General features: G+C 64.9%; 54 protein-coding genes and 2 pseudogenes (2 of these 56 running past the window's edge). 27 read left to right on the forward strand and 29 right to left on the reverse strand.

The window, feature by feature from the left end; all coding sequences use genetic code 11:
- The 5 genes from LXE91_RS25920 to LXE91_RS25940 all read right to left on the reverse strand — a co-directional run.
- Positions 1-115, reverse strand: the beginning of a protein-coding gene (locus LXE91_RS25920) for a YncE family protein (RefSeq protein ID WP_039344372.1). 833 nt of this gene lie to the left of the window's left edge; 115 of the gene's 948 nt are visible here — the first part of the coding sequence; its start codon is at positions 113-115; the stop codon falls past the left edge of the window.
- Between the two features lie 52 nt (positions 116-167).
- Positions 168-1,460: an MFS transporter gene (locus LXE91_RS25925; RefSeq protein ID WP_039344369.1), complete on the reverse strand. Its 1,293-nt coding sequence runs from the start codon at positions 1,458-1,460 to the stop codon at positions 168-170.
- Between the two features lie 141 nt (positions 1,461-1,601).
- Complete coding sequence (locus LXE91_RS25930; RefSeq protein WP_039344366.1) at positions 1,602-2,519, reverse strand: dihydrodipicolinate synthase family protein; 918 nt, start codon at positions 2,517-2,519, stop codon at positions 1,602-1,604.
- Positions 2,520-2,527: 8 nt separating this feature from the next.
- On the reverse strand, positions 2,528-3,700 hold the full coding sequence (locus LXE91_RS25935) for an L-rhamnonate dehydratase (protein ID WP_039344364.1): 1,173 nt from the start codon (positions 3,698-3,700) through the stop codon (positions 2,528-2,530).
- Positions 3,701-3,767: 67 nt separating this feature from the next.
- Entirely contained in the window at positions 3,768-4,823 is a 1,056-nt protein-coding gene (locus tag LXE91_RS25940) for a 4-hydroxythreonine-4-phosphate dehydrogenase PdxA (RefSeq protein WP_039344361.1), read from the reverse strand.
- Positions 4,824-4,937: 114 nt separating this feature from the next.
- On the opposite strand from LXE91_RS25940, the gene LXE91_RS25945 reads away from it, so the two are divergent.
- Positions 4,938-5,885: a LysR family transcriptional regulator gene (locus LXE91_RS25945; protein ID WP_039344357.1), complete on the forward strand. Its 948-nt coding sequence runs from the start codon at positions 4,938-4,940 to the stop codon at positions 5,883-5,885.
- Between the two features lie 418 nt (positions 5,886-6,303).
- Here the strand turns inward: LXE91_RS25945 and LXE91_RS25950 are convergent, their stop codons facing one another.
- Complete coding sequence (locus tag LXE91_RS25950; RefSeq protein WP_039344352.1) at positions 6,304-7,581, reverse strand: MFS transporter; 1,278 nt, start codon at positions 7,579-7,581, stop codon at positions 6,304-6,306.
- 193 nt (positions 7,582-7,774) lie between these two features.
- Between LXE91_RS25950 and LXE91_RS25955 the strand changes: the two genes are divergently transcribed.
- Positions 7,775-8,461 carry a hypothetical protein gene (locus LXE91_RS25955; protein WP_039344349.1) on the forward strand — a complete coding sequence of 229 codons (687 nt, stop codon included), beginning with the start codon at positions 7,775-7,777 and terminating at the stop codon, positions 8,459-8,461.
- Positions 8,462-8,500: 39 nt separating this feature from the next.
- Here the strand turns inward: LXE91_RS25955 and LXE91_RS25960 are convergent, their stop codons facing one another.
- Positions 8,501-9,586 (reverse strand): ATP-binding protein, encoded by a 1,086-nt coding sequence (locus LXE91_RS25960; protein WP_039344346.1) that lies wholly within the window; start codon positions 9,584-9,586, stop codon positions 8,501-8,503.
- 1 nt (position 9,587) lies between these two features.
- The gene (locus tag LXE91_RS25965) at positions 9,588-10,325 is read right to left on the reverse strand and encodes a response regulator (protein WP_039344344.1); all 738 of its coding nucleotides are present in this window, start codon (positions 10,323-10,325) and stop codon (positions 9,588-9,590) included.
- Between the two features lie 220 nt (positions 10,326-10,545).
- Between LXE91_RS25965 and LXE91_RS25970 the strand changes: the two genes are divergently transcribed.
- Entirely contained in the window at positions 10,546-11,046 is a 501-nt protein-coding gene (locus LXE91_RS25970; protein WP_069301796.1) for a GNAT family N-acetyltransferase, read from the forward strand.
- A gap of 196 nt (positions 11,047-11,242) precedes the next feature.
- Here the strand turns inward: LXE91_RS25970 and LXE91_RS25975 are convergent, their stop codons facing one another.
- Positions 11,243-11,398, reverse strand: a complete 156-nt coding sequence (locus LXE91_RS25975) for a DUF3309 family protein (RefSeq protein ID WP_039344341.1) — start codon at positions 11,396-11,398, stop codon at positions 11,243-11,245.
- Positions 11,399-11,606: 208 nt separating this feature from the next.
- Here LXE91_RS25975 and LXE91_RS25980 point away from each other — a divergent pair, with 208 nt between their 5' ends.
- From LXE91_RS25980 to LXE91_RS26005, 6 genes are all read left to right on the forward strand, one after another.
- On the forward strand, positions 11,607-12,281 hold the full coding sequence (locus LXE91_RS25980; protein WP_039344338.1) for a histidine phosphatase family protein: 675 nt from the start codon (positions 11,607-11,609) through the stop codon (positions 12,279-12,281).
- A gap of 19 nt (positions 12,282-12,300) precedes the next feature.
- On the forward strand, positions 12,301-13,332 hold the full coding sequence (locus tag LXE91_RS25985) for a phosphotransferase (RefSeq protein ID WP_039344335.1): 1,032 nt from the start codon (positions 12,301-12,303) through the stop codon (positions 13,330-13,332).
- A gap of 43 nt (positions 13,333-13,375) precedes the next feature.
- A complete protein-coding gene (locus LXE91_RS25990; RefSeq protein WP_039344690.1) occupies positions 13,376-14,140 on the forward strand; it encodes an SDR family oxidoreductase in 765 nt (254 codons plus the stop codon).
- Between the two features lie 7 nt (positions 14,141-14,147).
- Positions 14,148-14,906, forward strand: a complete 759-nt coding sequence (locus LXE91_RS25995) for an SDR family NAD(P)-dependent oxidoreductase (protein WP_039344333.1) — start codon at positions 14,148-14,150, stop codon at positions 14,904-14,906.
- Positions 14,907-14,939: 33 nt separating this feature from the next.
- Positions 14,940-16,184: an acyl-CoA dehydrogenase family protein gene (locus tag LXE91_RS26000; protein ID WP_039344330.1), complete on the forward strand. Its 1,245-nt coding sequence runs from the start codon at positions 14,940-14,942 to the stop codon at positions 16,182-16,184.
- A gap of 76 nt (positions 16,185-16,260) precedes the next feature.
- Positions 16,261-17,166, forward strand: a complete 906-nt coding sequence (locus LXE91_RS26005) for a LysR family transcriptional regulator (protein WP_039344327.1) — start codon at positions 16,261-16,263, stop codon at positions 17,164-17,166.
- Positions 17,167-17,245: 79 nt separating this feature from the next.
- On the opposite strand, the gene LXE91_RS26010 is transcribed toward LXE91_RS26005, so the two are convergent.
- Positions 17,246-17,416, reverse strand: a complete 171-nt coding sequence (locus tag LXE91_RS26010; protein WP_217490221.1) for a helix-turn-helix domain-containing protein — start codon at positions 17,414-17,416, stop codon at positions 17,246-17,248.
- A 2-nt stretch (positions 17,417-17,418) separates the two neighbouring features.
- Here LXE91_RS26010 and LXE91_RS26015 point away from each other — a divergent pair.
- Positions 17,419-17,718: pseudogene (locus LXE91_RS26015) on the forward strand (pectin acetylesterase-family hydrolase); the annotation flags it as partial.
- A 243-nt stretch (positions 17,719-17,961) separates the two neighbouring features.
- On the opposite strand, the gene LXE91_RS26020 reads toward LXE91_RS26015, so the two are convergent.
- The 3 genes from LXE91_RS26020 to LXE91_RS26030 all read right to left on the reverse strand — a co-directional run bounded on the left by LXE91_RS26020 (position 17,962) and on the right by LXE91_RS26030 (position 22,147).
- Positions 17,962-18,285 (reverse strand): DUF4148 domain-containing protein, encoded by a 324-nt coding sequence (locus tag LXE91_RS26020; RefSeq protein ID WP_039344321.1) that lies wholly within the window; start codon positions 18,283-18,285, stop codon positions 17,962-17,964.
- A gap of 274 nt (positions 18,286-18,559) precedes the next feature.
- A complete protein-coding gene (locus tag LXE91_RS26025) occupies positions 18,560-19,675 on the reverse strand; it encodes a J domain-containing protein (RefSeq protein WP_039344318.1) in 1,116 nt (371 codons plus the stop codon).
- Between the two features lie 87 nt (positions 19,676-19,762).
- Complete coding sequence (locus LXE91_RS26030; RefSeq protein WP_039344316.1) at positions 19,763-22,147, reverse strand: DNA polymerase II; 2,385 nt, start codon at positions 22,145-22,147, stop codon at positions 19,763-19,765.
- Positions 22,148-22,294: 147 nt separating this feature from the next.
- Here LXE91_RS26030 and LXE91_RS26035 point away from each other — a divergent pair, with 147 nt between their 5' ends.
- Positions 22,295-22,792, forward strand: coding sequence for a hypothetical protein (locus LXE91_RS26035; RefSeq protein WP_135370738.1), 498 nt, complete (start codon positions 22,295-22,297; stop codon positions 22,790-22,792).
- A gap of 127 nt (positions 22,793-22,919) precedes the next feature.
- On the opposite strand, the gene LXE91_RS26040 is transcribed toward LXE91_RS26035, so the two are convergent.
- Positions 22,920-23,336, reverse strand: coding sequence for a hypothetical protein (locus LXE91_RS26040; RefSeq protein ID WP_223274436.1), 417 nt, complete (start codon positions 23,334-23,336; stop codon positions 22,920-22,922).
- Positions 23,337-23,637: 301 nt separating this feature from the next.
- Between LXE91_RS26040 and LXE91_RS26045 the strand changes: the two genes are divergently transcribed.
- The 5 genes from LXE91_RS26045 (at position 23,638) to LXE91_RS26065 (ending at position 31,859) form a co-directional block, all read left to right on the forward strand.
- The gene (locus tag LXE91_RS26045; protein WP_039344307.1) at positions 23,638-26,370 is read left to right on the forward strand and encodes a type VI secretion system Vgr family protein; all 2,733 of its coding nucleotides are present in this window, start codon (positions 23,638-23,640) and stop codon (positions 26,368-26,370) included.
- Positions 26,371-26,409: 39 nt separating this feature from the next.
- Positions 26,410-28,458, forward strand: coding sequence for a phospholipase D-like domain-containing protein (locus tag LXE91_RS26050; RefSeq protein ID WP_046544079.1), 2,049 nt, complete (start codon positions 26,410-26,412; stop codon positions 28,456-28,458).
- 13 nt (positions 28,459-28,471) lie between these two features.
- On the forward strand, positions 28,472-30,115 hold the full coding sequence (locus LXE91_RS26055) for a tetratricopeptide repeat protein (protein ID WP_082139543.1): 1,644 nt from the start codon (positions 28,472-28,474) through the stop codon (positions 30,113-30,115).
- Between the two features lie 38 nt (positions 30,116-30,153).
- Positions 30,154-30,417, forward strand: a complete 264-nt coding sequence (locus LXE91_RS26060) for a PAAR domain-containing protein (RefSeq protein ID WP_076841406.1) — start codon at positions 30,154-30,156, stop codon at positions 30,415-30,417.
- A 335-nt stretch (positions 30,418-30,752) separates the two neighbouring features.
- Positions 30,753-31,859 carry a tetratricopeptide repeat protein gene (locus LXE91_RS26065; protein WP_217490224.1) on the forward strand — a complete coding sequence of 369 codons (1,107 nt, stop codon included), beginning with the start codon at positions 30,753-30,755 and terminating at the stop codon, positions 31,857-31,859.
- 23 nt (positions 31,860-31,882) lie between these two features.
- Here the strand turns inward: LXE91_RS26065 and LXE91_RS26070 are convergent, their stop codons facing one another.
- Complete coding sequence (locus LXE91_RS26070; RefSeq protein WP_039344302.1) at positions 31,883-32,872, reverse strand: LysR family transcriptional regulator; 990 nt, start codon at positions 32,870-32,872, stop codon at positions 31,883-31,885.
- 102 nt (positions 32,873-32,974) lie between these two features.
- On the opposite strand from LXE91_RS26070, the gene LXE91_RS26075 reads away from it, so the two are divergent.
- The 3 genes and pseudogenes from LXE91_RS26075 to LXE91_RS26085 all read left to right on the forward strand — a co-directional run bounded on the left by LXE91_RS26075 (position 32,975) and on the right by LXE91_RS26085 (position 34,426).
- Positions 32,975-33,349, forward strand: coding sequence for a nuclear transport factor 2 family protein (locus tag LXE91_RS26075; RefSeq protein WP_039344299.1), 375 nt, complete (start codon positions 32,975-32,977; stop codon positions 33,347-33,349).
- Positions 33,350-33,559: 210 nt separating this feature from the next.
- A pseudogene (locus LXE91_RS26080) lies at positions 33,560-33,990 on the forward strand (IclR family transcriptional regulator domain-containing protein); the annotation flags it as partial.
- 64 nt (positions 33,991-34,054) lie between these two features.
- Positions 34,055-34,426 (forward strand): hypothetical protein, encoded by a 372-nt coding sequence (locus tag LXE91_RS26085; protein WP_039344686.1) that lies wholly within the window; start codon positions 34,055-34,057, stop codon positions 34,424-34,426.
- A gap of 32 nt (positions 34,427-34,458) precedes the next feature.
- On the opposite strand, the gene LXE91_RS26090 is transcribed toward LXE91_RS26085, so the two are convergent.
- Entirely contained in the window at positions 34,459-36,033 is a 1,575-nt protein-coding gene (locus tag LXE91_RS26090; protein ID WP_039344297.1) for an EAL domain-containing protein, read from the reverse strand.
- A gap of 461 nt (positions 36,034-36,494) precedes the next feature.
- Here LXE91_RS26090 and LXE91_RS26095 point away from each other — a divergent pair, with 461 nt between their 5' ends.
- Complete coding sequence (locus LXE91_RS26095; RefSeq protein WP_039344295.1) at positions 36,495-36,791, forward strand: hypothetical protein; 297 nt, start codon at positions 36,495-36,497, stop codon at positions 36,789-36,791.
- Between the two features lie 35 nt (positions 36,792-36,826).
- On the opposite strand, the gene LXE91_RS26100 is transcribed toward LXE91_RS26095, so the two are convergent.
- Both LXE91_RS26100 and LXE91_RS26105 read right to left on the reverse strand, forming a co-directional pair.
- A complete protein-coding gene (locus LXE91_RS26100; RefSeq protein WP_039344684.1) occupies positions 36,827-37,132 on the reverse strand; it encodes a hypothetical protein in 306 nt (101 codons plus the stop codon).
- Positions 37,133-37,206: 74 nt separating this feature from the next.
- Positions 37,207-38,253 (reverse strand): AraC family transcriptional regulator, encoded by a 1,047-nt coding sequence (locus LXE91_RS26105; RefSeq protein ID WP_039344293.1) that lies wholly within the window; start codon positions 38,251-38,253, stop codon positions 37,207-37,209.
- A 94-nt stretch (positions 38,254-38,347) separates the two neighbouring features.
- Between LXE91_RS26105 and LXE91_RS26110 the strand changes: the two genes are divergently transcribed.
- Complete coding sequence (locus LXE91_RS26110; RefSeq protein WP_039344681.1) at positions 38,348-39,367, forward strand: sterol desaturase family protein; 1,020 nt, start codon at positions 38,348-38,350, stop codon at positions 39,365-39,367.
- Between the two features lie 36 nt (positions 39,368-39,403).
- Positions 39,404-40,084, forward strand: coding sequence for an alanyl-tRNA editing protein (locus LXE91_RS26115; protein WP_039344289.1), 681 nt, complete (start codon positions 39,404-39,406; stop codon positions 40,082-40,084).
- A gap of 18 nt (positions 40,085-40,102) precedes the next feature.
- Here LXE91_RS26115 and LXE91_RS26120 read toward each other — a convergent pair whose 3' ends face one another.
- From LXE91_RS26120 to LXE91_RS26130, 3 genes are all read right to left on the reverse strand, one after another.
- On the reverse strand, positions 40,103-41,722 hold the full coding sequence (locus tag LXE91_RS26120) for a histidine-type phosphatase (RefSeq protein ID WP_039344679.1): 1,620 nt from the start codon (positions 41,720-41,722) through the stop codon (positions 40,103-40,105).
- 179 nt (positions 41,723-41,901) lie between these two features.
- Positions 41,902-42,336 carry an HAD family hydrolase gene (locus tag LXE91_RS26125; protein WP_039344286.1) on the reverse strand — a complete coding sequence of 145 codons (435 nt, stop codon included), beginning with the start codon at positions 42,334-42,336 and terminating at the stop codon, positions 41,902-41,904.
- 326 nt (positions 42,337-42,662) lie between these two features.
- Positions 42,663-44,021, reverse strand: coding sequence for an NAD(P)/FAD-dependent oxidoreductase (locus LXE91_RS26130; RefSeq protein WP_039344284.1), 1,359 nt, complete (start codon positions 44,019-44,021; stop codon positions 42,663-42,665).
- Between the two features lie 100 nt (positions 44,022-44,121).
- On the opposite strand from LXE91_RS26130, the gene LXE91_RS26135 reads away from it, so the two are divergent.
- The gene (locus tag LXE91_RS26135) at positions 44,122-45,075 is read left to right on the forward strand and encodes a LysR family transcriptional regulator (RefSeq protein ID WP_039344281.1); all 954 of its coding nucleotides are present in this window, start codon (positions 44,122-44,124) and stop codon (positions 45,073-45,075) included.
- A 21-nt stretch (positions 45,076-45,096) separates the two neighbouring features.
- Here LXE91_RS26135 and LXE91_RS26140 read toward each other — a convergent pair whose 3' ends face one another.
- Positions 45,097-45,300 (reverse strand): hypothetical protein, encoded by a 204-nt coding sequence (locus LXE91_RS26140; protein WP_039344279.1) that lies wholly within the window; start codon positions 45,298-45,300, stop codon positions 45,097-45,099.
- 194 nt (positions 45,301-45,494) lie between these two features.
- Here LXE91_RS26140 and LXE91_RS26145 point away from each other — a divergent pair, with 194 nt between their 5' ends.
- Positions 45,495-46,412: a helix-turn-helix domain-containing protein gene (locus tag LXE91_RS26145; protein WP_039344277.1), complete on the forward strand. Its 918-nt coding sequence runs from the start codon at positions 45,495-45,497 to the stop codon at positions 46,410-46,412.
- Between the two features lie 263 nt (positions 46,413-46,675).
- Entirely contained in the window at positions 46,676-47,563 is an 888-nt protein-coding gene (locus LXE91_RS26150; RefSeq protein WP_039344274.1) for an NAD(P)H-binding protein, read from the forward strand.
- Between the two features lie 25 nt (positions 47,564-47,588).
- Here the strand turns inward: LXE91_RS26150 and LXE91_RS26155 are convergent, their stop codons facing one another.
- On the reverse strand, positions 47,589-48,791 hold the full coding sequence (locus LXE91_RS26155; RefSeq protein WP_039344272.1) for a benzoate/H(+) symporter BenE family transporter: 1,203 nt from the start codon (positions 48,789-48,791) through the stop codon (positions 47,589-47,591).
- 185 nt (positions 48,792-48,976) lie between these two features.
- On the reverse strand, positions 48,977-50,002 hold the full coding sequence (locus tag LXE91_RS26160) for a fatty acid desaturase (RefSeq protein ID WP_039344271.1): 1,026 nt from the start codon (positions 50,000-50,002) through the stop codon (positions 48,977-48,979).
- Positions 50,003-50,301: 299 nt separating this feature from the next.
- Between LXE91_RS26160 and LXE91_RS26165 the strand changes: the two genes are divergently transcribed.
- Positions 50,302-51,126, forward strand: a complete 825-nt coding sequence (locus LXE91_RS26165; protein ID WP_039344269.1) for a phosphate/phosphite/phosphonate ABC transporter substrate-binding protein — start codon at positions 50,302-50,304, stop codon at positions 51,124-51,126.
- 160 nt (positions 51,127-51,286) lie between these two features.
- Here LXE91_RS26165 and dbpA read toward each other — a convergent pair whose 3' ends face one another.
- From dbpA to LXE91_RS26190, 5 genes are all read right to left on the reverse strand, one after another.
- Positions 51,287-52,684, reverse strand: a complete 1,398-nt coding sequence (gene dbpA / locus LXE91_RS26170; RefSeq protein ID WP_039344267.1) for an ATP-dependent RNA helicase DbpA — start codon at positions 52,682-52,684, stop codon at positions 51,287-51,289.
- A complete protein-coding gene (locus LXE91_RS26175; RefSeq protein WP_039344264.1) occupies positions 52,681-52,878 on the reverse strand; it encodes a hypothetical protein in 198 nt (65 codons plus the stop codon). Before LXE91_RS26175 ends, dbpA begins: the two co-directional genes overlap by 4 nt.
- Before the next feature lie 276 nt (positions 52,879-53,154).
- A complete protein-coding gene (mqo, locus tag LXE91_RS26180; protein WP_172625575.1) occupies positions 53,155-54,816 on the reverse strand; it encodes a malate dehydrogenase (quinone) in 1,662 nt (553 codons plus the stop codon).
- A 494-nt stretch (positions 54,817-55,310) separates the two neighbouring features.
- Positions 55,311-55,616 (reverse strand): hypothetical protein, encoded by a 306-nt coding sequence (locus tag LXE91_RS26185; protein WP_039344676.1) that lies wholly within the window; start codon positions 55,614-55,616, stop codon positions 55,311-55,313.
- 69 nt (positions 55,617-55,685) lie between these two features.
- Positions 55,686-56,174, reverse strand: a complete 489-nt coding sequence (locus LXE91_RS26190; RefSeq protein WP_039344260.1) for an Lrp/AsnC family transcriptional regulator — start codon at positions 56,172-56,174, stop codon at positions 55,686-55,688.
- A 115-nt stretch (positions 56,175-56,289) separates the two neighbouring features.
- Between LXE91_RS26190 and LXE91_RS26195 the strand changes: the two genes are divergently transcribed.
- Positions 56,290-56,648, forward strand: partial view of a histone deacetylase family protein gene (locus LXE91_RS26195; protein WP_039344258.1) — the 5' portion only. Its footprint extends 679 nt past the window's final position; only the first 359 of its 1,038 coding nucleotides appear in the window; the start codon lies at positions 56,290-56,292; its stop codon lies off the right edge, out of view.

A 56,648-nucleotide genomic window follows, 5' to 3' on the forward strand; every position in this document is an offset into this window, starting at 1 on the left:
TGAACTCGTGCGGGAAGTTCGGCAGCACGATGTGCTTGAGCGCGGTTTTCGTGTCGAGGTCGTAGAAGCTGAAAGTGTGGGCGCATTTCTGCACCAGCAACAGGATGTCGTTCATGGGGGTGTCTCCGTCAATGCGTCAGCAAGCCTGCGTATTCGTGTATCCGGTGTCAGTCCTCGCAGCGTTTCGGCAGCGTCAGCGCGAGCAGGCCGGCCACCGCGAGCGTGATCGCGAGGCTGTACACGCCGGCCGCCGCGCTCACGTGCTGGGTCAGCACGCCGACCGCATACGGGCCGCAGAAGCCGCCGAGATTGCCGAGCGCGTTGATCAGGCCGCGCGCGCTGCCGGCCGTCTCGACGCTGCAGAGCTTCGGCGGAATCGCCCAGAACACGCCGGCCGCCGCCTGCAGGAAGAAGCCGCAGCCGATCAGGAACGCGAACGATACGGCCATCGACGCATGCGTGAGCACCGACAGCGCGAGGCACGCGGCGAAGCCGACGAGCGGCAGCAGCACGAACAGTCGGCGCTTGCCGGTTCGGTCAGACAGATACGACGTGACGAACATGCCGATCACCATCGCGACATACGGGAGCATCGCGAGCAGGCCGATCTTGCCCATCCCGGTGTGCGTGAGGTTTTTCAGCAGGGTGGGCAACCACATCGTATAGCCGTAGATGCCGACCTGATAGCAGAAGTTGATGGCGATCAGCAGCCAGATCGTCGGGTTGCGCAGCAGCTCGCCGAAGGACGCGGCTGCCGGCGTGCCGGCCGCGCGCTTGCGCTCCTGTTCTTCGCGCAGCGCGTCGAGGATGTAGGCCTTCTCGCGCGGCGACACCCAGCGCGCGGTCTCCGGGCCGTCGTCGGCGAACATCAGCCACACGACGAGGCACAGCAGCGACAGCGCGCCCGCGCTGAAGAACAGGTGATGCCAGTCGTACGCGGCGAGGATGAAGCCGGACAGCGGCGCGGTGATCATGCCGGCGAGCGGCACGAACATGATGACCATCGCATTCGCACGGCCGCGTTCGCGGTCGGGAAACCAGTGGCTGACCATCGTCAGCACGACGGGCAGCATCCCGCCTTCGGCCACGCCGAGCAGGAAGCGCAGCGTCAGCAGTTGCCACGTATGGGTGACGAGCCCGGTCAGCACCGACAGCACGGCCCAGCTCACGAGCGACCACGCGATGAAGGTCTTGCCGCTGCCGAGCGCGGCGCGCCGGCCGCCTGGAATCTGCAGGAACAGGTAGCCGAAGAAGAAGATGCCGCCGGCGAGGCCGGCCATCGTCGCGTCCATGCCGAGATCGGCGTTCATTCCGCCAGGCATCGCGAACGCGATGTTCACGCGGTCCATGTACGAAATGATGCAGGCGAGCAGCAGCGGCGGAATCACGCGCAGCCAGCGGCGGCGCGGAATGGCTTCGCCGGCTTCGTAGGCCGGGGTGGCCGGGTTCAACAGGGTCATGGTGTCTCCAGTCTTGGTGGTGGGCGGCGGCGGTCTTCTGATGGACCGCTGTCACGCCGTGACGCGCCGATGTCGTACCGGCCGCCGATGCGCAACGCCCTGAGGCGTTGCACGGGTGAACCGATGTCGGGTGCCTCGCGCCTAGCGCCCCCAGCGCAGTACGAGCGGATCGAGCCGCCGCGCCGCGTCGAGCAAGCCGGCGCGCACCTGTGGATGCAGCTCGGGCCACGGCGCGCGCGGTGCGTCGCACGCGATCACGCCGCCTTCGCGCATCAGCGCCTTCGCGGTCAGGAAGCCCGACTGGCGGTTCTCGTAGTTGATCAACGGCAGCCAGCGCGCATACTGCTCGACGGCTTCGTCGCGCCGGCCGGCGAAATACGCGTCGGTGATTCGGCGAATTCCGTCCGGATAGCCGCCGCCCGTCATCGCGCCGGTCGCGCCGGCATCGAGATCGGCGAGCAGCGTGATGCCCTCCTCGCCGTCCCACGGCCCCTCGATCGCATCGCCGCCGAGCGCGATCAGCTCGCGCAGCTTCGACGCGGCGCCGGCCGTCTCGATCTTGAAGTACGACACCGCGTCGATCTCGCGCGCGAGCGACGCGAGGAACGGCGCGGGCAGCGCGACGCCACTGGCGGGCGCGTCCTGGATCATCAGCGGAATGTCGAGGCCGTCGGCAGCTTCGCGGAAGAACGCGCGCACCTGTGCCTCCGGCACGCGGAACGTCGCGCCGTGATACGGCGGCATCACCATCACCATCGCCGCGCCGAGTGCCTGCGCGCGCCGGTTGCGTTCCGCGCAGATGCGCGCGCTGAAGTGCGACGTCGTGACGATCACCGGCACGCGGCCCGCGACGTGTTCGAGCGTGACGCGCGTGATCAGGTCGCGTTCGTCGTCGCCGAGCGCGAACTGCTCGGAGTAGTTCGCGTGGATGCAGAGGCCCTGCGAGCCGGCATCGATCATGAATTCGAGGCAGCGGCGCTGGCCGTCGAGATCGAGTGCGCCGTGCGCGTCGAAAATCGTCGGCACAACCGGAAAGACGCCCTGGTAGCGTGCGTTCATGGCGGCCCTCACTCGACGATGTCGAACTGGTCGAGGAATTCGGTCTTCAGCGTGAGACCGAGGCCCGGCACGTCGTCGCGCAGTTGCACGAAGCCGTTCTCGGCCACTGGCTCGCCGTCGAAGATGTAATAGAACAGCTCGTTGCCGACTTCGACGTCGAACATCGGGAAGTACTCGCTCATCGGCGACGCGAGCGTGCTCATCGTCAGGTGATAGTTGTGCATCTGGCCCGCATGCGGAATCACTGGCACGCTGTACGCCTCGCACAGCGCGTTGATCTTGTGCGCCATCGTGATCCCGCCGACGCGGTTCGTGTCGTACTGGACGACCGACACGGACTTGCGGTCCAGCAGCTGCTTGAAGCCGTACAGCGAGAACTCGTGCTCGCCGCCGGAGATCGGAATGCGCGTGAGCTGGTTCAGCTCCGCGTAGCCGTCGATGTCGTCGGCGATCACCGGTTCTTCCAGCCAGCGCGGCTGGTATTTCTCGAGCTTCGGCAGGATGCGCTTCGCGTATTCGAGGTTCCAGCCCATGTAGCACTCGAGCATCAGGTCGTTGTCGTAGCCGATCACCTCGCGGATCGCCGCGACCGACTTCAGGTTCTCCACCACGCCCTGCTGTCCGTGCGCGGGCCCGTAGCCGAAGCGCATCTTGAACGCGCGGAAGCCTTCCTTCAGGTAGCGCTGCGCTTCGTCCTGCATCTCCTTCAGGTCGGTGCGATAGAGCTTCGAGTAGTAGCAGGGGATCTTTTCCTTGGTGCGGCCGCCGAGCAGCTTGAACACGGGCTTGCCGACGCTCTTGCCGAGGATGTCCCAGATCGCGATGTCGACCGCCGAGATCGCCGCCATGCCGATGCCCTTGCGGCCCCACGCGTGGGTCGCGCGATACATCCGCTGGTTCAGGTATTCGTAGTCCCACGGATCCTGGCCGATCACGAGCGGCGCGAGGTACTGGTCGATGATCACCTTCGCGACATGCGGCGCGAGCGCGACGTTGCCGAGGCCGACGATGCCGTCGTCGGTCTCGACTTCGACGACCGTCCACGCATGGAAGCGGAACGTGCTCATCGTTTCCTGCGGCGCATACAGCAGGTCCATCGCGTTCGAGCAGAAGTTGCCCTGGGGCGGGACGGTCTTGCCTTTCCACTGGAATACGCGGGCGCGGACGGAACGGATCTTCATCGGGTGTCTCCGGAGTTCGGTGTGATGTTTTGGTGTTGAAACGCGGGCGGCCGGCGGGGCCGTCGGGTCAGGCGGAAACGGGCTGCGTACGGCGCGCGGCGCCCATCCGGCACGCGATCTGCAGCGCCTGCCAGGTCGCGCCGACGTCGGCCGTGCCGCGGCCCGCGATGTCGTACGCGGTGCCGTGCGCGGGCGTCGTGATCGGCACGGGCAGCCCGCCCTGCACGGTCACGCCGCGCGAGAAGCCGAGCAGCTTGATCGCGATCTGCCCCTGGTCGTGGTACATCGTGACGATCGCCTGGTAGTCGCCGGCCTGCGCCTTCAGGAAGATCGTGTCGGCGGGGAACGGGCCGTGGAACGGCGCGTCGGTCGGCCAGTCGCGCGACTGCAGCCGGTGCACGGCCGGCTCGATGATGTCGACTTCCTCGCGGCCGCAGCTGCCGCCGTCGCCGCCGTGCGGGTTGAAGGCGGCGATCGCCACCTTCGGCACGGCGACACCGTTCGCGAGCAGCGACCGGTAGATCAGTTCGGATGCCTGTTCGATCCGCTCGACGCTCAGGTAGCCCGGCGCATCCTTCAGCGGAATGTGCGACGAGATGCGCGCGGTCCACAGCTCGCCGAGCGTGTTGAATTCGCAGAAGTAGCCGGTCACGCCGAGCGCCTCGGCGAAGTGGTGCAGCTCGTCCTCGTGCTTCAGCCCGCCGAGCTTCATCGCGTACTTGTTGAGCGGTGCGAAGCAGATCGCGTCGACGTCGCCCGCCAGTGCCGCGTCGAGGCACAGGTCGAGCACGGTCAGCGTCGAGCGGCCGCCGGCCGCGCCGGGCTGCCCGACCGTGACGTCGGCCGGATCGATCGTGTCGAGGGCGACGAACGCGGGGCGTTCGGTCGACGGCCGGCCGCGCGCGGCGGCGAGCGACGCGACGGGTTCGACGTCGACCGTCACGCCCGCGACGCGCTGGCCGGCTTCCCACAGCCAGCGATCGCCGATCAGCACGAGGTTCGCGCGGGAAGTTGCGTCGGGGCGGGCGAGCAGTTTCGCGATCAGCTCGGCGCCGATGCCGGCGGGGTCGCCGAGCGTCAGCGCGACGACGGGCAGGGCGGCGGCGGGCGAGGGGGTGTTCATGGGTGTCTCCGGTGGCGGCGCGTGGCCGTTTGTCTATGGGGTTCATGCTAGGTAGACGGAATGAGTCGGTAAATTGAAAACTCTTGATGAATCGATAACCTGGAGTAATCAAAGATGGGCTCGATCGACCGACGAGACTCGACGCCGCAATTGCTGAACCGGCTACGCATGCGGCAGATCGCGCTGCTGCTGGCCGTGGACGAATGCTCGACGCTGCGCGCGGCAGCCGACCAGATGGGCCTCACGCAGCCGGCCGCGACGAAGATGCTGGCCGAGCTGGAGAGCGCACTCGGGCAGCGGCTGTTCGATCGCGTCGGGCGCGGGCTCGTGCTGAATCCGGCCGGCGAGCGCGTGCTCGGCTATTTCCGCGGGATTCGCGGCAGTGTCGAGGCGCTGAACCGCGAGCTCGGCGAGTTGCAGCTCGGCAGCGCGGGGCGGCTCGCGATCGGCAGCATCATGGCGGCGTCGCCGGGGCGGCTCACCGAGGCGCTGGTGCAGTTGAAGGCGCGTTATCCGCTGCTGGCGATCGACATAGCGGTGGATACGAGCGACCGGCTGATGCCGCAGCTTCTTGACGGGGTGCTGGAAGTGGTGATCGGGCGCCACGTCGGGACCGATTGCGACTTCCGCGTGGTGGACGACGAAGCGCTCGCGATCATCGCGGGCCGTGACCATCCGCTCGCGGGCGCGGGGCCCGTGGCGTTCGACGCGCTGCTCGATTACACGTGGATCCTGCAGCCGGCCGGCAGCCCGGCGCGCGAGGTCGTCGAGCGCGAGTTCAACGCGCGGCACCAGCCGATGCCGCGCGGGCTGGTCGAAACCGGGTCGATCCTGACCACGATGAACCTCGTCGACCGTTCGCCGATGCTCGGCGTGATTCCGCTGACGGTGGCGCAGCGCAATGCGGAGCACGGGCTCGTCGCGATCATCGATTACACGCTCGAACAGAAGCTGCCGTCGTACGGCAGCCTCGTGCGGCGCGACCGGCCGCTGAGCATCCCCGCGCAGCAGTTTCTTGCGCTGTTTCATCGAGAAGGAGCCGGGGATGATGACGGCGCTTGATGACGCGGTTTGCCAGCCGAGGCGGCCGAGCCAGCCACGCCGGCCGCGCTGGCCGAATCAGCCACGGTGGCCGAATCTGCCGAGCCGGCCGAATCAGCCCAGCCGGCCAAATCGGCCGAAACAGCCGAGCAGACCGAGCCAGCCGAGCCAGCCGAGTCAGCCGAGTCAGCCGGAGCAGCAGGAGCAGCAGGAGCAGCAGGAGCAGCAGGAGCAGCAGGAGCAGCAGGAACGCCCGAGCGAGCCGGAACAGCCGAAACAGGCAAGCTAACCGAGCCAACCGAGCAAGCCGAGCAAGCCGAGCAAGCCGAGCAAGCCGAGCAAGCCGCGTCGGTCATGCACCACCATCGCGGACCGCAGTGAAGCGCAATCGTGCCGCTGGCGAGACGGAAAAAGTCAGGCGAACCCGAAGCGAACGGCCTCAGTGCACCGACGGCGCCGCAGGCGCGTCGGCGAGCGCCGGCATCGACGCCGACAGCGTGCGATCCGGGCGAATCCGCAGTGCGGCGACGATGCCGATCAGCAGCATCGCGACCGAGCCGATGAACGGCACGGTCCAGCTCCCCGTGCGATCGACGAGATAGCCGAACAGGATCGGCGACAGGATCCCCGAGATCGCGGAGCCCGCGTTCATCATCCCGCTCGCGATGCCGGCGTGGGTCGGCGCGATGTCGCTCGGCACGGCCCAGATCGGCCCGATCGTCAGTTCGAGGCACAGGAACGAGCCCGACAGGCACAGCGCGACGCCGGCCGTCGAATGCACGACCGCGAGCGGCAGCAGGCACGCGAGCGCACCGACGAAACTCGCGACGATCACGCTCTGCCGCGACAGCGCGAGGTTGCCGGTCTTCCGGTAGATGCGGTCGCACAGCCAGCCGCCGAGCGTGTCGCCCACCACGCCCGCGAGGAACACGCCGGACGCGAACAGCGCGGTCGACTTCAGGTTCAGGCCCTGGCCGTTCAGGAAGAACGTCGGCAGCCACGTGAAGAACAGCCACGCGGTCCAGCCGTAGCAGAAGTAGACGAAGATGGTCGGCGCCATCCGGCGGAACAGCGGCCCCCACGGCGTCGGGCCGGCGGGCGGCGCGGGGCGGGCAGCGCGCCGCCGATCGTTGCCCGCTTCGTCGCCGAGCGGATGTTCGCGGAAGCCGACGATCCACCATGCGAGCCACGCCAGCGTGACCGCGCCGATCACGAAGAACGCCGCGCGCCACGACAGCCAGGTCATCAACGCGGCGACGATCGGCGGCGTGACCGCGTTGCCGAGCCGCGAGAACGAATGCGTGAAGCCCTGCACGACGCCGCGCCGCTCGCGCGGGAACCAGTGGGTGATCGCGCGGGCCTGGGCGGGCAGCGTCGCGCCTTCGCCGATGCCGAGCAGCAGGCGCGCGGCGAACAGCAGCCCGAGGCTGTGCACGAACCCGGTGGCGAAGGTCGACACGACCCAGATCAGCCCGCAGCCGATCAGCGTGATGCGGGCGCCGAACCGGTCGGCGATCCAGCCGCCGCCGATCTGGCAGATTGCATACGAATACGCGAACGCGGAGAATGCGACGCCAAGTTCGGTGTTCGACAGGCCGAGCTCGGCCTTGATCGCGCCGGCCGCGGTCGCGAGGTTGACGCGGTCGACGTAGAGGATGAACGAAAGCGCGCACAGCAGCCACAGCGTGTGGCGCCGTTGACGGTGGTCGTTAGGCATGTGTCTCACTCCATTCTCGTGCGCGGCGTGGCAAGGACGCCGCGTTCACTGGCCGGGCCAGCATCGCGCGGCGGCGGAGACACTGTCCAATGAATCTTTGGGATCAATCGATAACCCCAGGTATTCATTCCCGTTTCAGCGGCATCATCAGCATCGGTCGTACCCGACGCAATGGAACACCACAGGTGAAGAATTGACCGACGACGAAGAACTTTCACTCCGCCGCGAGAGCCGCTTCTGGGAGCTGCCGCCGGTGAAATGGTGGATCCGTGGGCATGGCCGCGACGGCTATTCGTTCCGTCTGCTGCTGTGGCCGCCGGTGATCGTGTTCGTGCTCGAATTCGTCTGCGTGCTGTTCGACGCGTTGTACACCGGCATCGGCGTCAGCGCCGTCGCGACGCTGTTCCTCGGCTTTGCCGGGTACTACGGCGCGCAGCGCGAGTGGCTGGTGCCCGCCGCGACCACGCGCGCGCTCGTGAAGGCACGCATGAAGAAGGCGTCCGAACGGTTCTCGTCGCTCGGCGTGGGCGCGACCGTGCTCGCGATGTTCGTCGCGGCGACCTCGCTGTCGCTCGTGATGTCGGGTCAGCCGGTGCTGGACACTGCGTCGAAGGACGCGGTGTCGATCTTCATCGCGCTGGTGTTCCTGCCGGTGTACGTGTCCGGCGCGGTGCGCAAGCTGGCGATCGCGCGGGTCGAGGAACTGGAGGCGCTGCGCAACGCGACCGTCGGCACCCGCCTGAAATTCGACCGCGCCGGCGCGGTGCGCGCGGTCGTCGTGCAGGGCGCGGCGGGGAAAGGAACCGTGTCCGTGCGGGAGTACACGGTGCTCGGGTTCAACCCGCCGCTCGAACAGGTCGGGCGCGAACCGGGCGCGTGACGGTTGAAGGTGACGTAAAGGCGTCGAGAATCCGGCGTCTCAAGCCGGAAAGCGCGCGTTGTCCGGCGCCGGCACGAGGTTGTCGGGCCACTGCACTTCGAACCGCGTGCCACCCGCACCGGTCGGTACGCAGACGGCTTCGCCGTGGTGCGCATGGGCGATCGCCGCGACGACGGCGAGCCCGAGGCCGCTGCCGCCGGGCTGCGACTCGTCGACGCGACGGAAGGCCTTGAACACGTGCGGCGCGAAATCGGCCGGGATGCCGGGGCCGTCGTCTTCGACGCGCAGCCGGCACATGCCTGCTTCGATGCGCGTCTGGATCCGGATCGTGCCGGGCACCGCATGGCGGCGTGCGTTTTCCAGCAGCGCGAGCAGCGCCTGACGGACGCGCACCGGGTCGCAGCGCATGCGCCGCGGGTCGAGATCGAGCACCGGGTGCTGGCCGGCGGCCTGCAGCGCATGCGCGAACACGTCGACCACGGCGCGCACGTCGGCGGCAAGGTCGGCGTCGCGGATCTCGATGCTCAGATGGCCGCCATCCGCGAGGCTGACCACGCGCAGATCCTCGATCAGCCGTGTCAGCCCTTCGACCTGCGTGAGCAGGCTGCGGAACTGCGCTTCGTCGGGCTTGAACACGCCTTCGGCGAGCCCCTGCAGGCGCCCGCGCAGTACCGTGACGGGCGTGCGCAGTTCGTGCGCGATCGCGGCGTTCCAGATTGCCTGTTCGTTGGTCACGCGCTGCAGCTCGTCGGCGAGTGCGTTGAATTGGTCGGCGAGCAGCGCGGCTTCATGCAGCGAGCGGTCGCCTGCCACGGCACGCGCGTCGAGATCGCCGCGCGCGACGCGGCGAATGCTGTCCGTGACCGAATTGAGGGGCACGAGGATGCGGCGCGCGAGATTGACGGCGACCGCGACCGACAGCACGAGGCCGACCGACGTGGTCGCGATCAGCCACAGCCATTCCGGTGCGGTCGGCAGCAAGTTCTTCGTGTTGAAATGCGCGGGCCAGTAGTTGAACGCGACGTAATAGAAGATGGTGGCGGTGAGCACCATCAGCAGCGTCACGCCGAATACCATCCCGGCCATCGTCAGCGCGATCTGCCGGCTCAGGCCATCGAGCTTCACGTCAACTCCAGAGCTTGTAGCCGACGCCGCGCACGCTGACGGGCACGCCCTGCACGCCGAGGTCGTCCAGCTTCTTGCGCAGCTTGCTGACGTGGCTGTCCACCGTGCGCTCCAGCGCGTCGCCTTCCGGCAGGCAGGTGGCCATCAGCTCGGCGCGGCTGAACACGCGTCGCGGCGCGCGCGCGAGCTGCGCGAGCAGCTTGAACTCGGTGAGCGTCAGCACGAGCGTGTGCCGTTCGCCGCCCGCTTCAAGCGTGGCTTCGTGGTGTTCGAGGTCGATTTCGAACGGCGCGACCCGCAGCACGCGCTGCTCTTCCTGGCGGGAGCCGGCCATCGAACGGCGCAGTACCGCCTGCGCACGCGCGACGACTTCGGCGGGATTGAACGGCTTCACCACGTAATCGTCGGCGCCGATGCGCAGGCCCGTGAGCTTGTCGATGTCCTGGTCGAGCGCGGTCAGCATGATCACGGGCGTGTCGCCGCGATGACGGATCTCGGCGAGCACCTTCCAGCCGTCGACGTGCGGCATCTGCACGTCGAGCAGCACGAGGTCGGGCTTGAGCTGCAGGTGCAGTTCCAGCGCGCGGCGGCCGTCGGCCGCGTGCACGGTGCGCAGGCCGCCGCGCGCGAGGTAGGCGGTCAGGATCTCGGCGATCTCGGGTTCGTCTTCGGCGACGAGGACGAGCGCCTGGGCGTCCTGGCCGGCGCTGGAAGGGGGCGTGAGATCAGGCTGGGCCATACGTGTGAGAGTCCATCGGGGTTTCCATCGAGTCGCCATACTACCGCATGGGAAACGCCGTCGAGCAGAGGTCGGGCGGCGGTCATCGCGTGTCGAGCGCGGTGGGCAACGGCGGGCGCGGAGGCTGGGTGCAAGCGGGCTGCGGTGCGTTCCGGAAGCGTAATGCCTGAGGAATGCCGTTCGCCCTAAAATCGGGTTTCCTGTCTCCAGCGGCCATCCGATGCTGATGCTCACCCTTCACCCGCTTTCCGGCGAGTCGGCCAGCGACCGTGCCGACGTCTGGCGTGTCTTCACCGAAGCGCCTTCGTACGCGCAATGCGTCGAAGGCCGTTTGCCGACGGAGGCAGACGTCGACGATTTTTTCGATGGCAAGCCTGCCGCCAAGGCGGCGGCCGACAAATCGGTGTTCGGGTTGTGCGTCGACCAGCACATGATCGGCTGCGCGGATGTCATCCGGGCCTATCCGGACGACGACTGCCTGTGGATCGGTCTGCTGTTGCTCTCGGAAGCGCATCAGCGGCGCGGTTACGGCAAGGCCGCGTTGGGGTTGCTCCTCGACATGGGGAGGAAGTGGGGCTACCGCGTCGCGCAACTGGCCGTCATCTCGACCAATCCTCGCGCCCAGGCCTTCTGGCAGCGCGAAGGCTTCGACGAGATTCGTCGCACAGTGAATCCGAGGTTTTCCGGCGACGTGATCGTCATGCAGCGCACGATCCGGTAGCACACCGCTTCCCGATCCGTAGAAACGGAAGCCGCCGCAACTCACCTGTGAATAGTCGAAATACTGCGCGACACCGTGCCTTCATGCCCGGGAATCGACTGCCGGCCATCCCGGCACGAGGATGGGCACGTTCCGGTATGGCCGGCAGCGATTGTTTCATACGGGCCTCTGCGTGCCCGGCTGGCGCGCTGTTGCCTCAGATCTGACCCATCAGCACCAGTATCACGACGATGACGACGACCAGCCCGACGGTGCTCGAGGGCCAATAGCCCCAACTTCGGCTGTGGGGCCATGCAGGAAATGCACCGATGAGTATAAGAATCAGAATGATGATAAGGATCGTACCGAGCATCGCACCCCTCCTGGAATGGATTGGACTTCGCGGTTCTCCCGCCGAGAGCGATGGGAGCAATGCTCGTGCCGCGATGGCGCGCGCCGAGAAACGGCAAGGCCCGGAGCGGGGTGGATTCACGAAGTGAATACCCCGGGATTCAGAAAATAAAGTTTAAAAATGCGTCCTCGCCCCCTATGCTGAATCCTTCTGATCTGGCGGGCATGCGATGGCTGAACTTTTTCTGGTACGGCACGGGCAGGCGTCCTTCGGCACGGACGACTACGACCGATTGTCCGCGGCGGGCAAGCAGCAGGGCGTCTGGCTCGGCGAATACTTCGCGCAGCAAGCGCTCACATTCGACCGCGTGATCTGCGGCACGCTGAACCGCCACGCGCAGACGGTCGACGCGATCCTGTGCGGGATGGGCCGCGAAGGCGCGCCGGTCGACCGTCACCCGGGCCTGAACGAATACGACTTCCACGGGCTGTTCGCGGCCGCCGCGCACGACTACCCCGACATCGCCCGCCTCGCGGCCGGCTCGATGAAGGAGCATTTCCGCGCGCTCCGGCAGGTGCTGCAGCTCTGGTCGGAAGACAAGCTCGGCGATGCGGCGCCCGAGACCTGGGCGCACTTCCAGCAGCGCGTGGCCGAGGCCCGCGCGGCGATCCGCCACGGCGGCGGCCAGCGCGTGCTGGCGGTGAGCTCCGGCGGCCCGATCGCGGTCACCGTGCAGCAGGTGCTGGTCGCCCCGCCGTCGAGCGCAATCGCGCTGAACCTGCAGATCCGCAACAGCAGTCTTTCGCAGTTTTTCTTCAACGCCGATGCATTCCACCTCGCGTCGTTCAACGGCATCCCGCATCTGGAGGATCCCGAACGACACGCGCTGCGAACCTACGGCTGACCCACGAACGATCGCGACGATGACGAACCCTACCCAGCAACTCGACGTAGCCCGCCTCACGCGCTATCTGGAAGCGCACGTGCCGGGCTTCGAAGGCCCGGTCGACATGGAGAAGTTTGCCGGCGGCCAGTCGAATCCGACTTTCCTGCTGCACGCGAAGAGCGGCCGCTACGTGCTGCGCCGCCAGCCGCCGGGCGAACTGCTGAAGTCCGCCCATGCGGTCGACCGCGAATTCCGCGTGCTCACCGCGCTGTCGGGCACCGCGGTGCCGGTCGCGCGTCCGTATCACCTCTGCGAAGACCGCGACGTGATCGGCAGCATGTTCTACGTGATGAGCTACGAAGACGGCCGGATCTTCTGGGACCCGGCGCTGCCCGAATTGCCGAAGGCCGACCGCGCCGCATGCTACGACGCGTTGCTGCAGACGATGGCCGCGTTGCACGACGTCGATGTCGAGGCAGTGGGCCTCGCCGACTACGGCCGCCCCGGCAATTACTTCGAGCGTCAGATCGGCGTGTGGACGAAGCAGTACCGCGCGGCGGAAACCGAGCGCCTCGACGCGATGGAAACGCTGATCGACTGGCTGCCGAAGGCGTGCCCGGAGGACACGGGCCGGCCGACGCTGGTGCATGGCGATTTCCGGATCGACAACCTGATGTTCGCGCGCGACAGCTATCGCGTGCAGGCCGTGCTCGACTGGGAACTGTCGACGCTCGGCAACCCGCTCGCCGATCTCGCGTATCTCTGCATGTGCCTGCGGCTGCCGTCCGGCGGGCAGGTGCGCGGGCTCGCGGGCCAGGATCGCGCCGAACTCGGCGTGCCGGACGAAGCTGCGATCGTCGCGCGCTATTGCGAACTGCGCGGCATCGAGCCGATCCGCGACTGGCACTTCTATCTCGCGTTCAGTTTCTTCCGGCTCGCATCGATCGCACAGGGCGTGAAGGCGCGCGCGCTGCAGGGCAATGCGTCGAGCGAGCAGGCGCTGCGCGTCGGCGCGATGGCCGGGCGGCTCGCCGAACTGGCCGTCGGCGTGATCGACGCGCATCGCTGAAGCCGTCGCGCAGGACAACATATCAATGGAGGAGCACAGCAACATGGCAACGAATCTGTTCGACCTGACGGGCAAGATCGCACTCGTGACGGGCGCGAGCCGCGGCATCGGCGAGGAAATCGCGAAACTGCTCGCGCAGCAGGGCGCGCACGTGATCGTGTCGAGCCGCAAGCTCGACGACTGCCAGGCCGTGGCCGACGAGATCGTCGCGGCAGGCGGCCGCGCCGAGGCGCTGGCCTGCCACGTCGGGCGTCTGGAAGACATCGCCGCGACGTTCGAGCACATCCGAGGCAAGCACGGCCGCCTCGACATCCTCGTGAACAACGCGGCCGCGAACCCGTATTTCGGGCACATCCTCGATACCGACCTCGCCGCGTACGAGAAGACGGTCGAGGTGAACATCCGCGGCTACTTCTTCATGTCGGTCGAGGCCGGCAAGCTGATGAAGGCGAACGGCGGCGGCGCGATCGTCAACACCGCATCGGTGAACGCGCTGCAGCCGGGCGACCGGCAGGGCATCTACTCGATCACGAAGGCCGCGGTCGTCAACATGACGAAGGCGTTCGCGAAGGAATGCGGGCCGCTCGGCATCCGCGTGAACGCACTGCTGCCGGGTCTCACGAAGACGAAGTTCGCGGGCGCGCTGTTCGCCGACAAAGCGATCTACGAGACCTGGATGGGGAAGATCCCGCTGCGCCGCCATGCGGAGCCGCGCGAAATGGCCGGCACCGTGCTGTATCTCGTGTCGGACGCGGCGAGCTACACGAACGGCGAATGCATCGTCGTCGACGGCGGCCTGACGATCTGAGCGCGCGATGAAGATCGACAGCTACGTAGGGCAAGCCGTGATGATCACCGGCGCCGCGAGCGGCTTCGGCGCGTTGCTCGCGAGCGAGCTGGCCGCGATGGGCGCGCGCGTCGCGCTCGGCGACCTGAACGGCGACGCGCTCGAACGCGTGGCCGCGCCGCTGCGCGCGGCCGGCGCCGACGTGATCGCGCAACGCTGCGACGTGCGCGTCGAGGCGGAGGTTGCATCGCTGGTACAGGCGGCGGCCGAGCGTTTCGGCCGGCTCGACGTCGGCATCAACAACGCGGGCATCGCACCGCCGATGAAGGCGCTGATCGACACCGACGAAGCCGATCTCGACCTGAGCTTCGCGGTGAACGCGAAGGGCGTGTTCTTCGGGATGAAGCACCAGATCCGCCAGATGCTCGCGCAGCGCTCGGGCGTGATCCTGAACGTCGCGTCGATGGCCGGGCTCGGCGGCGCGCCGAAGCTGGCGGCCTACGCGGCGTCCAAGCATGCGGTGGTCGGGCTCACGAAGACGGCGGCCATCGAATACGCGCGCCACGGCATTCGCGTGAATGCGGTGTGCCCGTTCTACAGCACGACGCCGATGGTCACCGACAGCGATATCGGCGACCGCCAGGATTTTCTTGCGCAGGGCTCGCCGATGAAGCGGCTCGGCCGGCCCGAGGAAATCGTCGCGACGATGCTGACGCTGTGCGCGAAGGAAAACACGTATCTGACCGGGCAGGCCGTCGCCGTCGACGGCGGTGTCTCGGCCTTCTGACCGAATCGAACGTACGGAATCGAGGAGTCGATCATGGACTTTGGCTACACCCCGAAAGTGGAAGAACTGCGCAGCCGCGTGCGCGCATTCATGGACGCGCACATCGTGCCGCGCATTCGCCAGTGGAACGAGGAAGTGCATGCGGGCCAGTATCCCGTGTCGTTCATGGAGGAACTGAAGGCGCGCGCGAAAGCGGAAGGGCTGTGGAACCTGTTCCTGCCGCACCTGAAGGACGACGAGCCCGGCATGGGCCTGACGAACCTCGAATACGCGCCGCTCGCCGAGATCATGGGGCGGGTGGGCTGGGCGTCGGAAGTGTTCAACTGCAACGCGCCGGACACCGGCAACATGGAACTGCTGCACATGTTCGCGACGCCCGAGCAGCGCGAACAGTGGCTGAAGCCGCTGCTGCGCGGCGAGATCCGCTCGGCGTTCGCGATGACGGAGCCGGATGTGGCGTCGTCGGACGCGACGAACATCACGACGCGCATCGAGCGCGTGGGCAACGAGTACGTGATCAACGGCCGCAAGTGGTTCATCACGAACGCCGCGCATCCGAACTGCAAGATCTTCATCGTGATGGGCAAGACCGATCCCGAGGCCGCGTCGCACCAGCAGCAGAGCATGATCCTCGTGCCGCGCGACACGCCGGGCGTGACGATCGTGCGCAACATCACGGTGGTCAATCACCACGCGCCGGAAGGGCACTGCGAGATCACGTTCGACAACGTACGTGTGCCGGCGAGCAACCTGCTCGGCGAGGAGGGCAGCGGCTTCGCGCTCGCGCAGGCCCGCCTCGGGCCGGGCCGCATCCACCACTGCATGCGTTCGATCGGCGCGGCCGAGCTCGCGCTGGAGCTGATGGTCGACCGCGCGCAGTCGCGCGTCGCGTTCGGCAAGCCGCTGAACAAGCACGGCACGGTCGGCGAATGGATTGCGCGCTCGCGCATTGAGATCGAGCAGGCGCGTCTGCTCGTGCTGAAGGCCGCATGGATGATCGACAAGGTCGGCGCGAAGGCCGCCCGCAAGGAAATCTCGATGATCAAGGCGCTGGTGCCGACCGTGTACACGGACGTGTGCGACCGCGCGATGCAGGTGTTCGGCGCGGCGGGGTTGAGCCCCGATACGCCGCTCGCCGATCACTGGACCTGGGGCCGCGCGCTGCGCTTCGCCGACGGCCCGGACGAGGTGCACCTGCAGGCGATCGCGCGCATGGAAATCAAGGACGGCGAGCCGGGTGCGACGGCCGCGTACCTGACGCCGCCGCTGCGCGGCTGAGCATCGCGCCACGATGCGCAGGGCCGTGGACGAACGGGAGGCGCACGCCGTAAGATGCCGGCAAGGAGATCCGGCGATGCGCCTTTCGAAGATTGACCTGAACCTGTTCGTCGTATTCGACGCGATCTACACCAAGCGCAACCTGACCCGCGCGGCCGAGGTGCTGAACATCACGCAGCCGGCCGTCAGCAACGCGCTGGCGCGGCTGCGCAAGACCCTGAACGATCCGCTGTTCGTCAGCACGCCGGCCGGGATGATGCCGACGCCGCTGGCCGAGAACATCGTCGGCCGCGTGCGCGAGGCGATGCAGCTGCTCGACTCGAGCGCGCACGAAGGCGACGTGTTCGATCCGGCGTCGTCCACGCGCGTGTTCCGGATGAGCATGAGCGACCTGACCGAGGCGCTGCTGTTGCCCGCGCTCGGCGAACTGCTGCAGACGCATGCGCCCGGCATGCACGTGCGCAGCTACACGATGGACCGCCGCGAAGTCGCGACCGCGCTCGCGAACGGCTCCGTCGACATCGCGATCGATGCGCCACTGATCGGCGATCCGCATCTGCACCAGGCGCTGCTCGTGCGCGACCGCTATGCGTGCATGATCCGCGACGATCATCCGTACAAGGGCGACACGCTCACCATGGACGACTACCTTGCGCTGGGGCACATCCACGTGTCGAGCCGCCGCAAGGGCAGCGGGCACGTCGACGCGGAGCTGACACGCCTCGGGCTGCGCCGCACCATCCAGATGCGCGTGCAGCACTACATGGTCGCGCCGCTGATCGCGATGCGCAGCGATCTCGCGCTGACCGCGCCGCTGCGGCTGCTGCAGCGCTATCCCGCACGCATTCTCGAACTGCCGTTCGAGATGCCGGGCCTCGAATACTTCTGCTACTGGCATCGCAGCGCCGATCAGGATCAGGGCAGCCGGTGGCTGCGCGAGCAACTGATGACGCTGATGGGCGGGATCGGCGACGTGCAGTGATGCGCGTGCGGGGCACGCCAACGGGGGCGATGCGGCAGCGGGGCGGCGCCGCCGCCCGTTCCGGTCGAAGGCGCGCCCGTCACGATGCCGTGCGCTGCCCCTCTCTCGGCCCGTGCCCGGTCCACCGCTTGAACGCGCGCCGGAAGTTGTGCGCATCGCTGAAGCCGACTTCGTGCGCGACATCCTCGATCGACAGCCGCGGGTTGCTCAGCAGCGTGAACGCGCGCTTCCTGCGGATCGTATCGATCACCGTCGTGCGGCAACGGCACGCCGATGCGCTTCTACATCAATCGAGCGCAGTCGGACAACCTGCTGTACATGATGGAGCCGGGCGGCGCGTGCTGGAACTACGGCACCTGCACGCAGACGTCGAGCGGCGCGGAAGCCGGCCTCGGCGGCTTCAACCCGGACGGCATTCCGCACAACTACATGAACGGCGCCGCGAGCCAGAGCCTGTTGTCGCCGCTGCTCACGCGGATGGATCTCGCGCATATTCTCGTCGGCGAACCGAAGGTCGAGACGCAGCAGTGGACACAGGTTATCGTGCCCTATTCGATACGCCGGTGATGAAGGCGTTCCGCACGCAGCAGTGGTCGGATTTCACGTTCTCGACGTTTCTGGCGTGGATCGACAGCATCTTCAACCTGACCGGCGAAGCGGGGCCGATCTCGGGGCACCGGGCGTGAAGGGAGGCGGCGGTTCGCCCGAGCGGGCGGCCGCGGCGCAGTGCGACGGCCGGATGTCGCGGCCGCTCGCCTGCGTCGATGCGTGGCGGTGCGCTAGGGCGTTACGGCGTTACGGCTTCACCACCGCAACCGCCGGCGCGCCCGACTCCGTGCCGGCCGCACCGTTCGACCCGTAGGCTGCTTCGGCGCTCTTGTGCTCGGCCAGCCGCTTGGCAGCCAGGCGCTCCTGTGCGGCGACGATGTCGCCCGGATAGTTGTCGCCATCACCGGCGATCGGCTCGTAGCCGACCGATTCGAGGTCGAACAATTCCTGGCGCACCTGCGCACGCGTGAGCGTCGAATGCGACGACTGCGCGTACGACACGGCCGGTGCGGCGAGGAGGGCGGTGGCGGTAGCGGCGACGGTGGCGATGGTGACGATGATGGATTTCACGGTTTCCTCAGACAGTTTCGTTGCGGTTCGGCGCGATGGCGGCTGGCTGAACCAACGAGACAAGTTTAGGAACCCGGATCGGCCGGATAAATGCCGATTCCCGTCCAAGTGTGTTCCTGAATCCGTGACAGTGGGAGAAGTGGGGCGCTCGAGGGACCGGCTTTCACTTGCGTTGGTCGCGCGGAATGCCGATGGATGAGGCGCGTGCAGCCGCTCCATCCAGGCGGCGATGCACGCGATGTCCGGCGGGCAGCCGCGGGCCCGCCCGGCAACGCTAGTCGTCGAAACGCGGGAATGCGCGCTGGCGCTTCATGTCCTTCAGCCATTCCCTGACGTTCGCTGGATCGTCGAACTCGCGCAGCGTCAGGTTCAGGTCGTGGATGCTGCGCTGCGTGCCCGCGATGTCGCGCGTGAGCATGCGCATGACGGTATCGGGCGCGACCTTGACCGACGGCGCGATTCCGTAAGTCCGCCGGAAACCGGTCTCGACGTCCTGGATCTCCTGATCCAGCTCGCGAAGCTGATCTTCCAGGATGCCGTTGTAGCGCGCGAGCCGGTCTTCGCCGAGGCCGTTGATCGCGTGCCGGTCGATCTGCTCGATCTCCAGTTGCAATTCCAGCAGTTGCAGGAGCTTGCCGTTCGCATAAGCGTGGTTGACCCGCTGCATCAGCACGGTCTTGCGTTCCTGCTCCTGGGGATCGGTCTCGCGATCGGGGTGCAGCGCGCTCGCCAGCTTCCGGTAGACCTCGCGGATCGAGCGGCTCGCTTCGGCCTGCTCGGCTTCGCGCTTCGCCAGCGCGGCCGATTGCCGGGGCGCTTTCTTGCGCTTGGCGCGCTGTGCCTCGCGAGCCGCGTGCTCGGCCATGTCGCGCTCGAACTGTTCGTCGAGTTCGGCCTGCATGCGCGCCATGAGTTCTTCGGGCGACAGCGCGTCGAGATCGTCTTCCGTTGCCTCGCCGGGCGGCGATTCCGGCGTCGATTCCGGCCTCGGCTCGGCTGCTGCGTGGCTGCCGTGATCGGCGGCGCTGTGCCGTGCGTGGATGGCCTTCAATTGCGCGTCGTCGCTGAAGTCGAGCAAGTCGGCCGCCATGTTGGCGATCATCCCGGACAGGGTGTGCTGCTCGGCCTTGCTCAATCCTTTCTGCAGATACGCGTCGTCGAGCTGATTGAGCAACCGGATCCGCAGCGCGGTCGACGTCTGTTCGAGCGGCAACAGCTCGTCGACGAATTTCTTCTGGAAGGCCGGCATCACGGCTTCCCACGCGCCGAGCCGCTCGCGCCGCTTCTCGATCTGCTGGACGAGCGTATTGAACGCTTTCTGGGCTTTCGACAGGCTGGCTGCCTCGTGGCCGGGCGCGATGGCGACCGCTGTTCCGCGACGTGCGGTCATGATGAATCTCCTTCGGCTGCGGCAGGACGCGCAGCAGCGCGGTATTTTAACCGGCCCGACGTTTCTCCCTTGCCCGACCGGGTGCGGCTACTCCTGGAACAACTGCCCCTGCCCGGAGATCACGCGCTCGAAATCGTCGCGCAGGAACGGCAGGATCGCGTCCGCGACGGGCTGCAACTGGCGGCTCAGGTAGAACGCGTAGTCGATCGGCGAGCGCATGGTTTCGAGTGGTTCGGGGCCGGCCGTCGTCATCACGTAGCTGATCCAGCCGCCGCGCTGATACTGCAGCGGCCGGCCCTGCGCCTGGTTGAACTCGTCGGCGATCCGCGCCGCGCGCACGTGCGGCGGCACGTTGCGTTCGTACTCGCGTAGCGGCCGGCGCACGCGCTTGCGGTAGACGAGCTGGTCGTCGAATTCGCCGGCCAGCGTGCGTCGCACGGTGTCGCGGATGAAATCCTGGTACGGCTCGCGGCTGAACACGCGCCGGTACAACTCGCGCTGGAACTGCTGCGCGAGCGGTGTCCAGTCGGTGCGCACCGTTTCGAGCCCCTTGAAGACGAGGTCCTCGCCACCATCGGCCGCTGCCGCGAGGCCCGCATAGCGCTTCTTGCTGCCTTCTTCCGCGCCGCGCACGGTCGGCATCAGGAAGCGGCGGTAGTGCCGCTCGTATTGCAGCTCCAACGCGCTCTCGAGCCCGAAGGTTTCGCGCAGATGCGTTTGCCACCAGCGGTTCACGTGCTCGACGAGCGCGCGGCCCTTGGCGCCGGCTTCGTCGTCATCGTGCGCGCGGCCGAGCCACACGAACGTCGAATCGGTATCGCCGTAGATCACTTCGTAACCCTGCGCTTCGATCAGCTCGCGCGTGCGGTGCATGATCTCGTGGCCGCGCATCGTGATCGACGACGCGAGGCGCGGGTCGAAGAAGCGGCAGCCCGTCGAGCCGAGCACGCCGTAGAACGAATTCATGATGATCTTCAGCGCCTGCGACAGTGGGGCATTGCGCTGCCGCTTCGCAACGTCGCGGCCTTCCCATACGCGCCGCACGACATCGGGCAGGCAATGCGCGGTACGCGAGAAACGTGCGCCGAGAAAGCCGGGCACCGATGCGTCGTCGCCGGGATTCGCGAGCCCTTCGATCAGCCCGACCGGATCGATCAGGAACGTGCGGATGATCGACGGATAGAGGCTCTTGTAGTCGAACACGAGCACGGAGTCGTAGAGCCCGGGGCGCGAATCCATCACGAAGCCGCCGGGGCTGTTCTGCCCCGTCACGTCGCCGAGATTCGGCGCGACATAGCCGAGCCGGTGCATGCGCGGCAGGTACAGGTGCGTGAAGGCCGCGACTGACCCGCCGGTGCGATCGGCCGCGAGGCCCGTCACGCTCGCGCGTTCGAGCGCGAAGGACAGCAGGTCGGCCTTGTCGAAGATGCGCGTGACCAGCTCGCAGTCCTTCAGGTTGTAGCGGGCGAGCGCCGGCTTGTCGTGATCGAAGCGGCGCTGGATCTCGTCCATCCGCTGGTACGGGTTGTCGATCGACTTGCCTTCGCCGAGCAGCGCCTGCGACACGTATTCGAGGCTGAACGACGGGAAGGTCCACGTCGCGGATTTCAGCATGTCGATGCCGTCGAGGATCAGCCGGCCGGCCGCGCCCGCGAAGAAATGATCGGGCTGCTGGCCGTGCGCGCGCCAGTCGAGCACGCTGCCGCCGCGCCCGAGCTTCAGCGGGATCCCGTATTGCTCCGAATGCGCATGCAGGATGCGCAGGTCGAACTGCACGAGGTTCCAGCCGATCACCGCATCGGGATCGTGTTCGTCGAACCATTCGTTGAGCCGCGCGAGCATCGCTGGCCGGCTGTCGCAGTAGTCGAGGCGGAAGTCGATGGCATTTGCTTCGTCGCTGTCTGCTCCGTTCGGCGGACCGAGCATGTAGACCTGCCGTTGCCCGCAGCCTTCGAGCGCGATCGAATACAGCTCGCCGTGCACGCTCGTTTCGATGTCGAGCGACACGCAGCGCAGCGCCGGGCGATAGCCGGTCGCGGTTTTCAGCTCGGCGCCGGTCAGCGTGCCGTCGCGATCGGGCTGCCCGCGAAACTGCACGCAGGCCGTGATGAAGCGCTCCATCGCGTAGCGGTCGGGCGGCTGCACGTCGGCTTCATAGACGTCGACGCCGGCGGCCGCCAGGCGCTTCTGCAGCCCGGACAGATGGCGATAGCGCTTGCAATAGAGGCCGACGACCGGGCGCTGCCGGAAGTCGCGCAGCGCGAGCGGGCGCAACTCGGCTTCGCGCTCGCCTGCCAGCGCGCGTTCGGCAAGCGCCTGCTGCTCGGCCGGGATGAACGCGACGGCTTCCTGCGGGCGCAGCCGCACGCGGCGCGGACCGTGTTCGGTTGCCAGCCAGAACTCGATCTCGATGCCGGATGCGGTGTCCCGCCAGTGGCGGGTAAGGATGAAGCCCTGCTCGAACGCCGTCAAAACGCTTGCTCGTCGTGGATGCCCAGGCGGCGGATTTTAGCGCTTGGGCGGGGAGAGCGGCCGGAATGGGGTGTGAGTTGTTGTGCCCTGTATGGCGTGTAATGATCGCAAGATTCGGGGTCGATTCAACCAATCAGGCGTCGTTCAATGAAAATCACGATGGATCGTGTCGCACGTGTTGCCTCGCATGCTGTTGTCACGGCTTGTCTGTGTGGAGGCGGGAGTACGCTATTCGCCGCGCCGAAACTGAAGATACTGCCGGCAGCCACGGAGGCTGGCTGGATACAGGCAGTCAAGCGACACCGGACAAAAGATGGCGCAACCGTTGCCGAAGTACTGGCCTATGCGGCGAAAATGAGGCCGCGTGTGTTCAAGGTCGAACGAATCGAAGTCGGTTACAACGGTGCGACCGGTATTGCGGATGCGGTGACGATTGGCTACTGGATCGGATCGAAGCGGGCACAGGACGATGTGTTTGTCGATCTCGGATATTCGATGTCGCCGGATGGTCGCGTCATGCCCGTATCGCCGGACGAGCACACTGCAACGGCATTGGAGAGCGGACGGAATGCATTTCTGCGCGCTGTTGACGACGCTTATCGGGATACATGCCGATCCGATCCGGATCATCCGCCGGCTTGCTGACCATCGTCACTCGCCGCCGTCTCGACCCGGTTGGGATACCAGATACCCGTCGGGAAACGCGATATGTCGTGCGCGTCGCGTTCATCTCGGGGGTGGGTTCGGCGAGTGCGTGATGTTCGGCGCGGAATCAGGCAACGGCGAGCCGTTGTGCGACACGCCATTCGGTGCGCGTTGTATTGGAAAGTTTGAGCAGCCAGCGTCGCGCGGCGACCGTGTGCCGCTTTTGTGTCACGTATGCGTCGACGGAGAGTTCGAAGGCTTCGTCATCGACGCGGACGAGTGTCGCAGCCGCGCCCGATCCGTCGGCGAATTCGATCACGGCCGGATGTAGCTTCGCAGTGCGAGGCGCGTCACGGTCGAGCGTCACGATGCTCCCGGGGTAGAGGTGCGAGCGGGTTGTACGAAGCAGCAAATCGGTTGGCGGCCGCGCCATGTGGCCATGGAGATCATTTCGCATAGCTGACGGTAGGACGCTGGGATTGGAAGAATGCTGCGGGAGCACGAGCAGGAAAATATTACGACATCCGGCGATATGTGCACGCATGTTGCGTGCCGACGAAGGTGTATTCCTTGGTTCCACCACTGTCGAAGCCGTCGATGCACCGGCGTGGCAGAGCCGAAACCGCGATTGATAGCCATGCGAGACGCATGCGCTACGACAATATTATTTCAATCAGCTTTCATTGGAGGTCAAAGTAATTCCATTTGGCCCTTTACACAGCAATCTTGCAGTTAAGTTTTGTCAAGCTAATGCCACATTTGTCTGGCCGCAAGTTAGAATCCGCCCGGAGAGCCCATGTCATATTAATGACAATAAGTAAGAAAAATGTAATAAAGGGAAGGGAATGGATGCGCAAGATATCGTGAGGGCGCTTCAGGGCGGATTGCTTCAACAAGACCGTCTGCTGAAACTTGATACCCCGCTTGGTTCCAATGTGCTGCTGCCACAACGCGTGGCGGGTTGGTCTCGCATCGGACGGCACTATGACTTCACGCTCGACGTGCTGTCGACGCGCAGCGATCTCAAACTGAAGAAGTTGATTGGGCAACCTATTACCCTGTGGATCCAACAGGCGAACAGGTCCTACCTTCCTCGGCACGGCTATGTCTATTCGATACGCAGACTGGGGGCGGAAGGCGGCCTGACCAGCTATCAGATCGGGTTCGCATCATGGATGAATTTTCTCAAGTTTCGTCGAGATCAACGAATCTGGCAGGATAAGCCGGTCGACGAAATTCTCAGCGATGTGTTTAATGCACATCCTCAGGCGAAAGGCCAGTTCAAGTTCGCACTATCAAAGCCACTACCGCAGCGATCGTATTGCACACAGTACGAGGATGACTGGAACTTCGTTCACCGACTCATGGAGGCCGAAGGGCTGTTCGGCATCTGGTCACAGGCTGCCGACGGAAAGTCGCACATGCTGACGGTCACCGATCACGTGGACACATGTGAGCGGCTCACTCTACCGGCGGTTCAGTTCTCGCGCGACGGCGCAAATAGCGAAGCGGACGCGTTGATTCATTGGTCGGGAATGCGAAGCTTGCATAGTGCCGCACTGACGACCCGTACCTTTGACTACAAGAATCCATCGTCCCTCGGAAATCCAAAAGGCACGAATGTGCCGACGGTGTTGCCCGAATTGCCCGAACAGTTGGAGATGTACGAGTACACCGGTCCTTATACCTATCTGAAGCAGGATCGGGGTGATCACCTCACGAAAGTGCGCATGGAGGAGTGGGAGTCGAGTGCCAAGCGGTTTTACGGTACGGGTGGCCTCCGCGCGGCTGATGCGGGCAGATGGTTCGAACTTGTTGGACATCCGGAGCATGATCGAGACTCTACCGAGCGGCGTGAATTTGTGATTGTCGAAACGGTGTGGTTGATCGAGAACAACCTCCCGGGATCGAGCCATCACGCGAAATTTCCTCATGGCCTGCAGAGTCGGCTGGCCGAGGCAATGGAGAGCCGGGGCGGTGGAAACGCATCGATCGTTGCGCACGACGATGGCGCAAAAGGTTTCTTTCTTGTCGAGATCGAGACGCAAAGAAAGTCCGTTCCGTATCGCAGCCCGTTCGAACACCACAAGCCGGTCATGCAGATGCAGACGGCGACGGTGGTCGGTCCGCAAGGTCAGGAGATTTATACGGACGAACTGGGCCGAGTGAAGGTGCAGTTTCACTGGGACCGGATCGGACAACGTGACGAGCGCAGCTCCTGCTGGGTGCGAGTTGCGCAGCCTTGGTCCAGCGCACAATTCGGCGGCATCCAGCTACCGAGAATCGGCGACGAGGTCGTCGTACCATTTTTCGACGGTGATCCTGACAGGCCGGTGATCACGGCTCGTGTGGGGAACGGATCGAATCGGCCGCAGTGGAACCTTCCTGATCAACACGCACTATCGGGTTTCGTCAGCAAGGAGATCGGCGGTGCGCAAAATAACGTCTGGCTGAAGGACGATACTGCCGGACAAGTTCAAACCCAGATTCGGAGCGATCATCTCGAGTCCGGCTTGCATCTGGGTTACCTGACACGTGTGAGCGAACCGGCCGGGCGTAGTGACAAGCGTGGTGAAGGCGCGGAATTGCGGACGGACGGTCATGCGGCGGTGCGCGGTGCGCGTGGCTTGTTGTTATCGACTCATCCGCGCGCAGGTGCGACCGGCGACGCATTTAACGTCGATGAGGTGAACCTTCAACTGGCGAATGCCCAGGACACGGCGGCAAGTCTCGCGCAGTCGGCTGAGTCAGCAGGAGCACAAGACGGTGAGCAGAAGGCAGTCGTGACGACCCTGAAGGCGCAGGCCAAGGATGTCCAGGGTGGCGGCACGTTGAAGCAATTCGATAAGCCGCATCTCGTGCTGGGTAGCCCTGCAGGCGTTGTTACAAGTACACCCGAGAGCATCCATATCAGTAGCGGTAAAACCACGGCTCTTACGACTGGTACGCACGTCTCGGTGAGTACGGGCGGGGGCCTCTTCGCCAGTGCGCGAAAGGCGATACGCTTGTTCGTCTCCGAAGCAGGCATGCGACTGATTGCGGCGGCCGGTGACATCGATGTGAAGACGCTGAAGGACAGCATCAACTTGCTTGCGAAGCTGAACGTGACGGTGACCGCCAGTAAGATCACCATCAGTGCGCAGCAGGAGGTCGAGATCAACGGCGGCGGTAGTTATACCCGGTGGACGTCCGGACAGATCAAACACGGGACTTCCGGTGGTTTCGAAGTCCATTCTGCAAACAGAGCGTTTGTCGGACCGGATAGTGTGAGTACACCGAATGTTCCTGCGCTACCGCCTGAAAAGGAACAACTTCACTTCGCATTAGGCGCGTTACCGGGTGAAGGACCTCAATACGTCAGCGAGCCGTACGAGTTGTACAAGGGCGGCGCAAAGATTGATGAAGGCGTCACGGATGAATTTGGTCGGGTGGTCGTGAAGGACCACCAGCCCGGTACACCCGCCTATCAGGTCAAGCTTGCGAATGGCGGGCAGTTTGATCTGCGAGTGAAGGAGGCGTTGCAGGGCGACCCCGATCATGCGGACCAGCGAAGCAATCGCGGCGAACGCCTGGCGTGATCTCGATATCGACGCACATCAAACAATAAGGAAAAGAACGTGGCACAGCTTCCCCTCGAAACTCATAACCCGGTAGATGTCGCTGTCGATGAAGCGGGCCGCGTAGCGCAAGGCACTGTGCAGTGGCTGCTTGAAAAAAACGTCGACAAAGATGTCATGCCGACCACGGGCAACGACATGAGGTTCTTCGTCTGTGGCGAGGAAGGGTTCAGGTCAATAGCAGCCGATCTCATGGGCGCCCAGGGGACAGTCGACATCTGTTGTTGGGGGTTTGATCCGGGTATGGAAATCTGGCGTGGTTCGGAGTCTCCGGCTGGCATCGGAGTTCCAACGTTTCAAGGAAAGCCGCTTCCCACCAAGCCTGCTGCGGGGGGCTGGCCCCGCGGAATTGTCTACGGTGCACTACTGGAAGAGATTACGCAGCGTAAGGACAATCCTGTCACCGTTCGGTTGCTGATCTGGTTCGACCCGCGGGGGTCGCGAAAGCAGAACAGCATGCCGGGATTCACGGATATTCCGGTTTCGGGATGGACCAGCCCCATTCAGAAGAAAGTGCAGCAGCGTCCGCCTTACGCGAACTCGGAGCGTACTCAATGGTGCATTGACTGGTGGAATCGCAATTTGCCAGATGGTGAAAGCAAGGGCAGCGGTATCCTGACGAAAAATCAGCGATTAAGAATTGTCCTGCGTGGTATTTCAAACAAAGATGTTAAAAAGTTGCTGGCCGCCAACATCGAGGAAGAGGATGCCCCGAGCACGCATAGCGATGATGGCGACTTCTATTACGTCGACGAGCAGAACCTTCTCGAGGATTATCCGACGCATCACCAGAAACCTATCCTGATCGACTACGCACACCCCTACGACGGTAAAAATGCCACGGGCTACGTAATGGGGCTGAATTCAGTCACGGACTATTGGGATAGAACTGCGCACGAAATCGACGATCCTCTTCGTGAGGCATGGGATCAATGGTACGTCGACGACGAACACAAGCATGAACGGGAAACACAGGATCCGAACGGTCCTTTGAGCACTGCTCCGTACAGGCATGTAAATCCGTACCAGGATTACGCGTGCAAGATCACCGGTAAGGCGTTGAAGCGACTGCATCAGAACTTCGAACGTGGCTGGAATCTGTTTGCGCCGCCGGCATGGCAAACAACGGAACTCAAGGAACTGCCGTCGGGCATTCCCAGTCTCCCAGATGATCCGGCGTACAAGGTGCAGATCGTACGTACTCAGCCGCATGAGCAAGAAAAGACGATCAAGAGTCTTTACTTCCAGGCAAGCAGCTATGCACGCAACTATATCTACATGGAGAATCAGTATTTTTTCTACCCCGAGTTTGCGCGCCATCTGAAGCGGGAGCGGAAGAAGTTCCAGGACAAGTGGGCACAACTGTCGAATAAGCCTCAACAGAACGCACCGATTCTGCATCTGTTTGTCGTCACGCCGCACCCGCAGGATCCAGGCATGGTTCCGCGTACCTACGACACCATGGCCGAACTTGGTCATGGTGATGCTTGGAAAGATCAAGATGCGTTGTCAAAAGCCGGCAAGACTCCTCAAAAGTACCGGGACAAAAACGGTAAAAATACGTTTCATCCGCAGAGTTTGCAGGAGTTGCAGGATACGATCGGACTGAAGGTCAGCATCGCCCGGTTGCGTACCAGTGGCGTGGTGGGTGACCAGATGGCTTATCGCGAAATCTATATTCACTCGAAGTTGATGCTCATTGACGATGTATTCGTGACAATTGGTAGCGCGAACATGAATCAGCGCAGTATGTCGGCTGACAGCGAAATCAATTTTGGGGCGACGGGGCAGCGCTGGGCGTCGGGTCTTCGCGAGCGAGTGTTTTCCCTGCTTTCGGGAAACGCTACTCCGGGTAGTGGGGATCGGAAAAAGATACCTGAAGTGTACGATGCCTGGGAGAGAAGAATGAAAGACAATCGATCGATTCAAAAGACCGGTAAGGAAAAAATGGACGGATTCATCTTGCCGTTTATGGACAGTCGTGCCAATACAATATTGCATGCTCAGATAGATCTGCCCTCGTCTTCTGACGTCCCTAGAACTGTGTAATCGAGGTTGTTTGATGCCGATAGCGGTTATCTACCGAATCATTTTTGCGGCCCTGGCTCTGTTCGCCTTGAGCGTTCATGCGGGGAGCCTATCTTCTTCGACGGTTAAATCATCTGCTGCCATGTCTGATCTTCCACGCTACGAAAAGCTGCCTTTATTCGACCCGCATCGCAAAAGCTTTACATGTGTTCATCAGGATCAGCATGTGCCACGTATCGATCCTCAAGCCGAGCTATGGTTCCAACAGGCTCTAGCGCTTGACAACCCCGACGTCTACTACGAGAAACGCGACTATCCGAAGATCTACCAACTCTACGCCCAGGCTGCCGATCGCGGCCACTGGAAAGCGATGCTTAACCTCGCATCTCTGATCCTCAGCAATTATCCCGGGGTGCCGCAGCATGACCCGGAACTTGCGATTGGGTGGGTTGAAAAGGCAATGCAGCTAGGCGTACCGGATGCTTACGACATGATGGGAACCTACCATCTGAACGGATTTGTCAAAGGCGGGGACGCGACCAGTGCCTATGCGTTTTTTCAACGTGCAGCGGATATGGGTAGTCCGTCGGCTTTGGCCTTTCTCGGGGAAAAACTGGACGCAGAATACGATGATCCGGCGGAAGGATTCTGGGCAAATTTGCCGGTCGCTACCTCGATGCTCGAATGCGCCCTCTCGCAAGGGTTTGGAGACGCAGCAGAGGAGCTTGGCTTCGTCTATGCTCGGCCGAAAACAGCCGACGCGAAACGTCGAGCACTGGTGACGCTTCACGAAGGAGTAAAGCTGGGAAGTGCGAAATGTGCAGCTGCGCTATCGGTTGAATTTGATGGATTCAACTTGACCAATGGCAGAAACCTTCCTGGCAGCATCGATAAAGCGCGCTCTGAACGATATCGTGTGCTGAAGGACGCGCTGGAGCATTATCACGGTCGCCTGAAACTGCCGAACCTCGACAAGGTTCTCCCGCTACCGCCGGCACCACTCCCCAAGTGGGATGGAAGTGCGAAAGCGCTGGTCGATGCAGCCAAGCCCGTCAGCCCGCCGGCGGCACAGCAAAAAAGCGGTGCGCGGGAGGGGCGGTCGTTTGTTCCGGATGGGCACGCAGTTGCCGCACTTGATAGCGGGTCGCTGGCAATTGCCGGTGACCAATCCGTTCCCAAGGCAGGCTACTGGTTGGCCCTCTACGGCTCGTCGACGCAACCGGACGCGCGACTGGTTGCCCGCTCCGGGCTCCCCGAACGCTACGAAGCAGGCGAGCGATTCGAAGCGCCTTCTCACGACTGGCTGTCACCGGATCGCGTGCAATGGTATTACCTCGGTGAGGCATACCGCCTCCCGCCGCAGCGCGCAGATTTTCTGGCAAATCTGATCGGCGCGGGGCTGCTGCGCGAGATCCCCCCGTCGTCGGCAACACTGCAATGCAATGGAACTCGTGATTGTCCGAAAACCGGAATATGGGAAGGCCGCGTTGCAGTCGACCATCCGATGGCGGTGCTGTACAACCGCTGGGACCAACAGGCTTTCGTCGAGAAGGGGCAGGCATTTCCCCCCGCCGGGAATCGCTTCATTGAAGTCGCCGCGAGGGATGTGCAATGGACGTATTTGGGTAGTCCGAATGCAGATTCCGGGGTGGCCGGCATATATGCAATCAGCCTATAAATATAGGGCGTAGCCCTGTACCCGACTCGGAGAAATTGATGGTCCGTCAGGTCATTGTGGTTGGTGACACGCTCGCGCCTCATGGCGGCACCGTTATTACGGGGTCAAACACCGACATCGTGGACGGCAAGCCGATCTCTCGCAAGGGCGATACCGTCGAGTGCAGCGAGCACGGTACGCAATCCATTTCGGAAGGAGATGGAACGGGCATGATCAGCGGTAGCCCGGTCGCTTTGCATGGGCATCGCGTAACCTGTGGTTGCACACTGGTAAGCCGGAACGCGACGTTGTCGATGCCTTGAGCAGATCAACCGTACTCGCGATTCCAGCCATTGCGCTGGAATCGATTCGAATTCATTCTCGAGTCGCGGGAACGGGATACACCATTTCGGTGTGGCGCAGCATGCTACGTCGATCGTCTAGCCTGTCAAATCAGGTCGTAAACACGCGGCTTGGCTGTTTGCAAGGGTATTACGGGTAGTGATGGCCCGGCAGTGCTGATATTGATCGGCTACTTTGACGATGATCTCAAGCCGTGAGGTTGAATTACGTCGGCGACATCGTTGTTTCTGCCACGTGATCTCGGCCAACTGTGCGTCCGGCGTTTGTTGAGGCATCGCTCGCGTCGATGGTATCTATGTCGCTGCTGGCCTATGAGGTGCTGTGCGTGCTGGGCGACGTGCTCGGGATAGCCAGTTTGATTTCCGGAATGATGCCGATACCAGTTATCTACAGGGCAATTTTTTCAACCCTGGCTCTGATCACCGTGAGCGTGCATGCTGAGGGCTGGCCTTCTTCGACTGCCCAATCCTCTGCTGGCCTGGCGGATCTTCCGCGCTACGAAAAGCTGCCCCGGTTCGACCCGCATCGCAAAAGCTTTACGTGCGTTCATCAGGATCAGCATGTGCCGCGGATCGATCCTCAGGCCGAGCTATGGTTCCAGCAGGCGCTTGCACTCGACAACCCCGACGTCTACTACGAGAAACGCGACTATCCGAAGATCTATCAACTCTACATTCAGGCTGCTGATCGCGGGCACTGGAAAGCGATGCTCAATCTTGCATCCCTGATCCTGAGCGATTATCCCGGTGTGCCGCGGCATGACCCGGAAGCCGCTATCGTGTGGGTTGAGAAAGCGATGCAATTGGGTGTGCCTGACGCCTTCGACATGATGGGTACTTATCACGAGAACGGGTTGGTCAAGGGCGGCGACGCGACCAGTGCCTATGCATTCTTTCAACGTGCCGCAGATATGGGCAGTCCTTCGGCCCAAACGTTTCTCGGCTTCAAGATGAGCGGCAGCTACGACAGTCCGGACGGCGAATTCTGGGGAAACGCGACTATTGGTATGGAAATGCTCCAATGTGCGCTCGCTCAAGGGTATGGCGATGCCGCTTACGATTTGGGGGGCTTGTATAAAGGAGCGACGCCTGAGTCAAAACTTCGGGCACTTAAGGTCTTGCACGAGGGTGTCAAGCTGGGATGCGCAAAGTGTGCCAAAGATCTGGCATCCGAGTTCCGAGGATTCGATCTGACCAGCGGCAATAATCTTGTAGGTCACGTCGATACAGCACGCGCTGATCGCTATCTTAGGTTGGGTGAGGCACTGGAGCATGCTAAAGGTCGCCTGAAGCTGCCAAATCTGGACAAAATTCTCCCACTACCGCCAGCGCCACTTCCCAAGTGGGACGGGAACGCGAAAACATTGATCGACACCGTATCAATCGCGAACCGGCAAACCTGAAACGACACGATGCAAGGAACGAATCAGGCGGATGACAACCGACGCAGCGTCTCGACCACGGCCGATGGCGGCTGCGGGCCACCATCATCCCCTTTCCACCGCAGCCCCGGCATCATCCCGACAACAAAGTCGATGAACGCCCGTACCTTGGCCGGCACGTGATTCCGGCTGGGATAGTAGACGTAAAGCGGGAACGTCTCGTCGCACCAGTCCGTCAGCACCGGCTCCAGCGTGCCCGCCCGCAGATGAGTGTCGATCCCGAGGTCGATCACCTGAGCGATCCCGTAGCCTGCAAGGCAGGCGCCGATTTTGGTTCCCGCATCCGTGACCATCAGCTTCCCGCTGACGGCCACCTTCACTTTCTCGTTGTGACGCCAGAACTCCCAATCGAAGGGCCTGCCGGTCGCCGGGTCGATGGCCAGAATGCATTCATGGCCATCGTCGACCAGATCCTGAGGCGACCTCGGTCGACCGCGTTGCTCCAGGTACGACGGCGCGGCCACGGTCAGCACCCGCGGACTGTACAGCCTGCGACAGACCAAAGTCGAAACGGTTGGCGGTCCGAACCGGATGGCGAGATCGAATCCGTCGCTGATCAGGTCCGGGAGGTCGTTCCGGGTCTCAAGCTTCACATGAAGCGCAGGGTGATCCTTCATGAACTGGGCGAGTTCCGGCGCCAGCACCAGGCGGGCGAATGCGGCATCGCACGCCACACGAAGCGTTCCGTTGACGGTCGCGGTGTGGTGAGAGGCGCCGGCGGTTGCCTCTTCAATCCCCTGGAGTAACGGCAGCACCTTTGACAGCAGCTCATGGCCTGCGTCCGTCACTTCGACATGCCGGCTGGTGCGATGCACGAGCTTCGCGCGCAGGCGGTCTTCCAGTCGCTGGATCGCACGACTGACCGCCGGCTGAGTCTTGCCCAGACGGGATGCGGCACGGCCGAAGCTCCCGGATTCGGCGATGGCTGCGAGAACCAGCAAGCCGCTGACGAGCCCTCCATCGAGGTCTTCCATGATCCATGTGTTCCTGTAATGGCAGCGATAACCGGGGCGCCGTAGCCGAGGGCGGGGCGATCGCTCACTATACGAGCCGTTCACTACCGAGGGAAGCCAGCCATGACCCAGACCCAAGCCGTCGTCGCTTTGATCGACGATTATTTCAATTTGGCTTATGAGCCGAAGAGCCGTGATTTCGACACGGTCTTTCACCCGAGCTGCATGATTCAGTGGATGGATGAAGGCCGGTTGCGCACGCTGTCGTCGCAGGAGTATGCGGCACTCATCCACGGGAGGCAGAGTCCTCGATCGACCGGCGCGCCGAGAGACGAAGCGATCCTGTCGACGGAGAATATATCGGACAACCTTTCAACAGCTACCGTGCGGGTGCGAATCGGCAACAAGCTATTCAACGATCACTTCGTCATGCATAAGGTAGAGGGCAACTGGCTGATCGCGACCAAGGCGTCCGCCGTAGTGCATACGTTCGACTGACGCGCCACGAGGCGGATGCACGCCAACGTCCGGATTCGTGAGCGTGCCACGAAATGCACGAAAGCGCCGGCGAACAAAAACCTCAGGGAACGCTTCGATTTTCCGGGGGCTTTTACGTCGTCGAACATTGAGTAACTGGAGGCGGGGGCCGGGGACCGGACTCGAACCGGCACCCCTCAAACATGCCCCTCACGCTCGATCGCCCGTCCCGATTACGGACTGCACATGCAATCGCGGATTGGCCGGCGCAATCCGCTGTACAGTATGGCGATCGGCAAGGTGCTGCTCGCGTGGATGACGCCCGGCGAAGCGCGCACAGTGCTGGCCGGCATCGAGTTCCGGAAGTCGACCGCGAAGACGCTTGCTTCGGCGGATGCGGTGATGAGCATCCTGCCGCACGTGCGGCAGCAGGGCTACGGCGAGGACAACGAGGAGCAGGAAGATGGCCTGCTGTGTCTCGCAGTGCCCGTGTTCGACCGTTTCGATCGCGTGATTGTCGCTGTCGTTCCCGACGATGCGGTGCGGACACGAAGGCGCATTACGTCGCGCTGTTGAAGGAGGCAGGGCAGGCGATTTCCGGGCGGCTTGGCCATCGCCCGAAGGCGGCTGGCGTCGAGCAGGCGACGGTCGCACAGGATTGAACACGTGCCGGTAGAGAGCCGGCAAAACGAAACGACAATACGACCTCAATAACGGATCATGCAGATGAAAATGACGAAGCGCATCGCGATCGCGATGCTCGCGATCGGCGCGTGCGTGGGCACGAACGGTGCGTACGCAAAAAGCGCGGTGGATTGCACAAAGCTCAATACCGCAACGAGCGGCCCGGAGGACAACTTCCGGCCGCCGGCTTCAGGCACGGTCATCGGCGCGGGGCGCGCGTACTTCTACTCGGCGCCCGATGCGCAATGCATGACGAAGCGGACCTTCATCGTTCCCGGCGATTCGGTGACCGTCTACAAGTCTCACGGGCGCTGGTACAACATCATGTACATCAACGGCAAGACCGGCGAAGACTTCGAAGGCTGGGTCGAGCTGGGCCGCGTGCGCCTGGACGGTCAATACGGCGCGCAGTAATCGTCGGCGTGCAGGGGGCGGCGGCAACGCCGCTACACCGACACCCACGCACGATCCTGCTTCAAATGCTCCACCCGCTGCGGCCGCTGATACAGATAGCCCTGCGCATACTGAATCCCGACCGCATGCAGCGCGCGATGCTGTACTTCGGTCTCCACACCTTCCGCGATGATCTTCAGGTCGTAGTGGTGCGCAACGGACGCGATCCCCTCGATCAACCCGGCACTCCCGCCGTTCAGTTGCGAGACGAACTGGCGATCGATCTTCACGTAGTCGAACGGAAAGCGCGACAGCATGTCGAGATTGCTGTGATGCGTGCCGAAATCGTCGATCGCGAACTTTGCGCCTTTCGCTCGTAGTGCATGGAACATCGCGGTGGTCCGCGCATTCTTCTCGAGCAGGATGCGCTCGGTCACTTCGAGCACCAGCGTAAAGCCGGGTGGCAGCGCGCGGATCGCCTCGTCGACGACGGATACGAATCGCGTACGCTCGAGATCCTTCGGCGCGATGTTGATTGCGATGCGCAGCGGCACGCATGGCGTCAGCGCGGACAGTTCCGACACGGCTGTCCGCAGCACGAATTCGGTCACTTTCGGCAGCACCGCGCTCGACTCGACCTGCGGGATGAACACGGCCGGGCTGATGGCCCCCCACTTGGGATGCTGCCAGCGCAGCAGCGCCTCGACGCCGACGGTCCTGCGCGTTTCGACATCGACGATCGGCTGGTACACGACATGGAGTTCGTCGCGCCTGAGTGCATTGCGCACCGCCTTCAGCAACAGCCGGCGCGGCGCCATCGCGAGCAGGTAGGCCACCATCACGAGGCCGTCCGCCAGCAGCACGATCGTGATGCCGATCATCCGATAGTGCTGCCGGACCTGCGACGCATACTGCGCGGATGCGGCAACCCGCACCGTGAACGGCCAGCGGGGCGACACGATCGTGCTCCCGCCCGCGGGTTCCGTGGCCGACTCCGGCGTGAACTTCCCGCGTTGATCGAGATGGCCCGAACCCGCGATCGACAGCGTCGCGGTTTCCGTCCCGTAGCGGGCGCCGTGCGCGAGCGCGTCGGCCACGTAGTCGCCTTCGATCAGGTAGAGCACACCCGCGCCGGGTGCGGTCGCGTAAAACACGGGCAACACAGGGATGCCTTGCTGGAACGGCGTCTGGCGCAGCAGCGTGACGAGCGTCGAGCCCGGTTCCGGCTCATGGGTATACGCGCCGAGCGGCAGGTCGATCGCCCCCAGCGCCGACGAGCACATGACACGGCCCTCGTGCACCAGCGCGACGGCGCGCAGATAGCGCAGGCGCGTGCCGATCTCGGCGAGCGTCCGGAATACCGCCGGGCATGGCCGCCCGACGAGCGCGGTCAGTTCGTCCACATGCCGCAGGCGCGCACCGTCCAGGATGCGGTCCACCGAGGCCACGATGTCGTCCGCGATGACGCGTTCATGCTCGGTGACGGTATCGCGCGCATAGCGGTCGGCAAGCGCGATCGCGAATGCCGGCACGAGCACGCAAACGATTACGGCGGCGAAAAAGGCGATCCGCGGCCATGCGCCGCTGCGCTGGAAAACGGCCTTCGAACCTGGCGTGAACGCTGACATTCCCGCGGTCGCCTTTGGTGTCGTGTGTATGGAGAGGCGAGTCGAACCGGTCGATACACCCACGGCGCGCATGCGTCATGCCGGGTTCGGGTCATGCGCCGTGCGTGCCGGTATCACAATGCGATCGATGCTACCCGTCGCAATCGGCCAATCAATCCGGGACTTGCCTCTGTGAACATGTGCATGTGGCGCATGTATATGGACGTAGCCCCCGAAAAAACCCCGGCCGCATGGTCTTGCGGCCGGGACGAAAAAACACCGTCTCTTTGGCACGAGGATGGTGCGCGGCAAGTATAAGATGTGACGAGAGATTGTGAAATATTGTTATTCAAAAATTGGTGTTGTTTTGTCATTGTGTCTCGAAATGAAACATTCTTTCGGGATGCTGTCTTTGTCGACTTGCCGGCGGCGTTCGCGCGGTTGCTGCGCGGTGCGGTCGCGTCTCTCGCTGATGGTCCGGAATGAAAGAAAATGCCGTGCCGACGGTCATCGTGACCGATGGTGCCGCCGCAACCGACGGCGGCTCGCTGTGGATCCGGATTGCCGTGAACGGGCAAGCCCGCGACTACTCACTCGACCGCGCGCTCGCGTCGCGCGGTACGCCGCGCTACGACACCCTCAGCGGCACACATGGGCCGCTTTCGAAAGGTGATCGAAAGGAATTGCTCGCGCTGCTGCGCAGCATTGCCGACCCTGCGATGTGGGCGGGCATGGTCGGCACGTTCATCCAGGTGCTGCAGGCGTCGGAAGACGCGTGAACGACGCGGGGCCGGCGCGTCGCGCGGGCCGCGATTCAGAAATCGTTGCGCATCTTGCGAAGCAGGTCACCGCCCGACTGATGCGTATCCACCGCGGTGAGCACATCGGTCAGGAACCACGGCAGGTTCAGTTGCGTATTGGAATCGCTGACGCATACGCGGATCGGCGGGGCCTTCGACGGCGAGCGGGCATCGGGCGCGGCGTCGCGGGACGGCACGCAGTTTTTTGCGTGCGCTTGAACGGGCGCGGGCCCGGCGCTGCCGGACGGCGCCCCGGCGGCGGCCGGCAAGCTGAAGGCGGCCAGCAGGGTCAGGACAGCGATAGCAGCAGCGCGTTTCATGGGATTCTCCGGCGATGCTCGTTCGACCGCGCGGGCGGACGCGAGTTCGTCGGCGACACGCCTGCGCGCCTCGCTCAACCGCGCGCGACGTTCGCGGCCCGCGCCGGTTGCCGGCTGCGCCACTGTTGCGGCGATTCGCCGGTCCAGCGCCGGAAGGCGCGCGTAAAGGCGCTGTGTTCCGAATAGCCGAGCAACCACGCGACTTCCGCGAGCGTCAGGCGCGGATCGTTCAGGTGGTCGATCGCGAGCCGCCGCCGCGTGTCCTCGCGCAGTATCCGGAAGTTGAGCCCGAGTTCGGCGAGGCGCCGATGCAGCGTGCGCGACGACACATGCAGGTCGGCGGCGATCTGTTCGAGGCTCGCTTCGCCTTGCGTCAGCAGGCGCGCGACGGCTTCGCGCACCGACTGTTCGAGATCGTCCGTCTGCCGCAGCTCGGCAAGCAGCGCGCTCGCCTGGCGTTCCATCATCTGCAGCAGCGCGTCATCCGGCTGGCGCAGCGGCTGCATGAGCAGGTGCAGCGGGAACGCGAGGCGGTTCACCGGCTGGCCGAATCGCACCGGGCAGCCGAAATAGTCGATGTACGGTTGCTCGTCGCCGGGCGACGGATGCACGAAGCAGACCTCGTCGGGCCCGTGATGCGTACCGGTGATGTTGCGCGCGAACTGGACGATGGCCGTCAGCGCGACTTCGTCGACGAGCGGGCCGAGCGGCTCGGGCGCGTCGTGCCATTCGATCGCGACCGACGTCGCCTCGACCCGCACTTCCATGCGCGCGACGTTCGCGATCAGGTGTTCGTACTGCTGCCAGCGTGCGAGTGCGGCGCCGGCATCGCGGCACGCATGCAACGCGTAGCCGAGCGCACCGAGATGGGCGGGCGTGATTCGCTGGCCGACGTGCAGGCCGAGCAGCGGATCGTCGAGCGCGCGCATCGCGCATTCGAGCAGGCGCCGCCAGTGGGCGCTCGCATACAGCGTGAGCCCGCGATCGTCCTCGGGTGGCCGCGCCTCGCCCAGCACGCGCGCGGCATCCTTGCCCTGCTCGGACAGATAGTCGAACAACAGCCGCACGTAGGTGCTCGAGTAGTAGACGCGCTGCGTCGATAGCGGGGAGGCGGCGGGCATGGCGGAAAGTGTCAAGTAATCGTCGGCAAGTGTCAACGCGGAGCGACCCGTGCGCGACCATACTGCCGGGCAGTTCTTGATCGAGGCCGCGAACATGCCGACCGAGTTGATGACGTGGCTCCATGCGTTCCTGGGTAACGACGTGGACTGGAAGCAGGTGCTGCTGATCGGCATGACACCGGTCTTCCTGATCGCGTTCGCGATCGAATATGCGGTGATGACCGGGCGCGGCCGCCGCGAGCCGTTTCGCTGGAAGGAGATCGTCGCGAACCTGTCGCTCGGCGCCGGCTATCAGGTGGCCGAGACCGTGATGGGGCTCCTGTTCACGGGTGCGATCTTTGCGTGGGTCTATAGGCACCGGCTCTTCGACGTGCCGGTGAACGGCTTCACGATCGTGCCGATCTTCGTCGTCGTCGAGTTCTGCTACTACTGGTTTCATCGCACGTCGCATCGCGTGCGCTGGTTCTGGGCCGCGCACGTGCCGCATCACAGCGGCGAAGTGATGAACTTCACGACCGCGATGCGGCAGTCGCTGCTGAATGCGTTCGTGGGCGTGTTCGTGTTCTACCTGCCGCCGGTGTGGCTCGGGATCCCGCCAGCCGTCGTGCTGTTCCTGCTCGCGGTCGATCTCGCGTACCAGTACTTCGTGCATACCGAAGCGATCGGGCGGCTGCCGCGCTGGTTCGAGTACGTGTTCGATACGCCGTCGAACCATCGTGCGCATCACGGCCGCAATCCGCGTTACATCGACAGGAACTACGGCGGCGTGCTGATCATCTTCGATCGCCTGTTCGGCACGTATGTCGAGGAAACGGAGCCGGTCGATTACGGGATCACGCAGCAGATTCGTTCGTACAACTTCCTGGTGCTGAACCTGCACGAATTCGTCGACATGTGGCGCGACGTATTCGCACCCGGGCCCGTCCTGCAGCGGCTGAAACACCTGTGGATGCCGCCCGAATGGGAGCGGCCGGGGCATCGGCCGATTCATACGTGGAGTGTCGAGCGCAAGGGTGAGGACGCGATTCCGACCGCGTCGCTTGCCGTGCCTGACGAGGGTGCGTCGCCGCCAGGGCGCAAGATCGTACAAGCCACGCGTACTCGCTCGAGCTAACCTGCGTGCTTTCCTCGGCGAAAGGCATGGCGGGTAATGACGAAGAAAGTTTTCTGGGACGATCCTTACCTGACCACGCTGGATACCGTCGTCAGCCACGTCGATGGCGATCGCGTGCGGGTGGACGCCACCGTCTTCTTTGCGTTTTCGGGCGGCCAGGAAAGCGATGCGGGGTTGCTCGGCGGCTATCCGGTCATCCAGGCGGAAAAGCAGGGCCTCGACATCGTCTATACGCTGCCGCACGATCATGCGCTGAGCGTCGGCGATCGCGTGACCTGGCGCATCGACTGGGCACGGCGGTACCGGCTGATGCGTCTGCACTTCGCGGCCGAAATGGTGCTGCAGCTCGTCTACCGGCTCAGGCCCGGCATCGAGCGCATCGGCGCGCATATCGGGCAGGACAAGGCGCGCATCGACTTCGCGAGCGACACGAGCGTGGCGCCGCTGTTGCCCGGGATCGAATCGGCAGCGGCCGACCTGTCGAAGCGCGACCTGCGCATCGTGACCGATTTCAGCGATGTCGACGCGCAACGCCGGTTCTGGACGGTCGACGGCTTCGCGACGATGGCGTGCGGCGGCACGCATCCGGCGTCGACCGGCGAGGTCGGCATGCTGACGCTCAGGCGCAGGAATACCGGGAAGGGCAAGGAGCGGATCGAGGTGATGCTGGTCGAGCCGGAGGTGGCCGGCGGGCAGCGGGGCGAGCGGGTTGCATAACCCGGTGCCCGCGTCACTTCACTGATACCCGTAACACTGCTTCAACCCCGCATAGTCGTAGAAGTGGCTGCCCGGCGCGATCTTCGCGCCGTCGCACGCGGCCTGGAAATCCGTTTCGCGCTCGTTGTACAGCATCTTCACGATGAGCCGCGAGCCATTGCGATAGACATCCCACTGCATGTTCGCGGCCATCGGCGACACCTGATCGCCGCGCCACGGATTGTTCGCGTACGTGTACGTCTGCGCCTGCGGCGTCGGTACGAACACGTTCTTCAGGTTCATGATCGACGCGAACGGAATCACGATCTCCGCATGCGTGAAGCGCAGCTTCGCGGCGCGGGTCAGGTCGCCGCGCGCGATCGCGTCGACTTCGCCGAAGAAATCGTCCTGCAGCACCTTCGCCATCCGGTACGTGACGGGGTTCGCTTCCTGGATGCCGGGCCCCTTCTGGTAGTAGTCCTCGGCATCCTGCAGATACGCGAGGTACTGCGCCTGCTCCGCGCCGATGTACTTCTCCATCGTGACGCCGCCGGTCTCCGCCGTCATTGCGGGCGCGACCTGCAGCAGGTTGTACAGCACGCTTACCGCATCGACGGCCGTCGCGATCTTCGTCTTGCCGTCGCCCTTCAGCGTGTTGGTGAACTTGCCGTCCGCCGACGTGAATGCATAGGTGCCCGTGTTCGCGAACGTGTAGCCGTCGGCGCCGAGCTTTGCGAGGAAGGCCTGCGAAACGAGTGCGGACAGTACAGTTTGCGCGACGTCGGCCGCCTGCGGCGCGGCCTTGATCGCGTTGAGTTTCGCAGTCACCGCCGCGTCGTTCGAATAGGCCTGGTATGCCTGGCTCGCCTGGTAGGTCGCGTAGTACGGATTGCCCGTATCGGCCACGAGATCGGTGGCAGGCTTCAGCGAGTGGAAATACAGCAGGAAGCGGTTGGTGCCGGCCGGCTGCGCAACCGGCGCGTTCGCGGGATAGCCGGACGGCGCGGCGGGCAGCATGATCGCCGTGGCCAGCGCAGGCTGCGCGGCCACGAGCGACGCGGAGAAATACGTCGAGCTGTCGACCGCGCGGTCCTGGCCCGAGTTCACGACGACGACTTGCCGGTTGCCGGCCGCGAACAGTGCGGGCAGCCGCTGCGCGAGCCGCGCGGCGAGTTGCTGGTGTTCGCGGATGCCGGTTTGCGTGAGGTTGCCGTACCCCGGTGTCGAGATGCCCGCGACGCCATACCCGAGCAGCGCGTTGGCCTTCATCATCGCGTACGTGTCGGCCTTGAGCTGGGCACCGAGCGCGGTCAGCGCGCCGTCGGCCTCGGCCTTGACCAGCATCGCGTAGATCGCGCCGTCGTACTTGAAGCCCGACAATCCACGCGAGCCGTGCCGCGCGACGAGTTCAGCATAGACTGGCGCGTAGCCGGCGGGTGGCGCTTCGTACGTCGCGGCGTCCTGCTGCGGGCGGTACGGCGTCTTCGTCTGGTAGTAAGTCGCGGGTGTCGGCTTGGGTTGAGGCTGCGGTTGCGGTGCGGGCGTCGAACCGCTGTTGTCGGCCGCGGCCGCGGGCGGTGTCGAGTCGTCCCCGCCGCAGGCAGCGAGCAGCAGGCAGGTAATCGCGAGGGCGGTGGCGGTGCGGATCGGGCGTGTCATCGTGGCGGGCAACGGGCGGGACGATGCGGGTTCGCGTCGTCCCGTCTCCGGGAGTGATCGGTCAAGCCCGGAAGTGTTGCAAGCGACTTTGACAGCAGAATGTCAGGATTCGGTCGGGCAATCGTCGGATTGCCGCCGAGTCGCGCATGGCCGGCCACCGCCGGCCCGTGTGCCGGCGTTCAGTGCAGGCCGGCCGATGCGATCGAGCGCACGGTGTCGGTGATGTTCACGCAGCGCGACAGGCCGAAATGCTCGGCTTCACGGCGCTCCGGTTCGCTGCTCGCAATGGCCACCGCGCGTTCGGGCGGCACGCCGAGTGCCTGCAGCGCGACGTCGAACGGATGCTGGTTCGATCGGGAGTCCTGCTGATTGGCGTCCGTGACGACGACCGAGAAGCGGTCGAGGTTCGCGCGACCGAACTGGCCTTCGAACATGTCGCTGAGCCGTGCAGCCGGCAGCGTCGTGACGAGACCGAGTCGATATCCTTCTTCCGATGCCCGGTCGAGCCACTGGATGATCGCGTCGCGTTGATGGCGCGATTCATGCGAATCCGGTGTTGCTTCGATTTGCGCGAACGCTGCGTCGAGACGGGTGACGATGGCTTCGATAACCACGGTGATTCCTCTTCAGAAACGTGATGATCCGTTCGCCGACGGGAATGCCACACACCTTAGCGTCGATCCGGAAATCGCGACCAATTAATATTTATATCCGACCCATACGATTTCGCTAATGAATGGGGCGGCGAGCCAATGTGGGCGCGGGATGCGTGTCGCACCGCTGGTTCCGCGCGAATCGCATCGTATCGATGGCCTTCGATGTGATGCACCAGATTCGCGCACGCCATGAATGCGCCGCGCATGTGCATATGAAAAAACGGCATATCGAGCGGTGCACGCCCGATATGCCGTCTTCCGATGCCGCGTGTGAATCGACGTGATCAGTGCAGCTTGATCGACGGCTGGTTGCGGCTTTGCAGCCAGTGGCTCAACGACTGGAACAGCGCGCGCTTCACGCCGACCACGCTGAACAGGTGCTTGCGATACAGGAACTTGTACAGTCCGATCGCGGCCAGCCCGTCGACGATCAGCGAGCGCGAACGCACGCTGATGTCGGCCTGGTACACGGCGCCCGCATGCCCGAGCGACACGACGGTGCCCGCATCGCGGAATGTGAAGCCGTCCACCGGCTTGCCGGCGATGCGCCGCGCGAACGCGTTGACCAGGTACACGGCCTGCTGATGAGCGACCTGCGCGCGCGGCGGCAGGAAGCCGTTCGCGCCGCCCGTCGGGCAGGCGGCACAGTCGCCGAACGCATACACGTGCGGGTCGTCCGGCGTCTGCAGCGTATCGGTCACGATCACCTGGTTCGAGCGGTTGAGCGCGATGTCGCCGATCTGTCGCAGGAACGCGGGGCCGGCCACACCGGCCGCCCAGATCGTGATGTCGCTCGCGAGCCGCTCGCCGGTCGAGGTCGTCACGGCATCCGCGCCGACTTCCGCCACGCGGGTATCGGTCAGCACGTCGACGTTCAGCGCGCGAAGCTGCGCGTGCATCTTGCCGGACAGCCGCGCGTCGAGCGCCGGCAGGATGCGCGGGCCGCCTTCGATCAACCGGATGTGCACGTCGCGTGCGGACACCAGCGCCTTGAAGCGGTACGTCGTCAGTTGCTGGATCGCATCCCGCAATGCCGCTGCCAGCTCGACGCCCGTCGCGCCCGCACCGATCACGTTGATGCAGATCGGCGCTGCGCGCCGCGCGGGCTGCTGTTCGGCCTGGTGATTCGCCTTCGTGCAGGCCGCGAGGAACTTCCGGCGGAAATCCTCGGCCTGGTCGAGGTTTTCGAGCGGCAGCGCGTGGCGTTCCGCACCCGGCACATTGAAGAAGTTCGTCACGCTGCCGACGGCGAGCACGAGATCGTCGTAGCCGAGCTCGCGCTGCGGGAGGATTTCCGTGCCGTCCGCGTCCTGCACGGCCGCAATCGTTGCCGTGCGTGCTGCGCGGTCGACCTGTTGCAGCGCGCCCTGCACGAAGCGGAAACCGTGGCGCTTCGCTTGCGCCGCGTATTCGATCGTGTGCGAGGCCGGGTCGCGATGGCCCGAGGCGGCTTCGTGCAGCAGCGGCTTCCAGAAGTGCGTCGGATAGCGGTCGACGAGCACGACTTCGGCTTGCCCGCGGCGTCCGACCGTATCGCCGAGACGCGTGGCGAGGTGCAGGCCGCCGGCGCCGCCGCCGACGATCACGATGCGCGGCAGGCGCGGAGCGCGGTCCGTTGCAAGGTTGGGCGTGGTGTTGTCCATGTTGGGCTCCCGCTGAATGACGATTCGGATGACATTGCTCAAGAACCGACGATATAGTTTTGAACCTACATGAACAATTTAATGTTTATAAGCGACTCATATGTATTCACTTATAGGAAAGACCGCCACGTTCCGGCAGCTGAAGGCGCTGGACATGATTGCGCGGCTCGGCAGCGTGTCGCGGGCGGCCGAGGAACTGAACCTGACGCAGCCGGCCGTGTCGCTGCAGGTGCGCCTGCTCGAGGAGGCGGTGGGCGCCGCATTGCTGCAGCGGGTGGGGCGCGGCGTGCAGCTGACCGCGGCCGGCGAGATCGTGTCGCGCTATGCGCGCGAGATCCTGCATCTGTGGAGCGAGGCCGGTGACGAAGTGGCCGCGCTGACGGGCGATCTCGGCGGCACGCTACGGATCGGCGCGATCACGACGGCCGAGTACCTGATTCCGCCGCTGCTCGTGAAATTCACCGCCACGCGTCCGCATGTGAAGACTTATTTCAAGGTTGGCAATCGCGACGACATCATCCGCATGCTCGCCACCCATGAAATCGATCTCGCGGTGATGGGCAGCGCGCCGAAGGAACTGCGCACGCATGTGGTCGAGTTCGCGAAGCATCCGATGGTGTTCGTCGCGGCGCCCGGCCATCCGCTGATGCAGCGCAAGCGCGTCGCGCTGAAGGATCTCGAATCCGCACACCTGCTCGTGCGCGAACGCGGCGCGGGCACGCGCTCGACCGTCGAGAGCCTGTTCAAGAACGCGGGTTACCGGTTCCATGTGGGCTCCGAACTGTCGAGCAACGAGGCGATCAAGCAGATGGCCGAAGCGGGGCTCGGCGTGGCGTTCCTGTCGTTGCACGCGTGTGCACTCGAGCTGCGCACCGGGCTGCTCGGGCAACTGCCGTTCCCCGGCAACCCGATCGAGCGCGAATGGTATGTGGTCACGCTCGCCGACCGGCGCATTTCGCAGGTCACGGGGTTGTTCCGCGATTTCCTGATCAAGCAGGGCGCGCCGGTGATCGACGGCGCGACGGTGGCGCCGCATGAGCGGCGGCGCAAGTAGGCGGATGCGTCGGCCGGCCGGTCAGACGAGCCCGAAGTCGTCGTTGCTGTCGGGGATCGACGCGAGCAGCCGTTCGAGCCGGTGCCAGCCGACGATGCGCAGGCACCAGGCGGCGACGGTGGCGAAGGCGGTGCGATCGTTGCGGGGGCCGGATGAAGGGCGACTGGCGGCGGAAGGCGAGCGCGCGGTGAACGCTGCGCGTTGCGCAAGGCACTGATGGGGCATGACGGTCTCCGTAGGTGTCGGATGGGGCCATCGTAAGCGGCGCGGCGCCCGCCGGCGCACACGCAAGGATGGCCATGAGCAGGAACGGATGATCTTTTTCTGCTCGACCCGGGCGCGTTGCCGGCAGGCCCGGCAGACCGCCCGAAAACGCGTCACAATGCGCGTTCGACATCCCGATCCACTGGAGGAAGGCCATGAGCGATGCGATTCTCGCGGCGCCGACGGACAACGGCGTCCCGGTCAGCCTGCGCTCGAGCCGCGGGCTCGGCTGGCAGGGCTTCGGTGCGTCGCTGCTGGAAATCCGCGCAGGCACCTACCGGATTCCGGCGGCCGACCATCACCGGATCGGCGTGCATATCGGGTCGCCTGTTCGCGCGGATTGCGTGTGCGACGGCGTGCGCGTGTCGCGCATCCAGGCGCATGGCGACGTCGACGTGATTCCGGCCGGCTTGCCCGGCCAGTGGACCGACAGCGCCGACTGCCGGATTCTCCATATCGCGCTCAGCGATACGTTCGTGCGGCGGACCGTCGAACAGCTCGAACTGAAGCCGTCGCAGGGGCAGATTCGCCGCCGGCTGCAGGTGCGTGACCCGCGCCTGCAGCACATCGCGTGGGCGATGGCCGCCGAACTCGAAGCGGACGACGCGTCGGATCCGCTCTACGCGGAAAGCCTGTGCACGGCGCTCGTCGCGCGGCTGGTCGACGGCCGGCCGGCGTTCCGCGAACGCCGCCGCACGCTCGCGCCGAAGGCGGCCGCGCGCGTGATCGACTATGTCGAAGCGAACCTCGACCGGCGCATGACGCTCGCCGAACTCGCGGCGCTCGTGTCGATCAGCGTGCCGCATTTCAAGGTGCTGTTCCGCGAAACGCTCGGGATGCCGGTGCACCAGTACGTCGTGCGGCGCCGGGTCGAGCGCGCGAAGGCGCTGCTGCTCGAAGGCCGGCTCAGCATCAGCCAGATCGCGCTCGAAGCCGGGTTTGCCCACCAGAGCCACATGGCGAACTGGATGAATCGCGTGCTCGGTGCGACGCCGACCGAGATTGCGCGGTCGGGGGCGCGGGGCGGGCTGCGGCTCGCGTATGACGGCGAGGGGAGCGGGAGTGACGCGTAGCGGAGCGATGGCACCGCGCCGGATATGAGTCGTCGCGTCAGATCCCGAGGCAATTGTTCAACAGGACGTTGGACAACTGCCGCCTGCGCTCCTGGCAAGAGGCGGACCGTACGATTCGAAGCGCCTGGCGAGGCAGCGGGCAACGCGCACCGCAGCCGCCAGCCAATCCGTCATCCTTTCCTGCTGTATTCATCCCTCCGTGCGCGCCGTTCCCTTCGCGCAAACCGACAATCACCGCACCTTCATCCCCTCAGGAGCGAATCGTGTTCGTGATCTTCGGTGCATCCGGCAACGTCGGCCAGTCGACCGTGACGGCCTTGCGCAACGCCGGCCATCCCGTGCGCGCGGTATTGCGCGACGCACGCCATCGTGAACGTTTCGCGCAGCTTGGCTGCGAGGTCGTGATCGCCGAGTTGACGGACGCGAACGCGGTCGCCGCTGCAATCGACGGTGCACAGGCCGTGCAGATCCTGTGCCCGGTGCCCGTCGCCGATCCCGATCCGGCGGCGACGATGACACGGACGATCGACGTCGCGACGGCCGCGCTCGCCGCCAACCCGCCGCCGGTGCTGCTCGCGCTGTCGGACTACGGTGCGGAGCGCGACGGCAATACGGGCATCACGCGTCTGTTTCATCACTTCGAGGAGCAACTGAAGACGATCCCGACGCACGTGACGCTGCTGCGTTCGGCCGAGCATCTTCAGAACTGGACACGCATCCTGCCGGTCGCGCTCGGCACCGGCGTGCTGCCGAGCTTTCACCATCCGGTCGGCAAGGTGTTCCCGACGGTCTGGGCGCCCGATGTGGGCGTCGTCGCGGCGCGGCTGCTGCTCGATGCGCCCGAAGGCGGCAACGGGCCGCGCATCGTCAGTATTGAAGGGCCGCGGCGCGTGAGCGTGACGGCGATTGCCGATACGCTTGGCGCGGCGGCCGGCCGGGCAATCGTCGCGCATGAACTGCCGCGCGATACCTGGGCCGCGACGCTGCTGCGCGCGGGCCTCAGCGAACGTCATGCGCAGTTGATCGTCGATCTCTACGACGTGCACAACGCCGGGCAGATCGACGTCGAGGAGGGCGTGTCGGAACGGCTTTACGGGACGACGACGCTGACCGATGCGCTCGCGCAACTGGTGCGCCAGCACGCGCGGTAACAGCGGTGGCGACGCGCGTTGCCGATCACGCCCGCCGCCGCACCTTGTTCAGTACCGCATACGAAAGCGACCCGATCACGATCCCCCAGAACGCGGAGCCGAGCCCGAGCCACGTCATGCCCGACGCGGTGGCGAGGAACGTGATCAGCGATGCTTCGCGGTGGTTTTCGTCGTCGAAGATCCCGTGCACGTTCGCGCCGATCGCACCGATCAGCGCGAGCCCCGCGAGGATCGCGACGAATGCCTTCGGCAGCGCGAAGAACACCGTGACGATCGTGCCAGCGAAGAGCCCGCCGATCAGGTAGATCGCCCCGTTGGCGAGCCCGGCGATGTAGCGCCGGTCCGGATCCTCGTGCGCGTCCTTGCCGGTGCAGAGCGCGGCCGTGATCGCCGCGACGACGATCGTGATCCCGCCGAAGCACGCAACCACGAGCGACATCACGCTGGTCGCCGTGATGATCGGCCGCGCGGGCGTGTGATAGCCGGACACGCGCAGGATCGTCATGCCCGGCAGGAACTGGCCGGTGAGGCTGACGACGACGAGCGGCAATGCGAGGCTGAGCGTCGTACCGAGGGTCCATTCGGGCGCGATGAAGACCGGATGCGCGATGCTCGGCGACACGTTGCCGAGATGTGTCATCCCGAGCAGCGTCGCGAGCGCGGCGCCCGTCAGCAGCACGAGCACGATGCTGTAGCGCGGCAGCAGCCGCTTGAAGATCACGTAGGACGCGATCATCCCGAACGCGAGCGCGGGGTGCTCCGACGCGGCGGCGAATGCATGCGTGCCGAACGGCAGCAGGATGCCGGCCATCATCCCGCACGCGATGCCGCGCGGAATGTGGCGCACGAGCCGGTCGAAATAGCCGGTCACGCCGACCAGCAGGATGATCAGCGCGGCCGTGATATAGGCGCCCACGGCCTGGTTGAGCGTCAGTTGCGGAAACAGGCCGACGAGCAGCGCGGTGCCGGGCGCAGACCACGCGGTGATGACCGGCACTTTCAGCTTCCAGCTCGCGAACAGGCCCGAGACGCCCGCGCCGATCGAGATCGCCCAGACCCACGACGACACCATCGCATTCGACGCATGGGCTGCCTGCGCAGCCTGGAAGAAGATCGCGAGCGGGCCCGCGTAGGAAATCAGCACCGCGAGAAAGCCCGCGGTAATCGCGGAAACGGACCAGTCGTTGCCGATCGCGCGGATTGCGCCGGGCGGGGTGTTCGGTTGCATCGTCGTGGGGGCGTGCGGCGCGCGGCCGGGAGCAGAGCCGGGGCGAATGATTGTTGGAAGCCCCGGACGAGCCGTCATTCTGGGCATTGCCGGCGCAATTGGCAATGCGCGGGTGGAGGGTAGAAATGTCGGCATTTCGTAAGAAATGCGCGGCTGGGCGGACGAATCGTTGGCCCAGCCGAACGTCACGTACTGATCTGCAACACCTTGTCGACCACCGCCACCTTCACACCGCTTCCCGTCGACAACGACGCCGTGCCTTGATCGAACGGGTGCACGGGCGTATCGGTCGGCGTCCACGCATGGCGCGCGAGCAGTTCGCGATACCCGCCGCGAATCACGAAGCCGCCGCACTTCCGCGCATACGCGTCGCGGCGCATCCGGTACGCGCGCGGCAGGTCGTACCACGGCAGCTTCGGCAGGTCGTGATGGACGAGGTGATAGTTGTTGTTCAGGTACAGCAGCCGCATCGCGAAGCCGGCTTCATTGATCGCAATGCGCGCCTTCGGATGCGGCGCGGCGCGGTGCTCGTACAGCGAGCGGATCATCGCGATCGACAGCGCGGGCCACGTGATCACGAGCAGGTAATACCACCACGGCACGCCGATCGCCCATTGCAGCCACGCGAGCAGCGCAACCACGCAGGCGCTATGCATCGCCCACATCGGCAGATAGCGGAAGTCGCCGCGACGCAATGCGGCGAAAGCGTCGATGCACATCGCAAAGATGCTCAGCGGCGGCCCGGCGACGAATCGTCCGATGAAGGTCTTGCGGGCGACCGTCAGTACGCGGCGCCAGCGCGGCAGCTGCTCCCAGCGTTCACGCGTGACGTAGTTCGTTTCGGGGTCGACGCCCGGCACGGTCAGGTCTTCGTCGCGGTGATGGTCGAGATGCGTGTCGCGATACAGCGTATACGGATACCAGACCGTCAGCGGCGGATAACCTAGCAGCTTGTTCACGAGGGCGGAGCGTGTCGGGTGGCCGTGCAGCAGCTCGTGCTGCAGCGACAGGTGCCATGCGCCGAGCAGGATCAGCGGCGGCGTCGCGGCCGCGAGCGACAGTGTGCCGCCGCGCACGAGCAGCAGCACGGCGAGCCAGCCGCCGTAGATCGCGACGATCAGCAGCCAGGTTGGCCACTCGGTGCGGGCGGTGAAGCGGGTGTCGAGCGCGGCGATCGCACGCGCGTGGTCGACGTCGAAGTATTCGGCCATGGCGTTGAGGCGGATTGAACGGGCAGTGCGGGGAACGAGCGGTTGAACCGGTGCGCTCGGCCCGGGTGCGCAGGTGTCTCGCGGATCACGGTCGGCCTGTCCGTTATCGCGCGCAATGGCGATGCTCGGGCAGGCATCAGACGGTACCGGGATCGCACCGCCCGGCCAACCAATCGATTCGCATTTGCTTATCGCCGCGCGGCCGATAAGCTTTGGGCACGCGGCACCCCGTTCGGCCCCCGTTTTATCGGGATCGAACCGGGTTCCGCGGCGCGAGCGTCGATGCGTAGAATGCCCGCATGAGCTCATGGATCGCCGCCCTGCCGATGTACAACGTGACGCCGCGCCACGATGCGCTGTGGCGCGCACTGCTGCGTGACGCGCTCGATGCGTTCGCGAACGCGGGCGGGCCCGCCGATGTCACGCTTCCCGACGAGCCCTTCGCCGACTTGCACGCGCTGTGGCGGCGCGACGATCTGTTGCTGTCGCAGACCTGCGGCTACCCGTACCGGATGCTGGGCCTGCGCGATGTCGTGCGACTGATCGCGACACCCGTGTTCGATGCGCACGGTTGCCACGGCGCGCACTACAGCAGCGTGCTGGTCGTGTCGTCACGCGCGCATGCGGGCGGCTCGACGACGCTCGCTGCATGCCGGGGGCTGCGGGCCGCATTCAACGGTGGCGATTCGCACAGCGGGATGAACGCGCTCCGGCACGCGGTCGCGCCGCATGCACGCGGCGGACGATTCTTCGGATCGGTTGCAGCGCTCGGCTCGCACCTGAACGTGCTGCGTGCGCTGGCTTCAGCGGAAGCCGATTGCGCGGCGATCGATTGCGTGACGTTCGCGTACGTGAGCGACGCGTTGCCCGAATTGCTGGACGACATCCGGATCGTCGGGATGACGGCCTCTGCGCCGGGATTACCGCTCATCGCATCGCGAACACTCGAAGATACACAGGTCGCTGCTTTGCGAGATGCGCTCGATCGCGCGGTGGCGACCGATGTGGAGCGGGCGCGCGTGCTGCGGCTGAAAGGATTCGAACGGCTGTCGCCGGATGACTATGAGGCGATTGCGCGGTTCGAGCGGGAGGCTGCTGCGCACGGGTATCCGGCGCTCGCGTAGCAAGCAGGCGATGCGGGCGGCTTGACGGGGCGGCGGCCGATTGCCGAAAGAGGGGCAACGACCGCAGGTTGCACGGGGCGATGCAAAGTCACGGACAGATTCAGGTTCGGCTTGGGCGTCACGGCGCAGCGATGCCGCCGCGACGCCTCCACGTTACCGCTTATTCCTCGTCCATCAACCGGACCTTGACCCGCTTACCCTTGATCTTCCCGGCATTGAGCTTGCGCAGCGCATCGCGCGCCACGCCGCGCTCGAGCGCGACATAGGTCGAGAACTCGGTCACGTTGATCTTGCCGATCTGCTTGCCGTCGAACCCGGCGTCGCCGGTCAGCGCGCCGAGCACGTCGCCCGGGCGGATCTTGTCCTTGCGCCCGCCGAGGATTTGCAGCGTTTCCATCGGCGGCGTCAGCACGCCGTCGTCGGCCGGCGTGAGTTCCGCGAGCGGATGCCATTCGACGTCGCGCTTCTGCGCCTGCTCGATCGCACCGACGCGGCCCATCTCGTCCATGCTCGCGAGGCTCAGCGCCCAGCCGTCCTGATCCGCGCGGCCCGTGCGGCCGATGCGGTGCACATGCACTTCGGGGTCGGGCGTGACGTCGACGTTGATCACCGCCTCGAGCTGCGCGATGTCGAGCCCGCGCGCGGCGACGTCGGTGGCCACCAGCACCGAGCAGCTGCGGTTCGCGAACTGGATCAGCACCTGGTCGCGCTCGCGCTGGTCGAGCTCGCCGTGCAGCGCGAGCGCGTGGAAGCCCTGTGCGTGCAGCACGTCGAGCAGGTCGCGGCACTGCTGCTTCGTGTTGCAAAACGCGATCGTGCTCACCGGCCGGTAGTGGTTCAGCAACTGGCCCACCGCATGCAGCCGCTCGTCTTCCGTCACTTCATAGAAGCGCTGGCGGATCTTGCTGTTGTCGTGGCGCTCTTCGAGCTTGATTTCCTTCGGATTGCGCAGGAACTGCTGGCTCAGCTTCGCGATGCCGTCCGGGTAGGTCGCGGAGAACAGCAGCGTCTGGCGCGTGGTCGGGCACATCCGTGCGACCTTTGCGATGTCGTCGAAGAAGCCCATGTCGAGCATCCGGTCGGCTTCGTCGAGCACCAGCGTGTTCAGCGCGTCGAGCTTCAGGTTGCCGCGATCGAGGTGATCCATGATGCGGCCCGGCGTGCCGACGACGATGTGCGCGCCGTGCTCGAGGCTCTGCGCCTGCGGGCGCATCGGCGTGCCGCCGCACAGCGTCAGCACCTTCACGTTCTCTTCGGCGCGCGCGAGGCGGCGCACTTCCTGCGCGACCTGGTCGGCGAGTTCGCGCGTCGGGCACAGGATCATCGCCTGCACGTCGAAGCGGCGCGCATCGAGGCGCGCCAGCAGCGCGAGCGAGAACGCGGCGGTCTTGCCGCTGCCCGTCTTCGCCTGGGCGATCAGGTCCTGGCCGGCCAGCGCGACCGGCAGGCTCGCGGCCTGGATCGGCGTCATGTCGACATAGCCGAGCTGCGCGAGGTTGGCGAGCGTGGCGGGCGTCAACGACAGCGCGCTGAACGGCGTGGCGGTCGGCTGGGTCATTCCAGGTCTCCGAGGTAGGGGCGGCCTTCCATCTGCTCGTAGACGACCTTGCCTTCGTCGTCTTCGAAGCGTTCGAGGTAGTTGCGCGCGCCGCACAGCGGGCAGCGGAACAGCAGCCCCTGGCCTTCGTCCTTGATGACGACGTCGGACTGCTCCCACTGCGTGCCGCAGCTCTGGTTTCGGCAGGTAAACACGGTCTTTCTCCAGCTGAATTCGGTTGATGGCGCGCCCGGGCGGGCGCGGCAACGGCGGGCGGCGCTCGCGCGGCTTGGGCGCGGGCCGCACCGGGCGTCGCTTGGATTGCGTCGATGCGGATGATGGATCGGGCGGCGACAGGGTCGCGCGTGCCGCAATTCTAGCGGAAGCGGGCGGCCGGCCGGGCGTTTCGCCCGCGACCCGCCAAGAAAAACGGCCGCCCCGGAGGGCGGCCGTGTCATGCGGCGCGATGGCGTCGCGCGGCGATCGGCGCGTTACAGCGCCATGTCGGTCGCAGCCTTCGCCGGGCGGGCCGGTGCGTTACCGGTGGCCTGCGGCTGCGTGCCGAGGTCGATCTTCGGCGGCGGCGAGAGTTGCAGCACGTCGCTGGTGTACGTCCATTCGTCGACGACCTTCGCCGGGCTGTCGTTCAGCTTCGTGCCGTAGCTCGGCACGATCTGGCGGATCTTCTGCTGCCACTCGGGCGATGCGACCTTGTCCTTGAACACCTTCTTCATCAGGTTCAGCATGATCGGCGCGGCCGTCGACGCGCCCGGCGATGCGCCGAGCAGGCCCGCGATGCTGCCGTCCTGCGACGCGACGATTTCGGTGCCGAGCTTCAGCACGCCACCCTTGACCGGGTCGCGCTTGATGATCTGCACGCGCTGGCCGGCCTGCCACAGGCGCCAGTCTTCCTTCTTCGCGTTCGGGAAGTATTCCTTCAGCGCGTTGAAGCGGTCGTCGTCGGACAGCATCAGCTGGCCGGCGAGGTACTGGACCAGCGGGAATTCGTCCACGCCCACGCGCATCATCGGTGCGACGTTGTGCGTGTTGGTGCTCTTCAGCAGGTCGAAGTACGAACCGTTCTTCAGGAACTTGGTCGAGAACGTCGCGAACGGCCCGAACAGGATGATCTTCTTGCCGTCGATGATGCGCGTGTCGAGGTGCGGCACCGACATCGGCGGCGAGCCGACCGACGCCTTGCCGTATGCCTTCGCCAGATGCTGCTTCACGACCTCGGGGTTGTCCGTCACGAGGAACGAGCCGCCCACCGGGAACGCGCCGTAGTCCTTCGCCTCGGGGATGCCCGACGCCTGCAGCAGGTGCAGCGCACCGCCGCCCGCGCCGATGAACACGAACTTCGCGTCGACCGATTGCGCCGGTTCATCCGAGTGCAGCTTGACCCAGCTCACGTGCCACGTGCCGTCGGCATTGCGCGAGATCTCGCGCACTTCGCTCGACAGCGACAGCGTGAAGTTCGGCTGCGTCTTCAGGTAGCCGACGAACTGGCGCGTGATCTCGCCGAAGTTCACGTCGGTGCCGATCGGCGTCCACGTTGCCGCGACCTTCTGGTTGCGGTCGCGGCCTTCCATCATCAGCGGCACCCACTGCTTGATCTGGTCGTAGTCTTCCGAATACTGCATGCCGCGGAACAGCGGGCTCGCCTGCAGCGCTTCGTAGCGCTTCTTCAGGAAGCGGACGTTGTCGTCGCCCCACACGAAGCTCATGTGCGGCGTCGAGTTGATGAACGAGTGCGGATTCTTCAGCACGCCCTGCTTGACCTGCCACGCCCAGAACTGGCGCGAGATCTGGAACGACTCGTTGATCTCGATCGCTTTCGAGATGTCGATCTTGCCGTCCGCCTTCTCCGGCGTGTAGTTCAGCTCGGCGAGCGCCGAGTGGCCGGTGCCGGCGTTGTTCCAGCCGTTCGAGCTTTCCAGCGCGACGCCGTCGAGGCGTTCGACCATGGTCATCGACCAGTCAGGCTGAAGCTCGTGCAGCCAGACGCCGAGCGTCGAGCTCATGATGCCGCCGCCCACCAGCAGGACGTCGACCTTCTTCGTATCGGCGGCGTGCGCGGACGACGCGGCGACGCACAGCGCGAGCGCCGACAGTATTACCCGTAACGTTTTGATCACAGCAGATCCCTTTTTCAACTTGGATGCATCGGTTTGCCAAGCCGCCCGGCGCGTGTGTCGATCGCGGTGAAACGCGGGTCCGGAGATCCGGACACGCGAATCCGGAATTCCGGATCGACGCCGCGCGCCGTTGCATTTGCGCACGCGAACCCGTCGGGAAGGACACCTTCGGATCGGCTGCCTGCGGGCAGGCAAGCGCCTGCGTCACAGTGGCGCACTACGCGCCCGGGCCCTTGCGGCAAGCCTGAGCGGAAAGCGCTTCAGGCTGCGTGGAAAGAGGCCGCGCGCGACGCGTTTTGCGGGGAGCGGGGTGGCAAGGGGCGCGTAATGTAACCGAACTCGTTTGCTGTGTCACAAACGAAAAAACCCGTTGTTTTCGTGGGGTTTTTTGTATGTCCGGGTTTCCGGAATGACGGTCGCGGAAACCGGGAAAGCTGGGGATAACTGCGCGGGATCAGGGGAGGCCGGGCGCGGCGTTGCACCGCGTCCCGATCAGGTCATGTCACGTTGCGTCACTTCGCGAAATTGTTTCGGCAGAACTGCTCGTACGCCAGTGCCGAATTCGCGAAGCCTTTCTGTTTCGCGAGTTCCCAGGGGCGCTCGCATTGCTGCGTTTGTTCGCACCACGAATAGCCGGCAGAAGGGATGCAGCCGTGCGAATCGCGATCGCTGCCGGGCATCGGCGACGCGGGCGGCGCGGCAGCTTCGGCCGGCGCCGACGCGGCGGCCGGCGCGGTGGATTGCGCCGCACAGGCGCTCAACGCGAGCGCGCAGGCAAGGGCGGCGGCCAGCGAAGCAGACGGAAGAAGACGTTTCATCGGGTAGCGCTCCATGGGATGACGATCGACAACGGATGCCCGGGCCCGGGCGCGGAACGGCATGAACGGTCAGTCGCCCGGCACCGGCACGCGCGACGAGAACTTCACTTCGCGCAACGCGAGGCTCGACTGGATCGACGATACCCCGGCCTGCTTGCGCAGCACGCGCTCGACGAACTCCGCATATGCGTCGAGATCGGCCGCGACGACCTGCAGGATGTAGTCGGCCGCGCCGGTGATCTTGTGGCAGGACGTCACTTCGTCGTGACGCCGCATCACGTCCTCGAAGTGATCCGAATCCTGGCCGGAATGCATGTTGAAGGTGACTTGCACGAACGCAAACACGTTCATGCCGAGCGCGCGCCGGTCGAGGTTCGCCTGGTAGCCGGTGATCACGCCTTCGTCCTCGAGCCGCTTGCGGCGCCGCCAGCAGGGCGTGACGCTCAGCGACAGCTTCTCGCCGAGCGTCGCGTTCGACAGCGCGCCGTCGTCCTGCAGCAGGCGCAGCATGGCGCGGTCGACGCCATCCAGTTCGACCGAAGCGCGATTTTTGCTCATTTCCGGGAATCCGTAGGCGGTTTTCTCAAAATTGTACGAAAGGCGCGGGTCGAAAGCAAAGCTATTGCCGGTTGCCGTCAATAAACTGTTGCCACCCCTACTGCAACGGTCAACCATGCTCACGATCTACAGCAGCGATCACCAACTGCATCGCGGCGTCGAACTGAAGGACGGCGCGATCACCGATTCGTTCGAAAACCCCCTTCGCGCCGAAACGGTGCTCGCGCAGGTGCGTGCCGCCAGCCTCGGCGACGTGATCGCACCGAAGCCGTTCGAGCGCGCCCACTACGCGGCCGCGCACAGCGCCCGCTACGTCGATTTCCTCGCCGGCGCGTGGGACGAGTGGACCGAGACGGGCCGCACCTGCCAGGCGCTGCCGCTCGTGTGGCCGGTGCGCGCGATGCCGGCCGCAGCCACCGCGCCCGCGTTCATCGACGGCAAGCTCGGCTTCTACGCGATGGACGCGGGCGCGCC

This window comes from Burkholderia contaminans (genome assembly GCF_029633825.1).
Classification (GTDB): domain Bacteria; phylum Pseudomonadota; class Gammaproteobacteria; order Burkholderiales; family Burkholderiaceae; genus Burkholderia; species Burkholderia contaminans.

Bases quoted from the DNA above. Each gene is read 5' to 3' on its own strand.
- LXE91_RS25970 (WP_069301796.1), top strand. From the start codon at position 10,546: ATGCTGATGCTCACCCTTCACCCGCTTTCCGGCGAGTCGGCCAGCGAC.
- dbpA (WP_039344267.1), bottom strand. From the start codon at position 52,684: ATGACCCAGCCGACCGCCACGCCGTTCAGCGCGCTGTCGTTGACGCCC.
- LXE91_RS26040 (WP_223274436.1), bottom strand. From the start codon at position 23,336: ATGCGTGCACATATCGCCGGATGTCGTAATATTTTCCTGCTCGTGCTC.
- LXE91_RS25995 (WP_039344333.1), top strand. From the start codon at position 14,148: ATGAAGATCGACAGCTACGTAGGGCAAGCCGTGATGATCACCGGCGCC.
- LXE91_RS26045 (WP_039344307.1), top strand. From the start codon at position 23,638: ATGGATGCGCAAGATATCGTGAGGGCGCTTCAGGGCGGATTGCTTCAA.
- LXE91_RS26070 (WP_039344302.1), bottom strand. From the start codon at position 32,872: ATGGAAGACCTCGATGGAGGGCTCGTCAGCGGCTTGCTGGTTCTCGCA.
- LXE91_RS26140 (WP_039344279.1), bottom strand. From the start codon at position 45,300: ATGCCCCATCAGTGCCTTGCGCAACGCGCAGCGTTCACCGCGCGCTCG.
- LXE91_RS25975 (WP_039344341.1), bottom strand. From the start codon at position 11,398: ATGCTCGGTACGATCCTTATCATCATTCTGATTCTTATACTCATCGGT.
- LXE91_RS26130 (WP_039344284.1), bottom strand. From the start codon at position 44,021: ATGGACAACACCACGCCCAACCTTGCAACGGACCGCGCTCCGCGCCTG.
- LXE91_RS25940 (WP_039344361.1), bottom strand. From the start codon at position 4,823: ATGAACACCCCCTCGCCCGCCGCCGCCCTGCCCGTCGTCGCGCTGACG.
- LXE91_RS26065 (WP_217490224.1), top strand. From the start codon at position 30,753: ATGTCGCTGCTGGCCTATGAGGTGCTGTGCGTGCTGGGCGACGTGCTC.
- LXE91_RS25945 (WP_039344357.1), top strand. From the start codon at position 4,938: ATGGGCTCGATCGACCGACGAGACTCGACGCCGCAATTGCTGAACCGG.
- LXE91_RS25990 (WP_039344690.1), top strand. From the start codon at position 13,376: ATGGCAACGAATCTGTTCGACCTGACGGGCAAGATCGCACTCGTGACG.
- LXE91_RS25950 (WP_039344352.1), bottom strand. From the start codon at position 7,581: ATGCCTAACGACCACCGTCAACGGCGCCACACGCTGTGGCTGCTGTGC.
- LXE91_RS25965 (WP_039344344.1), bottom strand. From the start codon at position 10,325: ATGGCCCAGCCTGATCTCACGCCCCCTTCCAGCGCCGGCCAGGACGCC.
- LXE91_RS26060 (WP_076841406.1), top strand. From the start codon at position 30,154: ATGGTCCGTCAGGTCATTGTGGTTGGTGACACGCTCGCGCCTCATGGC.
- LXE91_RS26100 (WP_039344684.1), bottom strand. From the start codon at position 37,132: ATGAAACGCGCTGCTGCTATCGCTGTCCTGACCCTGCTGGCCGCCTTC.
- LXE91_RS26115 (WP_039344289.1), top strand. From the start codon at position 39,404: ATGACGAAGAAAGTTTTCTGGGACGATCCTTACCTGACCACGCTGGAT.
- LXE91_RS26160 (WP_039344271.1), bottom strand. From the start codon at position 50,002: ATGGCCGAATACTTCGACGTCGACCACGCGCGTGCGATCGCCGCGCTC.
- LXE91_RS26190 (WP_039344260.1), bottom strand. From the start codon at position 56,174: ATGAGCAAAAATCGCGCTTCGGTCGAACTGGATGGCGTCGACCGCGCC.
- LXE91_RS26075 (WP_039344299.1), top strand. From the start codon at position 32,975: ATGACCCAGACCCAAGCCGTCGTCGCTTTGATCGACGATTATTTCAAT.
- LXE91_RS26105 (WP_039344293.1), bottom strand. From the start codon at position 38,253: ATGCCCGCCGCCTCCCCGCTATCGACGCAGCGCGTCTACTACTCGAGC.
- LXE91_RS26135 (WP_039344281.1), top strand. From the start codon at position 44,122: ATGTATTCACTTATAGGAAAGACCGCCACGTTCCGGCAGCTGAAGGCG.
- LXE91_RS25935 (WP_039344364.1), bottom strand. From the start codon at position 3,700: ATGAAGATCCGTTCCGTCCGCGCCCGCGTATTCCAGTGGAAAGGCAAG.
- LXE91_RS26055 (WP_082139543.1), top strand. From the start codon at position 28,472: ATGCCGATAGCGGTTATCTACCGAATCATTTTTGCGGCCCTGGCTCTG.
- LXE91_RS26000 (WP_039344330.1), top strand. From the start codon at position 14,940: ATGGACTTTGGCTACACCCCGAAAGTGGAAGAACTGCGCAGCCGCGTG.
- LXE91_RS26005 (WP_039344327.1), top strand. From the start codon at position 16,261: ATGCGCCTTTCGAAGATTGACCTGAACCTGTTCGTCGTATTCGACGCG.
- LXE91_RS26035 (WP_135370738.1), top strand. From the start codon at position 22,295: ATGAAAATCACGATGGATCGTGTCGCACGTGTTGCCTCGCATGCTGTT.
- LXE91_RS25925 (WP_039344369.1), bottom strand. From the start codon at position 1,460: ATGACCCTGTTGAACCCGGCCACCCCGGCCTACGAAGCCGGCGAAGCC.
- LXE91_RS26120 (WP_039344679.1), bottom strand. From the start codon at position 41,722: ATGACACGCCCGATCCGCACCGCCACCGCCCTCGCGATTACCTGCCTG.
- LXE91_RS26155 (WP_039344272.1), bottom strand. From the start codon at position 48,791: ATGCAACCGAACACCCCGCCCGGCGCAATCCGCGCGATCGGCAACGAC.
- LXE91_RS26090 (WP_039344297.1), bottom strand. From the start codon at position 36,033: ATGTCAGCGTTCACGCCAGGTTCGAAGGCCGTTTTCCAGCGCAGCGGC.
- LXE91_RS26165 (WP_039344269.1), top strand. From the start codon at position 50,302: ATGAGCTCATGGATCGCCGCCCTGCCGATGTACAACGTGACGCCGCGC.
- LXE91_RS26025 (WP_039344318.1), bottom strand. From the start codon at position 19,675: ATGACCGCACGTCGCGGAACAGCGGTCGCCATCGCGCCCGGCCACGAG.
- LXE91_RS25980 (WP_039344338.1), top strand. From the start codon at position 11,607: ATGGCTGAACTTTTTCTGGTACGGCACGGGCAGGCGTCCTTCGGCACG.
- LXE91_RS26185 (WP_039344676.1), bottom strand. From the start codon at position 55,616: ATGAAACGTCTTCTTCCGTCTGCTTCGCTGGCCGCCGCCCTTGCCTGC.
- LXE91_RS25985 (WP_039344335.1), top strand. From the start codon at position 12,301: ATGACGAACCCTACCCAGCAACTCGACGTAGCCCGCCTCACGCGCTAT.
- LXE91_RS26110 (WP_039344681.1), top strand. From the start codon at position 38,348: ATGCCGACCGAGTTGATGACGTGGCTCCATGCGTTCCTGGGTAACGAC.
- LXE91_RS26085 (WP_039344686.1), top strand. From the start codon at position 34,055: ATGAAAATGACGAAGCGCATCGCGATCGCGATGCTCGCGATCGGCGCG.
- LXE91_RS26145 (WP_039344277.1), top strand. From the start codon at position 45,495: ATGAGCGATGCGATTCTCGCGGCGCCGACGGACAACGGCGTCCCGGTC.
- LXE91_RS25930 (WP_039344366.1), bottom strand. From the start codon at position 2,519: ATGAACGCACGCTACCAGGGCGTCTTTCCGGTTGTGCCGACGATTTTC.
- LXE91_RS26095 (WP_039344295.1), top strand. From the start codon at position 36,495: ATGAAAGAAAATGCCGTGCCGACGGTCATCGTGACCGATGGTGCCGCC.